Source organism: Virgibacillus necropolis (genome assembly GCF_044793635.1).
Classification (GTDB): Bacteria; Bacillota; Bacilli; order Bacillales; family Amphibacillaceae; genus Virgibacillus_F; species Virgibacillus_F necropolis_A.
Window position 1 is genome coordinate 3802789 of the sequence record NZ_CP084992.1, and the last position, 57671, is coordinate 3860459.

Consider the following 57671-nt stretch of genomic DNA (forward strand, 5'->3'; position numbering starts at 1 on the left):
GCAAATTTATTTATTTCGTACCCGGCTAGTGTTATTCCAATATTCATTCAAATTCCTTTGGCAGTATGGATTGGATTTGCTGTTTATAAGAAAAAACGAAAAATGCTTATTCCTTCATTACTTGCGCTTGCTGTTATGTATGCAACTGCAGTAGTTGCAAGCAAGGTAGACTTCATGCAGATTGATTTAGTTCAATACATGGGTGGTGAAGGTGGAGCGGGGCTATTTGGGCTTGGCGCCGTATCAACCGCATTCTTTATATGGATTATTATCCTAATGGCCTATGTTTATATTGCTTCCACCTTACCAGTATGGAAGCTATTACAGCCACGAGATTTTATAAACTCTCATCAACTGGTTGTGGGCTTAGCTATCTTGTATTTAGGTTTACTATTCACAAATCCTGAGATTACAGCTCCTATAACGAATGTGGATACGGATACATCCTGGTTCCCATTACTGTTTATAACAATTGCATGTGGTGCGATTTCAGGTTTCCACGGCCTTGTATCTTCTGGTACATCATCCAAGCAATTAAATAAAGAGACGGATGCAAGACTTGTTGGGTACTTTGGTGCTGTAGGTGAAGGTGTTTTGGCACTGATTTCTATAATTGCTGTTGTAACATTTTTCCCAAGTAAAGAAGAATTCCTTGCGACGTACAGTAGCTTTGCTGCTTCTAGTGGATCAGGACTTGGCGTATTTGTTGAAGGTGCCAGTAGATTGGCAACAGGATTAATGATTCCACCAGAAGTTGCAACAACGATTGTATCTATAATTATCATTAGTTTTGCTGCAACTTCACTCGATACCTCTGTCCGGTTAATGCGCTATATTATTGCAGAACTTGGTGTTGAGTATAAAATGCCTGCATTATCTAAAACACATGTAGCAACTTCTATAGCAGTCGTAGCTAGTGCGGCATTGGTCTTACTACCTGAGGGGCCTAGAGGTTTTGGGTCAGGTGGATATCTGCTTTGGCCACTATTTGGTACCTCAAATCAATTACTTGCGGGTATCAGTTTATTGTTAATTTCGATTTGGTTAAAACGACAAGGAAGAAATTATCTAATCACATTAATACCAATGATTTTTGTTCTATTCATGACATTGATTGCCATGTTCCAACAAGTTATTTTCGAATGGTCATGGTTCGGTTCCAATTCAAATACGCTCTTGTTTGTCTTTGGTGCAATAATATTTGTCTTCGCAGTATGGATCATTCTAACTGCTTTCTCAACCTTAACGAAAAATATGGATGATTCTAAAACGATAAAATAAGGAATAGACAACAGAAAGGGTGGAAAGGGATCATTTTTTGATGGTCTCTTTTCGGGCAGTAAGAAAGTATAAAACTTTGGCGTTAATCTGGTTAGCTCCAGCGCCTACCCCCTCGGGTCTTAAGTCAAGCCATTTTGTGGCAAAAAGCGCCACATAGAGGCTCGTCTTAAGCTTTTCGGGGGTGTTCAAGGCGCTTGCGCTTTTCTTAACTACTTCATGTAAAGCGTGGTGATTGAATGTTAGATCATATAAAAAAGTTACTAAACTATTATGAAGAGGTACTAAGTATGCCGCACCGTACAGAGATTGCACGCGAGCTTCGGGATCAGGATGACTTGTTTTTACTGTTACTGTACTCCGAGATGATTGGCATACCAAATCCCGTTTACTATTACACACTTGAGCTGTATCCCTATATGATCGAACAGTTTCATGATTGGCATTTACGAATGGGAATGGAAAAATCACCATTGTCTGGAATTCGCTGCTGCTAAAATTAAGCAAAGAAGGTGATAATCTATGCAGGAATTACTACACAAAATCGTATTTGTTGGTGGAAAGGGTGGTGTTGGTAAATCAACATCTGCAGCAGCAATCGCTTGGCAATCAGCTCTAAAAGATTCCAAAACGTTACTAGTTTCAACAGACCCGGCACACAATCTGGGAGATATTTTCAATCAAAAAATTGGTGGGAAAATTACGAGCATAAATGCTAATCTTGCTGCCCTTGAAATAGATCCAGATATTGAAACGAATAACTATATAAAAGGGGTAAAAGAAAATATAAAAGGAATTGTTCATTCGGGTATGGTGGAAGAGGTACATCGACAGCTTGATACTGCGAAGGCTTCGCCTGGAGCTGATGAAGCAGCATTATTTGATAAACTCATATCAATCATTTTGGAGGAAAGCGAACGCTATGATACGATCGTTATTGACACAGCACCAACTGGACATACAATTCGCTTATTGTCGCTTCCGGAGTTGATGGGAATATGGATCGAAGGCCTACTTCAAAAAAGGCAAAAAACGAATGAAAATTATTCACAATTATTAAATGACGGTGAGCCTGTAGAGGATCCGATTTATGATGTGTTAAAGAAACGACAAGAACGATTTTCAGCGGCTAGAGAAATTTTACTAGATCCTAAACAGACAAGTTTCGTTTTCGTGTTAAATCCTGAGCGGTTACCTATTTTAGAAACGAAAAAGGCACTTGAATTACTGGATAATTATCATTTGCATGTTAAGACTTTAATTGTAAATAAAATACTCCCTGAAAATCCTGAAGGAGAATTTCTTAGTAAAAGGAAGGAACATGAAAGACAATATGTAACGATGATTGAAGACACTTTTAACAAGCAGGAATTATTTTATGTTCCTTTATTTTCAAATGATATAACTGATAAGCAACAGCTAGAACATTTTAGTGGGTACTTTCAGAAAGGATGATAATGTTGAAAGCTTTTGTACATGAACATGGAAAATTAGATGTGAAAAACCTAGATGAACCTGACTTGAATGATGATGAGGTACTCGTAAGTATACGTGCCGCGGGATTAAACAGGCGTGATGTAGGCATACCGAATCGTCGGGGGAGAGATGAGGAAGCACTTGTTTTAGGATCGGATGGAGCAGGTGTAATCGAAAGTGTAGGAGCGCATGTTACCGAGTTTTCAATAGGGGATGAGGTGATCATCAATCCTTCGCTCCACTGGAATGATAATAGTGTTGCACCACCAGAAGGATTTGACATTTTGGGTATGCCAAATCATGGGACATTTGCGGAAAAAATTGCGATTTCAGCTGAACAAGTGGAGAAAAAGCCAACACATTTGTCGTGGGATGAGGCAGGGGTTCTTGCTTTATCTGCCTTAACTGGTTATCGAGCATTATTTACAAAAGGTGAATTAAAGGAAGGGGACACGGTATTTATCCCTGGAGCTGGAAGTGGTGTTGCGACATACCTTATTATGTTTGCCAAAAGTGCCGGGGCAAAGGTTATCGTTACCTCCCGCAGTGAAGAGAAACGTACAAAAGCAACTGAACTAGGTGCGGATATCGTGCTTGATACCACTAGTGATTGGCCAGAACAACTGGCGGATGAAACAGTGGATTTAGTTATTGAAAGTGTAGGTAAAGCCACATTCAATCGTTCACTCGAGGTATTGAAAAAGGGTGGACGCATCGTCGTTTTTGGTGCCACAACAGAGGATACAGTAGACTTAAACTTACGCAAATTTTTCTACGGACAATATCAGCTTTTCGGTACAACAATGGGAAGCAGGGAAGAACTGCGAGAAATGCTCGCATTTGTAGAGAATCATAACCTTTTCCCGGTAGTTGATACAACATTTGAACTGAACCATGCAAAAGAAGCATTTTATTATCTAAAAGAAGGCAACCAATTTGGAAATGTTGCCATCCGGATTAGCGAATAAATAATTGGCTCTCTATCGTCATAGAGAGCCAATTTCTATTTACTCATATAAGATTTGTGAAAAAGGGAATGACAACAATCACTATCGCAATTAATGTAAGAGCGAAGGAACCGATTTTATTTTTTGTTCTCCAAAGCGTGATGGAAAACCCTATTGTGTATAAAAAGATAATGATAATCATCATCCAAATAAATAGTGTCATGTTAATCCCTTATTTCTTCTAGTTTTGGTAATTCACTTTGACGACCAAACTGGCCGAATGTAATGACGACATCTATGTTGACCTTCATTTCGGGGTAGGTTTTCATCCAGTCGTATTCTTCATAGGCTTGTATTGTTAAAAAATTTTTCCTGGCAATTAAGGACCACCCAAATGGTTCTCCTTTAAATTTCTCCTGTGTTTTTTTTACGAACTTCTCCATCTTCGTCGTTAATTCCTTTTTAATGGAATTTTTTAATTTATTTCGCTTCTCAATATTTTTTTCGTAGTCAATCATGCTATGTGCTGATAACACTTCAATTTCCAGCGGAATGGTTACATCTATTGTTGGAGTATGTGCTTTTAAATCCATTTCTACTTTATTTGCTTCTTTTTTATTAACTCTTGCTGCAATTCGATATTTTTCATTAAATGGATCTTTGAAAGTTGTCAAAATATCGGATGCATTTAAAATGGGGTTCAACACAATGGAAATTCGTGTCTCATCTGCTGTTAAAACTCCAATCATTCTTCCTTCTTTAAAAATTGCTGATCCAGCAAAATTAGTTTGATTTGTTTGACCTTCAAATTGAAATTCCCCAGCACTAAATTTATCATTATCTCGGTCTTGACCTTCATCCTCATTATTTTGCGTAGTGCCGTACATGGCTAAATAGAGTTCAGCGTCAGCTTCCGTTATTCTAAAATAATGAATTAACTCAGAAGATGGAAGCATACCCGTTTCAACACCACGTGACAGGGCCAGTTCAAAAAATTTGTGTGGCCTTGTTTCTAGCCTCGGTTCATTTTGCTTAAAAAATTCACTTGCAGTCTCTTTGGTAACAACCATACGCACATCGCGTCTTATTTCTGGATCTTTGGTTGCGTCGTACATCCATCGTATAAAATCTTTATCCCGTGCAAATTCCTCTGAAACAACCATGACACGCAGTAAATCATATGTAATTTCTTTTGCGATAACAGAATTGGCTGTATTTCTTGAGGTAGTAATATCATCGGTTACAAATGATATAACCTGTTGTGGAGGTTCCTTTGTACCTCCTCCTTGAATCTGTGAGCCATACTCTGGATTTGCAATTACATAAGTTATCTTGATACGATTATCAGCCTCAGCTTTATCTAGTCCAACTGCGATGACATATGCTCTTTCCTCGATTTGGCTTTGATTCCAGCAGCCACTTAATGTCAATAACAAAAAGATTAGACCGATAAGCTTTACGATTAGTTTATTTCTTTTCATTTTTGTAATCCCCTTTAAGCTTAGCCACAATCCACATGATACAGGGCAATCCAATAAACACAGGTGTTACAAACATTAAAATATTATCTCTAACTTGTGAGAGGGCAATTGGTTGATTTTCAATCATCATGCCAAGTAATAAAAATAGAGTGGCAAGAGTAGGGATTGTATGTTCAAATTCTTTTATTCGAAATAGCCTGCCAAATAATATTCCATTTATATAAAGGTAAACCGCAAAACGAATAAATGTAGCTATTAACCAAAATGGAAAGAAGAAGGTTTCTACATTTGTTAAGAAACCAAAATTAATATAGCGAATTACTTCATGAAAAGGGTAATTCAGCATTCGAACAGACTCGTAGTCAAATAGTATAAGATACGCGAATATGGCTAATGTTAATTCAGCAATCAATATGATAAACGCAATCCATGTTCCTTTTTTAAAATCATTTAAATTTCGAATGTATGGGGTTAGAAGACACAAATAAAGAATATCCCCATAGATAGAAAGTCTCAGGGTACTTTCCTTGAGGACTTCCCATACTCCCGGACCAAATAAAGGGAATATAAAAGCAATATTTCCTTGAATCATAGTTAAAACCAATGCAACAAATATAGACAGTTTGATGTATGGTAATAAGGATCTAGCTACCGAGCCAATCTGCTCTAAACCACGTTTAGCCCCATAAGCACAAACAGCTATTAATACAAAGTACAGTATAACGGTAGGGGTTCTTGTAAAATACATTGTCCCGATGATATCCGTATAAATTGCACTATCGATAATGATGGTAAAAGAACCGATTACCCATAGTGCAAAAATGACAGTAAAGCCAAGGTATTTTCCAAATAGGTGAACAAAAATTTCCAATAAATTTTTTTCCTTGTAATACATCATTGTTTTGATGAGTAAATAAATGGGAACAATCGCAACTATCCCACTTATAAACGGTGTCATCCAAGCTGCGGTATATAACGGTTTATATAATAGCGCTGGTAGATCATCAGCTAGTTTTGTTCCTATTGTCAGCAAAATAATTGCTGCGTATTCCCATATCCCAATTTTACCAGTGCTTTGTTCCATAAATTAATTCTCCCGTTTCTTCTTCATATCATTCGGCTTCACATAGCCAGGTCGAAATAGCTCGTTGTTAATCATGCGTCTAAAGATGGTATCTCCAGATGAAAGATACTTTGGTGTTAATGGAGATAGGTAAGGGACTCCAAATGATTTAATAGAAACCATATAAAACATTCCTAAGACAAATATGGCAGTCATTCCATAGATCCCAAACATTCCCGCAGCAAATATGAAAATAAATCGGCATAAACGAACAGCAAAATTAAGGCTGATATTACCTACTGCGAAAGAGCTTAATCCACCTAATGCTACTGCAATTACAACAATCGGGCTCACAATGTTTGCTTGAACAGCTGCCTGACCTAAAATTAATGCGCCAACAATTCCAATTGTAGGGCCAATTGTTGATGGCACACGTAATCCAGCTTCTCGTATAAGTTCAAACGCGATTTCTAATACAAGCACTTCTACTACGGCTGGTAAGGGTACTTTTTCTCGTGTAGCAGCAATGGCAAGTAATAAATCAGGTGGAACCATCTGAGCATGAAAGGTTGTTACTGCTACATAAAATGCTGAAGAGAATAAGGCAATAAAAATGGCTAATATACGTAAAAGCCTAACGAAGTTCCCGAAAAAAATCCGTAAGTATCCATCCTCTGCAGTATGAAAAAACGACCAGAAGGTAGCTGGCATAACAAGTGATGCTGGAGAATTATCCATCAGTAAGACAATATAACCATCCTCTAGAAAAGAAGCTGCTCGATCCGGCCGTTCCGTATTTAGAATTGTAGGAAATACAGAGAGCTTTTTTTCCTCAATATGCTGTTCGAGAATTGCTAGGTTTTGAATGGAATCAACATCTATGCGATTTACTCGATCTTTAACGCTTTTAAGTAAATCTTCATTCACTACGTCTTTTACATAGACAAAAAATACATCATTTTTAGAACGCTTAGAGATTGTTGTAGTTTCAAAGACAAGATTTTCATTCTTAATTTTTTTTCGTATGAGCGAGATATTTGTCATCACTTTTTCATTGAACGCTTCTTTTGATCCTATTAATGAAATTTCATTTTCGGCTTTTTCAATACCTCTGCCTTGAAAGTTAGAAGCACTGATGATATATGCCTGGTCCGAGCCTTCTACGAAAAGAGCGGCATTACCTTTGTTTATTTCAACCAATATGTCCTCAATCTTTTGTTTTGTTGAAATGGATTGAATAGATATCATATTTTTTATATCTTTGCTTTTATCTTGGTTACGCAATAAAGGACTAATGACCTGATCCTCGATTACATTTGTATCTGCAATGGTATTAATATAGAGAATGAAGGCTTTTTTGTTGATTTCGCCTATTAAGAGGTCACGAAATTTTACATCATTATTATCTGGGTGAGAATAAACGGATTTGAGTGTTTTACTTGTCTCGTCTAGTTTAGTGGTAATATTTTGTTCTTTTAACTCAATAGCTTCCTCCGATGATTGCTGATCATAGAGTTTTTCTACATCCTTGTAAATGTATTTATTGATTAATTTATTAAACATACAAAGCCACTCCGCCATTTCATTTTTTCTTATGTTGCACTTGATTAGGTTTAATTATGTACTAGTGGATTTGCTTAAGAAAAGAAAAAATCCGCTCTCTTATATGAAAGCGGACTTGGTAAAATTATAATCCTTCACACACTAGGCCATCACCTTCGCCATCCAGTCTGTGTGTATCTTTTTCAGGACCTCCTGCTGCTTCGAAAAATGTTTGTGCTTCTTCTTGTGTTGAAAAATTACCACAATCGCGGTCTTGGCCATTAGGTTCGTAGTTATTTTTTTGTTCTCTCGGGGTGAATGGGAACGCATCCAAATTGAATCCGTCCTCAGTTACATAGCCATCAATACTCCAAATGCCGATTTCCTTACGTTTTGCTTTGGATTCTATCTCACGAAAACTTTCCACATACCGATCATTCGGAGGATAAACATAAGCTACTCGTGCCAAGCCTTTTTCAAGCAACATTTTATTAAACATCTGACCATCTTTGGTGTAAACATAGGCAAGTAAACGATCATATTTATCTCGCTTCTCTGAGCCATATTCAATTCGTATTGGTTCAGAAGGGGAGAAGGTATCTTTCATCAGCTGACTAGCTTCCGGGCCGAATGGCTGCACTTCTTTATCAGGATGCTTTGTCTCTGGTGTATCAACTAATAATAATCGTATGTATTCTTCTTTTCCATTAATGTTAACTAGTAATGTATCGCCATCTACAACTCTAATAAAAGTTACATCATGTTTCGATGTATTGGGTACACAACCAATTAGGAGGACAAATAGTAGTAAGCTAACTAAACTCTTTTTACACAAATAAAACAGCCCCTTCTATGCATAAGCCAAATTATACATGAAAAGGGGCTAATCTAAAAAGCCTACTTTAAATATCCCGATACAAGATCAATTGCCTGTTGCAGTTTTTTACTATTTTTCTGATACATTTCTTTGGCTGATTGATTTTCGGTTGCTAATCCAAAAAGCTCCAGATCAGCCTGGCATTTTTTCAAGTTGGCTAGAAGTAACGGTTTTTCGGAAGGAGCAGGGACCGCAATTTTGTCATCATACAAATCGAGAGTGAGCTGGCCATCTGTATCTGCTTGTGCTAGAAAAACATTTTCAATACTCACGTCCATTTTATCGAGTTCCGTTTCTAACCAATTTGTATTTAAGGAGAGGTTTGCTAGTGGTTCCAGCAATACTTTTCCATCCATAATTACCGTTTCAGATTGTTTTTCAGTGGGAAGTTTCATGCCTAAATCTTTTGCCGATAAAGGTTGATTTTCCTTCTTTAACATAATACTTAAGCTACCAGAGGGTTCAAGAACAGCAAACTCCACATCTGCTGTCTTATAAATTTGATTGTCACGTAATTTTTCAAGTAAGTCATCTGTATTAAAACGTTCTTTTTTTAGATTATCTTCCATAATTTTACCGTCTTGAATGAATACAGTGCTTTTACCTTGTGTAAAATCACGGAAGGTTTTGCTTTTTAGGGAAATGTATTCAACGACAAATGGAATAAGAAACCATACAAATAATGCAGCAATGGCATGGCCGAAATCTGTATTTGTATCAGCCGCATGCATCGCAACTATACTACCAATAACAATCCCGGTAATGTATTCAAAAATGTTCATTTCTGATAGTTGTTTTTTACCCAAGGCTTTTGTTATAAAAAATAGAATGACAAGTAAGATAAAAGATCTTATGATGATATTAACCCACTCTGGCATAAGAAAAATCCTTTCTGAGATAGCAAGTTTTCTTTAGCTTTTGTATTGCGGTTCCTCTTTAGTAAGATAAATGACCTGTTTTTGCAAGTCATTTTTAACCTCATCGACTATCGTTTTCGTATTTATATATACTTCTTTAGCTTGTTGATCTTGTGTTTTATTTGCTAATAAACTGAGTGTTGCTTCCGCACTTTTTAACGAAGAAAAACAACTTTTCACCTGTGATCCAATCGTCATAAATGTTGACCTCCTTATTAACCCTTTGGTCTAAAAAATAGTGCACCAATAAAACCAAATATTATTGCGGCTGAAATTCCTGAACTAGTAACCTGGAACATACCGGTTACTACTCCTATAATCCCATGCTCTTCTGCCGCGGCCATCGCACCATGTACTAACGAGTTTCCGAAGTTTGTAATAGGTACCGTTACGCCAGCTCCTGCGAAATCGATTAATGGTTCATACAATCCGAAACCATCAAGAATTGCCCCAACAACAACGAGTATGCTTAAGGTATGTCCGGGTGTTAGTTTAAAAACGTCAAACATGATTTGGCCGATAACACAAATAAGTCCACCAATAACAAATGCCCAGAAAAATATCATTAACTATCACTTCCTGTTTCAATAGAGACTGCATGTGCAATACAAGGAATAGGATCCTTTTGTTGAACACTTAACGTAGAGTGTAATGCACCAGTAGCAATAACAAGTATTCGATTTAGTTCTCCACGTTTCATTTTGTTTAAGAAATGTCCGTACGTGACAACGGAGGAACATCCAGCTCCACTTGCTCCTGCCAAAACAGGCTGACCTTCCCGGTATATCGTTAATCCACAATCAACATATTGTTCTTCCGATATAGAGATACCCTGTTTTTTTAGAAGGTCAAGGGAAACTTCCCGGCCTATATGACCCAGGTCACCAGTTATAATTAAATCATAATAGGACGGATCTACATTTCGTTCTCTCAGGTGTGTTTCTAATGTATCCACTGCAGCGGGGGCCATCGCACCACCCATGTTAAACGGATCGGACATTCCCATATCTACTACTTTTCCAATTGTTGCGGAGGTAATTACCGGACCTTTGCCTTCCTTTGCTACAAGTGCACAACCAGCACCAGTAACTGTCCATTGTGCTGTAGGGGGCTTTTGACCACCATATTCGGTTGGATAACGAAATTGCTTTTCAGTCGCAGCGTTGTGACTTGCACTACCACTCATAATATAATCTGCGCCCTGTCCGTTGATTATAAAAGCCGATAAAGCAAGACTTTCCATCGAAGTTGCACATGCACTAAATAAACCGAAGTAGGGGGTATCGAGAGTTTTTGCGGCAAAGCTTGTCGGTGTGATTTGGTTAATTAAATCCCCACTAATAAAAAACTTTACTTGCTCCTTTTGTATGGAACTATTTTTTATCGCGAACTGGCAAGCCTCTTCCAGCATAGTTTGTTGCGCTTTCTCGAAGGAAGCTTGTTTTAGCCACATATCATCATGGAGTAAATCAAAATCATTTGGGATATTTCCATTTGCCTCAAACGGCCCACCGACAGTACCAGTGGAAACAATTACGGGTTTATTTTCAAAAACCCAGGTTCGATGACCGACTAACATTTATAATACCCCCCATTGAATCAGAAGCGTTTTGATAATTGCAACAATAAATGCAGAGAAAACACCGAATAAAACAACAGACCCTGCCAGTTTGAACATATTAGAACCAACACCCAACACAAAACCTTCTGTACGGTGCTCAATGCAAGCAGAAATAACCGCATTCCCAAAACCTGTTACAGGAACAGCTGATCCAGCACCAGCAAATTGTCCAATTCGATCATATACGCCAAAGCCAGTTAGAAGCATGGTAATAAAAATTAATGTAGCAACTGTAGGGTGTCCAGCTGTTTGATCGGTGAAATCAAAGAAGTAGATATAAAACGTTGTAATTAATTGACCAATAAAACAGATAAATCCACCTACTAAGAAGGCTTTTATGCAATTTTTAAATATAGGTCTTTTCACTTCACGCTGCTGTTGAAAGGCCTGATATTCTTGTGCACTTGGAGGTAAGTTTTTCTTTATTTTATCAGCCATTACTTGCCAACTCTTTTCATTTAAGTTTTATCATGTGAAAGTGCTATTAGATGTTTCACTTCTTTTTTTAACTTTTTCTTTCCTATCTTTTTTTGTGATACTTTTTTCTCTAGTTCATTTATCTCCATTACCAATTTTTTGTCTGTTGAGACTTCTATCTTAAAATCATCAAATTGTTTCTTCAGTTTCTTTTTTAATTTTTTTTCAAATTTTGCTAACTTCAAACGATCATGGTGATGGACCTCGTATGCAATCAACATCGTTTTATTTGTATTAACCGCATAAATATTAGTTGTTTCATCATATTTTTGTAACATATTTTTAGCTTGTTCTGATGGAGATTGATCAGGTAACGAAGACGTACTTATTTTGGTTGGTTCTGTTGAATGATCGTTTGAATTATCAGGCTGTGTAGTTGTATTACAAGCAACTAAAAAGCCGAGAGCAAGAAGAAAAATCAATTTTTGTGTTCTCAAGATAATATCACCTACTTTAAGTTGGAATATGTAGTAGGGGGTTGAAGAATAAAAATTCAACCCTTTAAATTTCTAAAATATATTTATTCGTTTTTATATTGTGGTTCTTCTTGTTCAATTTCCTGCATACGCGGTTCAACACTCTGTAAAATTGCATTTGTTTGTTGTGCTGCACCTTCGTATAATTGTTTTGCCTGGGTGTTTTGCGTTTGTAATGCAAATTGTTCAAAGCTTGCTTGTGCACTTTTCAATCCGGCGATTGTTTGCTTGACCTGACTAGCAACTGTCATTCGAAATTCCTCCTTTCGGTATCACTTATTAGAATTGTATTTTTTGTCGCTATTATGCTTTTTATTTTTTTCCTTTTTATGTTAATCTTAATAAAAGATAAATAACTGAATTATTTTATACTTATAAAATTAAAATTCGAATTAAAATGAAACTTTATTACATCTTCAACCGTCATATAGATATTAGTAAATTTTGACAGGAGGACTAATAATTGAAAAAATACAAACTTATATTATATATAGTCCCCATCGCCGTTATAGCTATCCTATTTTTTGTATGGAATGGAGTTGGAAAAGCTACATTAGTTGCTAATCAAGGTGGTTCAAAAAAGATTGAGGATTTTATTTTACATATTAGAGTTGAGGAAGAAGATCAAAAAATTAAAGTATATCGATCATTGCAATACATTGGGGAAGAATCCATTGAGATTGAACACCAAACGCCATTAATATCTGTCTCATTGGGTCATAAAAACCATGATTTCACAGGAAGCAAGGTTAAAGAAGACATGACAGATGGGGATAGTTATTATCCACAAAAAGCAAAAACGATAAAGATACCAAAGAAAGGGAGATACACCCTGTATTGTATAGCGAGGTTTGAGATAAATGGACGGGAGAAGACCATAGAACATACGGAAGAATTGGTATTTGAATAACGAAAACATAAGTTTCAGTTTAGACAGAAATAAAAAACAGCACTGCGCCTCGTGCTGTTTTTTCTTGTTTACCAGGAAACTATAAAATTTTGTAATTGTGGATAACTGAATACCTGTCAGCCACGTCCAGCTCCAGCGCCCATTGCCTAGTGCCCTTCCGGTACCTCCTTACGATAAGTCAACATCGGTTCGCTAACGCGCTCCGTGTTTCCTTTATCTCATACGGTTCCGTCCAGGCCATACGGCAATAACCGGGCGCTTGCGCTTTTGTTCTTCACTAATCTATGGTAAGTATAATTTCCTGTGTTGCTTCTTTTACTTCATTCCACTTAGAAAGTAGGGAAGAGGACGGTTCAACTATGTCTGGAATCTTTACCGAGATACTTTGATTGTCAATCCATTCTGCAGCAAGGATTGGCCATTGATAGTCCAGTATGTCCATTTCGTTTGTTATATTCGTTAGTGGTAATAGCTCCCATTCTTCGATATCAATCACGATCATATTGCTTAATGGTAATGCCATCAAATTATCACGATTAAACTGAAGGAATATTTTCGAATTATCTGGAGATAATTTAATTTCTTTTGATAGGGCAAGATCCGCTACAAGATAAGCTTGATTTCCATCACTTTTATCTAGTAATAAATAGGAACATGTTTCATTCACACATGAAAATTCAAGTAAGTATAGTTGACTATTATCATAGTGAATTGGTGTAAGATGCATGGATTCTACTGCTCTGATGGGATCATGTGCTGCACTTAAATATGCATTTAAAATTGGCACCATTTCTAAATTAATCATTACTTTTTCATTTGGAAGGATAAATTCTATCATTTCATCCACTTCATCTTCATTTTTATTGGATTGCTCAATCAACTCAGGATTCTCTTTTGTATTTTTAGGTGTAGTCTTCTTTACAATGACTTGTTCTTCTTTTTGACAGGCTACAAGTAATAAAAGCAGACTGATTAAGAAAACAAATTTTTTCATAGAAACTCTCCATTTCATTAATAATTAGAATATAACTAATTATACATTAATCATTAATGGAAAAAAGGCTATATCCGCAAAAAAACATCGCCATATAGCGATGTTTTATTAAACTCATATATTTTTGTTGTCATCTTGTTCATCATGGCTACCATGTGATAGGTAATCTTCTTGTAGCTCTTCTTTCTCATCCATGGTAAGGGATGAATCGGTATTGGGGTTTTTCCCTTTATTGGAAAGCATAAGAATAATTAATAGTACGATTATAATTACAATTACAATATAAAGCCACATCATTTTTATCACCTCTTATAGTGAAACAAACATTTAAAACATAGGAAATACATAATTTATTAAGAACCACAAAATGCCGAAAAAAATAATCAAATATGTCGCATACTTAATTACCGCTACGCCGACCTTACTTGAATCAGATTTCTTTTCACGGTGTTCAACTTCTACATCTCTGCGATCATCCATACTACGTACACTCCCTTTTATTATAACGCTGTGTTACTAAAATAATACCCGCCATTGTTAAAAGTGAAACCTTCTGGCTTTTTAAGAGTATGATAAATATTATTAATTTCAAAAATTTGATAGACTAAGAGTGATAGTAAAATAAAGTTGGAAAGGATTTTGTGGAGTATGGTGGAAATGCGAAAACCTATGCCAATAAGTGAAGCAGTAACTAAAGTGATGGAGTTTAGTAAAACAGGTGGAACAGAGTTTTTATCAATTGAAGCATGCGATGGGAGAAGGCTGGCGGAACCTATTATCACGGGACATCCGGTCCCACCATTTGATAAATCACCTTATGATGGATTTGCATTCTATTCAGGGGATACTGAACATGCCTCTACCGAGTACTCTGTAGAATTTGAAGTTGTTGAGCATGTTGGAGCGGGGCAAGTTCCTAAGAAAATACTAACAAAGAATCAGGCTACACGTATTATGACTGGTGCACAAATTCCAGACGGCGCTGATTGTGTAGCAATGTTTGAAATTTGTAAGGAATTTGAACGAAACGGTAAAGCACATATCTCAATAAAACGGACAATGAAGCCTGATCAGAATGTGATTCGGAAAGGATCCGAAATTGAGCAAGGAATTGAGTTGGTGGCTAAAGGAACCACTATCAACCCCGGTGTCAAAGCACTTTTAGCAACGTTTGGATATAAACATGTACATGTAGTAAAAAAGCCTGTCGTTGGAATATTTGCAACTGGTACTGAACTACTTGATGTTGGCGATGAGCTTGAACCAGGTAAAATACGTAACTCCAATGCATATATGGTGATGTCGCAAATCAAACGCGCGGGTGGTGAACCACTTTATTTCGGGAAGTTAGTTGACGAATTTGAATCAAGCTTTGAATCGATTAAAGACAAACTGGAAAGTGTGGATTTTCTAATTACAACTGGTGGGGTATCTGTTGGCGATTTTGATTTGATGCCTGCAATCTATGAAAAATTACATGCCAAGGTTTTATTTAACAAAGTTGCGATGCGACCTGGAAGTGTTACGACGGTTGCAACGGTGGGGGGTAAACTTCTGTTTGGTTTATCTGGAAATCCATCTGCCTGTTATGTGGGGTTTGAGTTATTTGTTCGACCTATATTACAAAGCTATTTATTCAATGAAAAACCTTACTTAAAAAGAACGCAGGCAATCCTTGTTGACGATTTTCCGAAGCCAAATCCATTCACCCGGTTTGTACGTGGAACTATTTTTATTGAAAATGGACAAGTTTCAGTTCGATTAGCAGGTATAGATAAATCTAATGTAGTAACATCTTTAGCTTTTGCAAATGGATTGATGGTCCTACCCGGTGGAACTAGAGGATATACGAAAGGTTCACAAGTAGATGTATTATGGCTTGATGATAGTCAAGGTCAAGACACGTTCTAAAAGGAGCTGATTGAGGTTGGAACAGAATATTACGCCAATAACAGATCATTTCGGGAGACAGCTGAAGGATCTTCGAATATCGGTAATCGATAAATGTAATTTTAGGTGTACATACTGCATGCCAAAGGAGATTTTCGGCGATGATTATGTGTTTCTTCCTGAAAGCGAATTATTAAGCTTTGATGAAATCACGCGCGTTGCAGAACAGTTTGCAAAGCTTGGAGTTGAAAAAATTCGTATTACAGGTGGAGAACCTTTATTACGTAAAAACCTAGACGAATTAATAGCGCGGTTAACAGACATACCTGGAATTAATGATATTGCCTTAACCACGAACGGTATATTTTTGCCGCGAAAAGCTCAAAAACTTAAAGATGCCGGCTTAAAGCGGGTTAATATAAGCTTAGATGCAATTGAGGATGAAGTGTTCACTCAAATTAATGGAAAAGGTGTTGTGACACTTCCTGTATTAAAGGGGATTGAAGCGGCACAGACGGCCGGATTGCAAGTGAAAATAAATATGGTGGTAAAAAAAGGTATGAACGATAACCAAATTTTGCCTATGGCTCGGTATTTTAAAGGTCGCAACATCATATTACGCTATATTGAATTTATGGATGTCGGGAATCATAATGACTGGGATTTAAATAATGTGATTTCAAAAAAACAAATTATTGATATAATTAAAGAAGAAATGACGATTGTTCCTGCCGATTCAAATTATTATGGGGAAGTGGCATCCAGATACAAATATGAAGACGGAGAAGGAGAAATTGGAGTCATATCGTCTGTGACGGACTCGTTTTGTAGTACCTGTACACGAATTAGACTGTCTGCGGATGGGAAACTGTACACCTGTTTGTTTGCTTCAGGTGGATACGATTTAAGGCAAGACTTGCGCTCAAATCTATCAGAAGAGGGATTAGAAAATAAGTTAAGTTCTATTTGGAATAAACGAACAGACCGTTACTCTGATGAACGGGCAGAACTGAAAGACACAAGTCGAAAAAAAATTGAAATGAGCTACATTGGTGGATAGGCATAAAAATGCCTAGGAGGTGAATGGATAAATGAAAACATTTAAATTGCACTCCTTAGAAATTGTGGAAAATAAAGATGATGATTTTGTTCAGCATGAAATTCCATTACTTGATGGGCTAATTATCAACAGGGAAGATGAACAGAACCGTTGGGTGATTGAAGCCTTTATGGAGAAGGATAACTTTGAAGTTTTTCATAACTTAAAGGAAATAGACGATACTGTCATGCTGCAAGTGAAAATTACAAAAGAGTCAAATACACCTGCGACCTTTATTACTTCACTTTTATCAATCAACGAAATAGGAGATCGGATAAATGTGATATTTATGGGTACAATCGTTGACCAACGAAAAGATATTGTTAAGGATATGTTAAAGAAGTTAATTGAAGAAGGCTACCAGGGCGAATCTTTATATAAAAAATTTAAAGAATTGATTGAAGAGGGTTAGTAGATTGACTACTAACCCTCTTTTTGGCCCGAAAGCTAATAAAAAGACATATAGTGAAATTAATTGTCAAATATACGAGCAAATCTTTTATATGCCTGCTATAATGGGTTTAAGTTTTTGTGGAAAATAACCGATAGTATAGTTGAAAGTATAAGGAGCCACTTTATGTTTTTGTATATATTTCAGTTTAAATGGTTGAATAAATTATCACCAGTGCAATTAATTTTATTTTTCTACTGCGTTGCTGTGCTTGTATCTACTTGTATTTTAGCAATGCCGATTGCACATGAAGGTGGTGTGGACGCATCATTAATCGACATTTTATTTGTCGCTGTAAGTGCAATAAGTGTTACAGGTTTAACACCAATTAGTATATCTGAAACTTTTAATACATTCGGATATTTTTTGTTAGCATTTATCCTTCAATTTGGTGCAGTTGGTATTATGGCTATGGGTACCTTTATTTGGATCATACTTGGTAAAAAAATTGGTTTAAAAGAGCGTCGATTAATTATGACTGATCAAAACCAGACCTCATTTTCAGGCATGGTTCGTCTAATCAAACAAATAATGCTTGTAATTTTAACCATTGAATTCATTGGTTTTATTATTTTAGGTACTTATTACATACAATATTTTCCTACTATTGGAGAGGCATATTTAAATGGTTTTTTTAGCTCAATAAGTGCCACTACAAATGGTGGGTTTGATATAACTGGGAATTCCCTACTTATGTTTAAGGATGATTATTTTGTCCAATTTATTACCATGCTTTTGATTATTTTCGGAGCAATTGGGTTTCCAGTGTTAATTGAAGTTAAAGAATATATGTTTGCTAATGCTGAGGTTCGTAAAAATTTACGATTTTCATTGTTTACCAAAGTGACCTCACTCACTTTTTTCGCTTTAATTTTTGTAGGGGCAATTTTCATTGCTCTGTTGGATGCAAAGGACTTTTTTGCGGATAAATCTTGGCATGAAGTATTATTTTATTCCCTGTTCCAGTCAGTTACGACAAGAAGTGGCGGATTGGCAACGATGGATGTATCCCAATTAACCGAACAGAATCATTTATTTATGTCATTCTTAATGTTTATCGGGGCTTCACCAAGTAGTGCTGGTGGGGGGATACGTACGACCACATTTGCATTGGTGTTAATTTTTATCATAACTTATGCTCGTGGTGGTGCGAGTATTCGTATATTTAAGCGAGAAGTCCACCAAGAGGATTTGCTAAAAGCGGTTACTGTATCATTGATGGCAATTGCATTCGTATTTAGTTCCATTTTAGCCATATCGATTATGGAGCCATATTCATTGTCAGAAATATTATTTGAGGTAACATCAGCATTTGGTACGGTTGGCCTTTCGCTGGGAATTACAAGTGAACTTTCTACAGTAAGTAAAGTCATCTTAATGATCTTAATGTTCATTGGACGAGTAGGCATTATCACATTCTTGTTCATGTTTAAAAATAATAAATCAAGCGGGAAGTTTCATTATCCAAAAGAAAGAATGATTATTGGTTAACGATACGAGAGTCTTTGGAGGAGAATCGCATGTCAAATGGAAAAATTGAATTTCCGATTCATGATGGTGTTTTTATACATTTAAAAGATGCAATACTATTTGTTAATGATCAAGGAGAGATCGTTAAAGGAAATAACGCTGCTTTTTCATTACTAAATATTAATGTGAAAGATGATTTATCGATTTTTCGTTTTATGGACTTTGATTTATTAATGGGTGACGCAGAAAAACATTTGTTAATGGAATTAAAAAAAGATGATGGAAGGTTAATTGAAGTAAAGTCTGTTCGAGTTGACGATTCTTTGTATTGCTTAATAATGAGTGACTTATCCATACAAGATAAAACGGAAGAGATCAAGACATACATTAATCAGCTGACACATGCCAGTATAGAAGGCATGGTAATGTATAATGAGGAAAAAGTTCTGGATTGTGATCAAACTTTCGCCAATATGTTTGGTTATGATAAAGAAGATATAATAAAAATGAGCCTGGCAGAACTAGTTCAAGAATATAATGGCTATGGATTAAATCAAGTTACATATAAAAGTTCTGAAGAATCAAAAGTATATACGGTCATTAAGAATGACGGAAGAATAGTTCATCTGGAAATGATTGAGCAACCTTATAATAATTATGGAGACATTATTCGTGTGGCAATAATTAAGGACATTACGGAACAAATCGAAAATGAACGAAGAATTGAATTCATGGCTTTTTATGATGAATTAACAGATTTACCGAATCGAAACTTTTTCGTGAAGATCCTGAAGGAAGCAATTTCTGATGCTAAGGAAGCCAATGAAATGCTTGCAGTTTATTTTATTGATTTGGATTACTTCAAAGAAATTAATGACACTTTAGGTTATGCTTTTGGTGATAAATTATTAAAGGCATGCGGTGAAAAGCTAAAATCATTTTTACATACAGATACATTTATTGCTCGTATGAGTGGAGATGAATTCTTAATCCTACAAAAACATACGAAAAATAAAGATGATGCTGTAAAACTCGCTGAAGAATTAATTTCTGAATTTGAAAAGCCAATAAAAATTGATGGTTATGAACTCTTTATTTCAATCAGTATTGGTATAAGTGTTTTTCCGGAAAACGGCTTATCAGCAAATGATTTAATTAAGCATGCAGATTCAGCGATGTATGTGATCAAAGAACGTCATCGAAATAATTATAACTTATTTGAATCATCTATATCTGAAAATTTCAAAAATATGTTAACGATGGAACGCGAACTTAGAAAGGCATTAACGCTTGGACATTTTGAACTGCATTACCAGCCACAAAAAAATCTTGGATCAGGGAAAATTGTAGGGTTAGAGGCATTGCTTCGCTGGAACCATCCGATTACTGGATATATTCCACCAGATGATTTTATATCTCTTGCAGAGAAGACAGGGCTGATTATTGGTATTGGGGAATGGGTTTTAAAAGAGGCATGTAAACAAAATAAAGCTTGGCAGGACAAAGGATATGAACCTGTAATTGTTAGTGTTAATTTATCTGCAAAGCAGTTTCATCAAAAGGAATTAGTAGAAAATATTGAAAACATACTAACACAAACTGGATTAGATCCATGTTACCTGGAACTTGAAATCACGGAGAGCATGGCGATGAGCAATGAAGACCTTATCATCGATACCTTGAAGCGACTAAGGAAATTAGGAGTATTAGTATCCATTGATGATTTTGGTACAGGATATTCATCATTAAAGTATTTAAGTATATTCCCTGTTACAAAGTTAAAGATCGATAAAACGTTCATGGACGAAAACCAAAAGCAAAATCAGGCAATTGTAAAGTCGATTATTCATATGTCCCATTCATTAAACATGAAGGTTATCGCAGAAGGCGTGGAAACAATAGAACAGCTTACGTTTTTAGAGAGTGAGAAATGTGATGAGGTACAAGGTTATTATTATAGTAAACCATTGCCACCAGAGCGGTTAACGAAGTTTTTTCAGGTGCAATAAGTAAAAATAAGCAAAAACCATCTCGTAAAATTGAGCTGGTTTTTGCTTTATACTTTATTAGAAAAACTTCGGCATTCTTTTTAAGGTCGAGGCGAATACCGAGATTTCTAATATAAGGGCTTGTGTTAAAAATATATAGAAACAAATTAGCAGTAAAATGCTGTACCTACAATGATTAGAAGTATAAAAAGAACAACAATTAACGCGAAATTATTTCCATAATTATTGGTTCCGTAGACTTGGTTTTCATAACCGCCGCATCCACCGTATCCATATGACATACTACTTCACCTCCTAGACGTTTACAGTTATACTATATGTAAAACTAAATCAAATGTATGGACGTTTTCATTAGATTGGTAATAAAAAAAATAAGAAAAAACAATGGAGATATAATCACAGAAAAACAACCTAGCCATTTTTTTGGCTAGGTTGTTTTTGCTACAGTAAAAAAAGTTCCACTTTAGCGTTTGTTATTTTTCGACTTTTGTTATTGCCAATATTTTTAACTGATCATTTTCAAAACCTAGCGTAAATTTATACTTAACAGTTTCCTTGGTGATTTCCTCTTTGTTAGGTGGTTTTAATGAATAATTTACTTTTACAGTTGCCTCAACATGATTATTATCCGTTATAACAGTAGTAAAATCATTATAGGTTAAGTTCACAAAATGAGTATATTGTTCACGAAAGTTAGAATAGGATGTTTTCCCCTGGATTTCACTACCTAAAATGGTGTAAGCACTTATATAGTCCCGTATCAAAATACTATCAAGAAAATAATTAATCAAATACTCGGCATCCTTTTTGTATTGCTTCTCATCAATATTGTTGATGATTTGGGAAGATGTTGAAAAGTCTAAGCTTTTGGTTTGTGTTTCATTAGACCACTGCTCTATCTGCTCAATTACATTTGCAAGAGGGATGCTAAAACCAATCGTTCCATCCTTTGTTCCAACTGAGTTTATGCCAATAACTTTACCAGTCGCTCGATCTATAAGTGGTCCACCGCTGTTACCATGAGTGATTTGAGCGGATATCTGATATACATTATTGTAATCATAACCATCCACAGAAAAGTTTCGTTCAGTTCCTGAAATTATGCCAAGCGTAACGGTATTTTGAAAACCGTGTGGACTTCCAAGTGCAATTACCTCGTCACCTATATCAGCTTTGATTTCTTTTTCAATCGAAATAGGGGATTGGTTAGCCAATTGCGGAACTCGAATTACCGCGATATCTGTTTCCTCACTAATACCTACAATTGCAGCAGGATAAACACGTCCGTTCGATGTTCGAACATGAATGATATCAGCATTTTTTACAACATGTGCATTTGTAATAATATCTCCCTTTTCATTGTATAGAAAACCCGAACCAGTAATTGTTGTACCTTCGTTTTTACCCTCAATTTGCATAACATTTTTTTCAGCTTTATGAATAATTGATTTAAGGTTTAACGTTTGAGGTGAATTACTAATTTTATTTATACCAGAATTACTTACGGATATTTCATTCGCATTCCATTGGTTATAGATTGCAAAAATACTAAGAGCGCCAATTATAATGATTAGAACCGTGATAGCAGTTGGTATATATTGGTATTTTTCCAACGAAGTTCACCCCCATTATTTATCTGTATACCACTTGGTTTTAGTTACTTTCACTTTTATTTCATTTGCTTTATCGCTTATATCAAAGTGAGTGAATTCAAATTCACCAACCTCATTTGGATATAGTGTATCCGGAAATACATAAACCTCATTTGATTTAAATTTTTCGCCTTCTTTGGTTAGTAGATCATACTCCACTAAAATGGTGTTAATCGGTATGGTTGCAACACTTTTCACTTTACCTTTTACAACAAGTTTCCCTTGGTTATTATTTTGTATTTCAACATTTACAAGTTCTATAGCATCATTTTTGTTTTGTTTTCGTTCTTGTTCAGCGGTGCTGATAGCTGATTCAATTCGCCGTTGTTGTGCCGTTTCGAATGCAACTCTTTCATTTTCTATTGCAGTTTGCAAGCTTTCTAGTTTTTCAGATTCTGGTGCATAGATTAACCCATCATTTACAAGTGTTTGTGCATCTGAAAAGTGGCGTTTATTAAGTTGTTCACTTGCTTTCGAATAGGTATAGTCAATAATTTGGTTTCGTATGTTGGTGGTTATTTTTTCAGCCTCACTATTTTTAATCGAATCAGCTTCCCATAGTAAAATTTTTAATTCAGCTATTGAAGGTTCATCTTGTAATTGACTTTTTAGTTGATCAATTTTAATGGTATTTCGCGTCAATACTATTTCATTAACCAACTTTTTTACAACTGAGCCATTATAATTTTTTAATGATGATTCCGTTTCAACTATTTTACTCAGAGCCTCTTGATATTCTTGCTTAGCTAGATGTTTTGCCGCATTATCAAGTTTTGTTTGAATTCTAATGGCGATATCCATAAATTCAATTGCATTTAAGGCTTGAGGGAAATTTTCTTTTTGGTCCAATGCTTTTTCAAAAAAGTCTTTTGCTTCCTTATAGTTACCTTCTTGGGCACTTTTCTCACCATCTGAATAATAGTCCTTAGCCTGTGCTGTTTGGTTTTCTAAAAATAAATAAAAACCACCGATGGATAAACCCAACAAGAATATAATTGCTACAGGTAGATACCAAAATTTATTAAATCCCTTTGAAACGATTAATCGATTATGCATATCTTCAGGAAGATGTTTCCCACATTTTATACAATAGGATTCGTTATCCTTTACTTTTGTACCACAATAAGGACAGTGAAACAAAACTGTCACCTCTTTCATCTTGGTGTTGATTATGAGAATTTTCGGAGAAGTAATTTGCGATGGAAGGGGGTATATCAACTGTTGCGCAAATACTCCTAGGGACTTGTCTATAAAAGCACTATAGTTCAATGTATTCTCACGTCGTTTTCTGTACGTCGCTGACCAGTCGCCTACGCTTTTCTTTTTCATTTTAACATATTTTTGCTTTATTTAGGGTTGGGAAATTGGTATGATAGTGGGGAGGCATTGGTTTTTTGATATTGCACATAATATAATTGTACTTTTATCTTACATAATTCATATTTAGGAGGTGCACAACTACAATGGATATTGTATTAGGTGTTATTTGTTTTGCGATTCTTGCTTTAAATATTGGGTACTGTGTTTTAGATAATGAAAAGTAAACTACAAAGTGAAAGTGACTGTTCAGCAACGTATGAACTGGACGTAATAAAAGGGCCAGACCGTATTATTAAGTCTGACCCTGCTATTTATTTAATATTTGACCACTCATCAAATGGATAGATGACGAATTCTGATCTTCCCACGATATCATCTGCCTTGATAAAACCTAATCCATTTCGACTGTCTTTACTGATTGCTCGGTTATCTCCCATAACAAAATACTTGTTTTCAGGTACCTCTATCGGACCAAAATTTCCTGTGTGATTTAATGCTTCCTTATTTATAAATGTTTGTTCATATTGCTCTCCATTAATATATAGTTGGTGGTCTCGGAATTTCACTGTTTCTCCAGGTAAACCGATAACTCGTTTCACATAATTTTTAATTGGGCGCTTGATTATTACGACATCGCCACGTTCTGGTTCATCAACTAGGTATATTAGTTTATTAAAAATTACTCTTTCTCCATCTTCTAGAGTAGGAACCATGCTCTCACCTTCAACGATTGAGGTTGCGAACACAAATGAACGTAGAAAAAATGCTAATAATATTGCTATAAAAATTGCTTTTCCCCACTCTAACCATTCATTTTTCTTTTTATGCTTGACCACATTCGACATCCTTTCCATACATGAATCCCTTAAGATAAATCGTAACGTAATTCGTAGTAGTACTCAAAAATAAAAAAGTTATGAATTCATTCTCTTTAGTTTTTTAAGGGACTGAATCATAGTAGAGTGATATGCATCATCTGTATTTAAATGTATTCCCATTTCATAAGATGTCTTCGATGGCTTCGTCCAGGTTATTGTACCTATTGCGTCAAATGACGTATCGTCAATACTATACGAGAGTTTGATTTGTTTCCCACTTTTCAGTTGGATATTATCCTTACAATAAACCTTTGCACCATTCTTGCTAACATCTAAAATGGAAACATTTATTGCTAAATGACCATCATTAGTTGTATCATACAGCTTTCCGGTAATTGGTTGATCAAATGTAAATCGAAATGGTTCATTTCTTTTAAAAAACACATTAAACACCTACCTATTCACTAAGTTATCATTTTCTGGAGAAATATTATAGTCTTTTGCATTAAATATAAGAAAAATTTTACAAATACTTAACACATAACTTGGCAAACATCAACCTACGTGCTAAAGTGGTATCAGCTATGGTCTAAGAGGAGGTAACCATTTAATAGAGATGAGTACAATAGACAATGTATTAGAAAGAATTGAATTTTTGCGTAACGAGATGACAAAGGTTGCCTTTAAAAAAGGTTTTACAAGCCAGGAATCTATTATCATTAGTCAAGAGCTTGATAAATTATTAAATCTGTATGATAGTGTCTATCGTAATGAAAATAAAAAATAAAAAATTCCTGTTAATAGAGTATAGCAAATTTTATATCTGGGATATATCCTGATGCTATAATTAATCATGGGTAGTCCCTTTTCCTCATTCTGCCGCCCGAAAATAAAGGAAACTTCACCTCAGAATGTTATAATATCCAAGGTACATGAATTGATAACCGATATTTTCTTCCACATATAATACCAGTATAATCTTCCTTTCTTAATTATCACAAAACCTAATTCAACAGCGACACTTCTTTTAGGGAAATATGAAAAGTCTAAATGATAGAGATAAATAATATTAGGATCCAAATATATCAAAGATTACTTCTTCACAAAATGTTCAAACAATTTTGATTAAACTTATAAAAATAGGGTATAATATAACTAATACAACAAAAGGAGTGAGGCTATGCGTCCAAAGACTCGGAACTTCGAAGACCTTGTAAATCAATACAAACAGGAATTGCTAACAGATGAGAAAAAATTATCGCAAATTGAAATGCGTATAGAGAATAAACAGACCAAAAAAGAACAAAAAAAACCAAGACGATTTTCTTTTTATGATTAAAGTGATGCATTGTCTAGTTTTGTGCGGTAAGAGTGGAGTGATAGAAACTATATCACTCCACTTTTTGCACTTAAGAAAAGTATAAATGTTTTAAGGAAATGCCGGTATAAGAAAAGCTTCGGCATTCGCTATTAAATACGAGGCGAATGGCGAGGTTTTCTAATGCCCAGCTTTTTTGGTGTTGCATACAATTGAATTAAAATAACGGCACCAATAATACATGCCATTCCAATCATCTGTATGTAGGAAAAAGCCTCATGGAAAACAAAAATCCCGATGATGGTTGCTACTACTGGTTCAATAGTTGTAAGGATGGATGCTTTTGAAGCTTCTGTTTGGTTTAAGCCATATGTATATACAATATATGCGAGTGCTGTAGGCAAAAGTCCTAACCCAAAAGCATAAAATAAAACGGTCTGATCCATTAGCAAATGGATTTTTGTGTCGAATGGGAAAAACGGTAATAAGGTGATACTGGCTACGATAAAGGTGTAGGTGGTAATACTTAGACTGGTATATTTTTTCAAAGCATATTTACTAAAGATACTGTAAAGCGCATACCCTATTCCAGATCCTAGTCCAAAAAGAATGCTACTTAGCTGCAAGGTTTCCAAATTCAGTGGAATAAGGCCTACGATAAGACAGGTCCCTAAAAGTGTGATTAATAGTGCAGCTAACTTAATTTTGGTTAAGCTTTCTTTAAATAATAAAAGGGAAAGAATCGTTACAAATGCTGGTGCTGTATATAATAATGCGGTAGCAAACGGTATTGTTGATAATTCGATTGCAGTAAACAAGCAATAATTAAAAAATATTATACTAATAATACCCGTGCCTATGAAATATTTGATGTCTTTAATAGAGTGTAGTATTAACTTCTTAGGTGATTTGACCATCATATAAAAAAGTAAAATAATTGCTGTTGTCGAGACACGCAAGGTAACAACTTCCATTGGAGTGAAACCAAAGCTATATAAATTTTTTACATACCACCCAATTGTACCCCAAAGAGCGGCACCCAGCATGATGAATAGAAAGGCACTATTCAAGATTACATTCCTCCTTCAATACAAACATTTTCACAATTTCATTAATTATATCAAATTGTCAGTATTCATTCACTTGAAAGATTAGGGGTAATTAAATGTGGCGATAATAATGACAAGTGAAAGGGCGGGGAAGGAAATATGGATCAAACAATAAAGTTGCTATCCTTGGTGGAAATCGGCCCATATGGATTGATGGGATTGATTGTAGCTGGAACACTGATTTGTTACCTGTCTATAAAACCAATTATTCATTGGTTTGTGACGTTGAAGCAGGACCGTGTATTGAGTTACCTCATGTGTAGCTTAATCATTTTAACTTGTACTATTTCGATAGGGTACATTTTCTTTCAATCAGATTATGTTTATTTGATAAAAATGACGTTACTATGTATAGCGGTGTTTGGTGGTGTTCTTGTTATTGTAAGACTAGTAAATTTTATAATTCAAAGCGTATTCACAAAAAACGTGTAAAAATACCCTGTCATTCTTTAGTGACAGGGTATTAAAGTATTATCTTTCTTCTTTTTCGGTGACACCGAACTCAGATTGTACCTTTTCTAACCAACGAAATACCAATTCATAATGTTCCTCAGGTGTAGGTTGATTGACTGGAGCTGTTTTTAAAATCATTATTTTTTCTTCGTTTGAAAGTTTTTCATATTTATCTTTTAAAATGTGTGTCTGGTCTGCATAACGATGTAATTCATACACGAAATCCTTTAATTCAATCATAGTGAAGCCTCCTTTAGTAGACTATTACCTCTCATGGAAAAGTATAAAACATTAGAAAACTTGGCTTATCGCCAAGCTTTTAATGGCGAAAGCCTTAGTTATACTCACTATACTGATGTTTCCCCAAGATGTTTATGCTTTCTTTACATATAAAAAAACCGTAAAACATTAAGTTTACGGTTTATGTCTCAAATTTTCGATAAGGTTTTGTTGGTGGCCATTCCATTTTCCCTAAGGATGAAGGGGTATAGTAGGAAGAAGTATATTTCCTGTTTTTAGGTTTTCTGTCGGGCTTAGGTGTATAGTTAATATAACGATAAACTACTTTTTTTGCCTGTGATAGTGACATTTTTGTTTGAGGATTTCGATATGATTGATCCAATGTTCCTAGGTGCTCAAGTTGATTGAAGTCATTTTTCTCTGGAGGTATATGAAAATAGTAGTCCTCAACTTTTACGAGTAATGTAGAATGCTGGTTACTGAATCTCGGATGGTCGGAAAAGTGAAGTCCAATCTTTTTTGCTCGATCTTCCGATAATAACTTTTTAATAGTTTCTTTTTTAATAAAATATAAATGTTTTGGTTCTGGAGCGGTTTTTGCATGTCTGTTAATAGTATACAATGCCCTTGCGAGCTCAGCTGTAGAAGTCGATTTTGCTTGATTCATTGTTTGTCCTCCTTTCAGGTGAATTATTATGTCAATTCTATATTATCGCAAAGCTTGTCCATTTACAATAAGTGACGGAAAAGAAAAAGAAGCTGGCCATAAAAACCAGCTTCTTCCGCGTATTACTGCATTTCCTTAATATCTTCTACGATTTTATCCATTTCTGCTGCCTGTGTTCCTCTATAGCGTTTAATAGCGTTCCCTTCAGGTGATACAAGGAAAAAGCTAGTACCATGCATAAATTGATCAGAGTCAGGCACTTTTTCTAATGCCGACTTAAAAGACTTAATCGATAGTTCTTTAATTGTTTGAAAGTCATAACCCGTTAGTAAATGCCAGTTTTCAAAAGATGCCCCACGTTCTTTAGCGAATTTTTTTAGTTTCGCTTTCGTATCATTTTCAGGGTCGACACTAAATGAAACCAGCTGCACGTCATCAAGTCCGGCTTCTTTTAGTTTTTCCTGAAGTCTAGCCATATTTGCTGTCATTGCTGGACATACTGTTTCACAACTTGTAAACATAAAATTGGTTACCCAGAAGTTTCCTTCAAGATCATTTTTCGTTACTGTTTCACCGTCTTGATTTGAGAACGAGAAATCCTGTACTTTATAAGAAAAGTCGCCTTCATATTTTTCACCACAGGCTGTAAGTATAAGAACTAGTACTAATAATGGAAAAGCTATTTTAACCTTATTTGACATGTTTGTGTGACCTCCATATTAACTAAATCGCTTCTAGCTTAGCACTTTTCTACTTAAAAAACTATGGATAAAGTGTTACACATGGAATTTTGCCTAACTTTGTTTTAACGTATACACATATATTTCTGGTTTACAAAGAAACCGATATGGCAATCTAGTAGTGCCTATTCCTTTTGTTACATATAGGCTTAATTGATCCAATTGATATTTACCTTTAACATATTTTTCGGCATATAACGGCGTATATAAATGGCCAATAATAGGTAAACGAACCTGTCCACCGTGACTATGACCAGATAACTGCACATCCACGTGAGATTTTGCAGTTTTATCTGCGAAATCAGGCTCATGAGCAAGTAATATAGTGAAAAGGGAAGGATTTGTTTGTTGTAATGTTTTTTCTAGATTTGGATCACCAAGCATTACATCATCAATTCCAGCTAAAACAAAGGTCTCTTGTCCTTTTTTGATGTTAACATGATGGTTTTGAAGTAGAGTAAAGCCAGATTGATCCATTACATTTTTCACTATATTTGTTCCATAACCTCCATGGTCATGGTTTCCATATATCCAGTATTTACCGTACTTTGCTTTTAGTGACCCTAAAATACGGATTAGTGTGGTGTTCCAATTATAGTCATTAGGAGCATCAACTAAATCACCTGTAAACACAATCATATCAGGTTTTTGACTATTAATGGTTTCTACTAATTTTTCAAATTGCTCAAGGGAATAATGAAAACCTATATGTGTATCAGAAAACTGAACGATTTTAAAATTATTAAATTCGGATGTTATTTTAGCGGAAGAAATAAATTCTTCATTAATATCTAATAAACTAGGTTCAATTTCGCGGGCATAATAATAAGTTCCACCGCTTAAACCTAGAAACGCTAAAAGACTACCAAATGATTTTTTTAAAAATGATCTTCTATTCATATGGTCAAACCTCTCTAAAACTGATACTAGCATTATATCATGGATTATTCCGTTCAACATGACGTATCATTAGATGTTAAAAATTCGTAATGAAATAGGTAGAATTTGTTGAAATTATCTGTTTACTTTTTGGTCATAAAAGCATATGCTTAAAAAAGTGAATACTTATTCATTTTTAAAGGGGGAGGATTTTATGAAGAATCAAACAGTTATAGTGACAGGTAGTTCTAGTGGCATGGGGAAGTTTATGGCGGAGAAGTTTGTGAAAGAGGAAGCAAATGTAGTCCTAACAGGTAGAAATGAGGAGAGACTTGAGGAAACGAAAGACGAACTAATGAAACATGGTACGGGAAATATTTTAGTTGTGCCGATGGATGTTCGAAAACCGGAAGATGTTGAACGTATGGTAACGAAAACGGTAGAAGCATTCGGAACGATTGATCATTTAGTGAATAATGCAGCTGGTAATTTTATTTGTAAAGCGGAGGATCTATCCCATAACGGGTGGAAGTCTGTTATCGATATCGTGTTAAATGGAACTTTTTATTGTAGCAAAGAGGTAGGGAAGTATTGGATAGACAATGGCAAACAAGGGAGCATTCTAAATATGGTTGCGACCTATGCGTGGAATGCTGGTGCAGGAATAATTCATTCTTCTGCAGCTAAAGCAGGAGTTCTTAATATGACGCGCACGCTTGCAGTTGAATGGGGTACACAATACGGAATTCGTGTGAATGCAATTGCACCTGGACCTATTGAACGAACAGGCGGGGCAGACAAATTATTTGAATCAGAGAAAGCAGCACAACGTACGATTAATTCTGTTCCATTAAAACGTTTAGGGACACCAGAAGAGATTGCTGAGCTTGCATACTTTTTATTATCAGATAAGGCTGGATACATAAATGGGGAAGTTGTTACAATGGATGGAGGTCAATGGCTAAATAAATTTCCTTTTTAATGAGAAAAGCGAAGACGACTGTTTAGTGACTCTTTCCTATGTGTGTCACCCGGAACAGTCGCCTTCGCTTTTCTGTCTAGCTACGGCTCCTAGCGACTAGCAAATAGGTAGTCATGATGAATGTACGTACAGTTCAACGTACTTTCACATGCCTATCTATTTGTACGCCGCTGAACAGTCGCCTTCGCTTTTCTTGTCTAGCTACGGCTCCTAGCGACTAGCAAATAGGTAGTCATGATGAATGTACGTACAGTTCAACGTACTTTCACATGCCTATCTATTTGTACGCCGCGAACAGTCGCCTTCGCTTTTCTTGTCTAGCTACGGCTCCTAGCGACTAGCAAATAGGTAGTCATGATGAATGTACGTACAGTTCAACGTACTTTCACATGCCTATCTATTTGTACGTCGCTGAACAGTCGCCTTCGCTTTTCTGTCTATATAACGTAATAAAAAATTGAGAGAAAGTGAAAGGTAGATCCGGCTAATACAAATAGGTGCCAGACTGCATGATGATATGGAAAGCCTCGCCATACATAGAAAATTGCTCCTAAGGTGTAAAATACCCCACCAATTATTAATAGTAACAAACCGTTTTCGTCAAATGCATTTGTTAATGGGCCCCAGGCAAAAACGATGATCCATCCCATTAAGATATACATTAGTGTAGACATCACGACGAACTTTTCCACGAAAAATAGTTTAAATATCACACCAACTAAAGCAATTCCCCAGACAATGCCAAATAACAACCAGCCGATTTCACCACGAAGAACAACCAGTAATAACGGCGTATAAGTGCCAGCAATAAATAGATAGATGGATGAATGGTCAAAAATTTGAAAGATATTTTTCCATTTACCTTCTGGAAGACTGTGGACAATTGTAGAGCAAACATACATGAAAAGCATACTTGAACCAAATACTGTAACTGACACGATTTGCAACGGATCCCCGTTAAGTGTTGAATAAACGATTAGCAGAACAAGAGCAACAACACTTAACAGTGCGCCAATCCCATGGGTTATAGCGTGTGAAAGTTCTTCTTTTTTTGTAAATGTGTGTATTTTCATGTGAAGACCTCGTTCCATTTATACTTTAATTTGAGTATATTGTATTAAGAACCATGAGCATATGTTTATATTAAATCAATAATAGTCAGAAACTCAATATAAATATATCCTTTTAAATGTTTCTTGACATCTAACTATGGTAAACTGGGTATGTAGATAACTATTATTTACTCCTTTTGTGAGGGCTCGATTCCTCCAACATTTTAACTAGTAAAAGGAGCGTATTTTATGAGCACATTGAAAGATAAACAATTAACAGACATAACTGTCGAAGATTTACTGATTTCTTCTGAAAAAGTAGCACATGTACAATTAAATAATCCACTTGAACATGCATTACTCGTTTTAGTGAAATCCGGGTATTCTGCGGTGCCTGTCCTAGATCCATCGTACAAATTGGTAGGGACGATTGGTAAAACAGTCATATTGAATCAAATTTTAGGACTGGAACGGTTTGAATTTGAAAAGCTTTCGTCAATGCGTGTAGAAGAAGTAATGTATACTGATATTCCATGTTTAAGCAAGAACGACACATTTTTAGATGCGTTAAAAGCAGTCATCGATTCTCCGTTCGTTTGTGTATCAGATGCGGAAGGTTATTTTGATGGAATATTAACTAGACGTGCTATTTTAAAACAAGTAAGCCGAGATATTTATACAAAAAGACAACTAACTGAAAAATGATTGATCATACCCCTTGCCATCGCATTCATGACAAGGGTATTTTAATTATTGGAGAAGCTGTGATAGAGAATGAATACAATGATACATAAAAAGAAGGAATTAAAGCGGCCATTTATTTTGGCGTCAGTAATGCTTGTTGCAACGGCGATTCCCAGTATTGTTGCAGACTTAGGTGGATTTTCGTCATACAGTTGGGTATTCTCGGCCTATTCGTTAACGAATGCAGCTACAGTTTTGATCTTCGGAAAGCTTTCTGATATTTTTGGAAGAAAACCAATATTTGTAGTTGGTGTCACTATATTTTTAATTGGCTCCATATGTTGTGGGCTAAGTACATCAATGCTCATGTTAATCATATCGCGGTTCATTCAGGGACTAGGTGCTGGGGCAGTAATGCCAATAGCGACTACGATCGTTGGCGATATTTATGACAAAAGACAAAGAGCCAAAATTCAAGGCTATTTATCAAGTGTGTGGGGGATATCTGCTGTAACAGGACCGCTTTTGGGTGGTATGTTTGTCGATTTATTAAGCTGGAGATATGTGTTTTGGATGAATATCCCCCTTGGGCTTTTAGCTATGCTTGGAATTATTATTTTCTTACATGAAGATATTGAGAAAAAAGAAAGATCGATTGATTATGGTGGGTCAATTTTGATCATGGTTGCTATTAGTTCCTTAATGGTTATTTTGGTTGAAGGGGGATTAGCGATACCGTGGAGCTCGCCACTTATGATTTGTTTAATCTTCCTCACTTTAGGAGGATTAATTTTATTTATCTTTCATGAAAAAAATGCCAAAGAACCAATGATGCCCTTTGATCTCTGGAAGTACAAATTAATCAGTATAGCGAATATCACTACCCTAACAACAGGGATGATACTTATTGGGGTATCCAGTTATTTACCTGCATTTGTTCAGGGAGTAATGGATCAATCTGCCACAGTGGCAGGATTCACGCTGACCACAATGTCGATTGGTTGGCCAATTGCATCTACCATTGCTGGTAGACTGCTTTTGGTCATTGGATACCGAGCGACATCCTTAATAGGGGGGATTTCCTTAATAATAGGCGGAATCTTCTTTTTTATGTTAAGCCCTGACATGGGTCCTATATGGGCTGGAACTGGTTCTTTCTTTATAGGTGTCGGAATGGGACTGACCAGCACATCTTTTATAGTGGCCATCCAAAGTACAGTAAGCTGGGAAAGAAGAGGAATTGCCACTGCAGCTAATATGTTTATGCGGTCATTGGGTAGTGCAATAGGAGCTGCATTGCTTGGTGGATTATTAAATAGTCAAATAAAAGCATATATTTTAAGTGAAGGACTGGAAAATAAGGTATCAGTGGATACAGCTAATCAACTTTTAACACCGAAACAGGAAGGGCTGTCGGAACAGGTGAAAAGCGTGTTGCAGGATGGATTAACATCTGGATTACATTACGTTTATACTGGGTTGTTGATTCTGGCCATTATTACGTTAGTATTGATCACATTTCTTCCTAAAAAAGAAAACGAATAGTACGAATCTGATAATAGTCAAAAGAGCTCTGTATGTATACCTTTTCCTTTTTAGTAAAAACTACATATGAGTAATTTTCAATGTAGTAGAGGAGGTAGTAGGTATGGCGCGAATTGGCGTTGAAGGAACACTTACAGACGTAAAAGAAGCATTAAAGGAAAAGGGTCACGAAGTAATAGATTTGCATTCTGAAGAGGATACCGGTCAATGTGATTGCTGTGTTATCTCTGGTCAAGATAAAAATGTTATGGGAATGTCCACAGCTAGTATTGCTGGACCGGTTATTAATGCGGATGGTTATAATGCCGAAGATGTCTGTCAGATGGTTGAACAGAAACTAGGATAAACGCAAAAAGAAAACCCAGCTCAAAATTTGAACTGGGTTTTTCCTTATTTGTGACCTTTTTCTACATTAACTTGATGTGGATATGGAACTTCAATGCCTTTTTCATCGAAGGCTGCCCTAATGCGCTTACGCATATCGCGTTCACATTCAAATTGCAAACCATTTTCAGTTTGACCAACAACACGTAGTACAACGTCTGATGATCCGAGAGCTTGAACACCTAGTGCGTTCGGGCCATCTTTAAAACGTTCATCTTCTTGAAACTCAGCACAAACCTTTTCCAGAACAGTTATAGCTTCATCGATGTTGTCATGATAACTGATACCAATATCGACTAATGCGCGCATATTTCCGCGAGAGTGATTGGCAACACCTTCTAACAGGCGATTAGGCACAAAATTTAGTGTACCATCAAAACTACGTATCTTTGTAGTTCTTAATCCAACTTCTTCGACAACTCCGTCATAGCCGCCAGAGGTAACATAGTCGTCAATTTCGATTTGTCGCTCCAATAATATGAAAAACCCTGTTACAACATCACTCACAAGACCTTGTGCACCAAAACCTATTGCTAAACCAACAATTCCGGCTCCAGCTAGTAGTGGCCCGATAGGAATATTAAAGATTCCAAATAACATGAGAATGAAAACGAAGATCATGACGTAGGAGAAAACATTAACTAGCAATTTCTCCAATGTTTTGACACGACCGGGTGATAGTTTCTCATTTTTTCCAGCTCTTTGAATTGTTTTTTCAACAAGTTTCTTGCCAATTGGTACGAAGATAATAAATGCTAGAATTAATAAACCAATCTGCAAAAGAATTGGAATTACATCGGACAAAATTCCACCAATATCAAAGTTTAAACCATCTTCAAAAATATCCATATAAAATCTCCTTTAAAGTAGAATATTGTATTTTCATCGTTTAATAATAACGAATGCCCCGATACAATTCAAATAATATCCTACTTTAAGGTATAGTCCATTCTCATTAATAGACAAGAATTACAATTTAGTGTTACGGTATTATTTGTAGGACATCCTTTTTAAAAATTGTTTTAGAGTTGGTATGTCTGGTTATACTTAATAGAAGTGACCAATAAGTGACAAGTATATAGTCCTTTTTAAATTAATTATAATTTAATATTGACTAAAAATAAGAGGTTGCCTATAATTATTAAGGGATATTATTTAATTAAATGTTGGAGGGATTATTTATGGCAGAAAGAATGGTAGGAAAACAGGCACCACGCTTTACAATGGATGCTGTATTGCCTAATAAAGAATTTGGGAAAGTAAATTTAGAAGAAAATATGAAAAATGATAAATGGACAGTACTTTTCTTTTATCCAATGGACTTTACGTTTGTATGTCCTACAGAAATTACTGCAATGTCAGATCGATATGATGAATTTGAAGATCTAGATGCTGAAGTAATTGGTGTTTCAACGGATACAATCCATACTCACAAAGCTTGGATTAATACATCACGTGACGATAATGGTTTAGGTGAATTAGAATATCCATTAGCTGCAGATACTAACCATGTTGTATCACAGGATTATGGCGTATTAATAGAAGACGAAGGTGTAGCTTTACGTGGATTATTCATTATCAATCCTGAAGGCGAACTTCAATATCAAACTGTATTTCATAACAACATTGGCCGTGACGTTGATGAAACATTACGTGTATTACAAGCACTTCAAACTGGTGGACTTTGCCCAGCGAACTGGAAGCCGGGTCAAGAAACACTCTAATAACGTAAATTAAATAAGCTGACTCTTTAATAAGAATATTGCTGAGTCAGCTTTTTTCAATACGACAACAGTGGAGGTAAAACTTATGCGATTACGTGCAGAAATGCCCGAATTAGACGGTGCAACAAAATGGTTTAATAGCAATGAAATTAATAAAAGCGATTTAATAGGTAACAAACCAACATTAATTCATTTTTGGTCTGTAAGTTGTGGGTTATGTAAAGAAGCAATGCCGAATGTGAATGAATTCCGAGATGAATACAAAGATGAATTGAATGTTATTGCAGTCCACATGCCTCGGTCTGAGAAAGATCTAGATTTAGATCAGATTAAAGAGGTTGCGGATGAACATGATATTTCACAACCAATTTTTGTAGATAATGATCATAAACTAACAGATGCATTTGAGAATCAATACGTACCTGCCTATTATGTTTTTGATGATGAAGGTAAGTTAAGGCATTTCCAAGCAGGTGGCGGGGGCATGAAAATGCTTCGTAAGCGTGTTAACCGAGTGCTAGGGGCTACTGAAAAGTAAATACATCAACAAAACCACCTCTACGTCTTAAGCGTAGAGGTGGTTTTTTATGTCAAAAAAAGAGATAAAAAAATAATTATGAAAAACTTTAAAAAATTAAGCAAAATGAGTAGATATTTATTTCGGAAACCGTTATATTAGTAATTATGTGAAACATCAAAGGAGGGGGATTTATGGAAACATTTAAGAAATTAAAGCAATTTTATTGGCCCTTTAAGAAATACTTTTTTACTTCACTTGTTTTTTTAATTTTTGTAACCGGAATTACAGTAGTTTATCCGATTGTATTACAAAAAACGGTAGATGAGGTATTTATAAAAGACAGATATTCACTCATTCCTTATATAGCTGCAGTATTTTTATTTCTAATGATCATTAAAGGGTTTGCAACATTTTTTCATCAATATTTAGGCGAGTTATTTGGTATTCGATCTGTATATACACTTAGGGATGCATTATATGAGAAGTTACAGGTTTTATCATTTAAATATTATGATAATGCCAAAACTGGCGATTTAATGTCAAGATTGACAGCAGATGTGGAAGGATTTCGTTTTTTCCTTTCGGCCGGATTTTCAGAACTGATTCGTATTACACTATTAATCGTAATAAGTCTAGGTGTTATGTTCTTTTATTCTGTACCACTTGCATTAGTTACAATGGCTGCCATGCCGTTTCTTGCTATTGTTGTGTTTAAATTTGACAAGCGAGTTCACCCTGCATTCAGAGGGATACGAAAATCATTTGGGAATTTGAATACACGTGTTCAAGAAAATATTAGTGGTATGACAACAGTAAAATCATTATCTCGTGAGGATTTTGAAATTGGGAGGTTCTCATCAAATAATGATAACTATCGTCAACACTATTTGAAAACATCAGAAATTTGGGCAAAGTACTTTCCACTAATGGAATTTATTGGGAACATTTGTGCAGTTGCCTTGCTTGCATTTGGTGGTTATTTAGTAATGGAGGGAAGGCTTAGTTTAGGTGAACTGGTCGCGTTTTTCAGCTTAGTTTGGTACATTTTGGGACCGTTGATGAACCTAGGATTTATTATTAACTTATTTTCACAATCGAAAGCTTCAGGAGAACGTTTAATTGAAATCCTGGAAGCAAAGGAAGACATAGTTGAAAAAGATCAAGCTAAAATTGACGACATTAAAGGTCATGTAACTTTTGATGATGTTACTTTAACCTATATAGAAGATGATGATTCGGCTCTTAAAAATATTAGTTTTGATGCACCACCGGGTAAAGTTATTGGTCTAATTGGTGCAACGGGATCTGGAAAAACAAGTATCACTCAATTGATTACACGATTTTATGAACCAGAAGAAGGTAATGTACTAGTAGATGGTATCCCTGTGGCAGAATATAATTTAAAAACGTTACGTAGTCAGATTGGATTTGTTTTACAGGAATCGTTCTTATTTTCAACTAGCATTAGAGAGAATATTGCATATGGTAATCCGACCTTAAAGGATGAACAAATTATTGACGCTGCAAAACGCGCACAAGCACATGAATTCATTATGGATATGCCAAATGGCTATGACACTATGCTTGGTGAACGTGGTATGGGATTGTCAGGTGGACAAAAGCAACGTATTGCGATTGCGCGGGCTATTTGTATCAACCCTAGTATCTTGGTTCTTGATGATGCTACATCAGCAGTAGATATGGAAACAGAATTTAAGATTCAAAAAGCATTAAAAGAAGTGATGAAAGGTCGAACAACATTTATCATTGCTCACCGGATTTCTTCCTTGAAGCATGCGGATGAAATTTTGGTTTTAGAAGACGGAGAAATCGTTGAACGAGGTACACATGATATATTAATCAATAATCAAGGTGCCTATCAACGTATATATAACATTCAATTTCAAGATCGTGATGCAATTATGAATGTAGCGAATCATTAAGGGGGGATATACATTGGTTAAAAAAACAGAACAAGTTAAAAAAAGTCGTCACTTAAAACGATTTCACTATACTGTCGACCAAGCAATTGAAAAGCAGTTTAACTGGCAGCAAATGTTGAGATTAATAGAATATTTAAAACCTTATTCCAAAACCTATTTACCTGGTGCGATCATCGCCATGTTAATTTCTACAGCAGTTCGTCTAGCTGTTCCAATATTAATTGGTAAAGTAGCAATTGATGTTGCAATCAATAATAAAGATACGGGTTTATTAATCAATTTGGTAATCCTAATCGGGGTTCTTTACTTAATAAATTATATTGGCAACATTTTTCGAATTAAATGGGTAAATATACTTGGGCAAAATGTGATTTATGATATACGAAAACACTTATTTTCACATGTTCAACGGTTATCACACCGCTTTTTTGATTCTAGATCTGCGGGTTCTATATTGGTTCGGATTATGAATGATATTAATTCACTGCAGGAACTGTTCACGAATGGGATCATAAATCTGTTAATGGATGTTGTTACCCTTTTAGGAATTGTTGTTATTTTACTTGTATTAAGTCCAAAACTAGCCTTAGCTATCATGATAATCCTACCAATTATGTTCTATATCTCAACCAAACTACGTCGTAACATCCGTCGGTCCTGGCAGGATGTACGGATTCAACAATCAAGAATAAATTCTCATTTAAATGAAAGCATTCAGGGAGTTCGTATTACCCAGTCGTTTTCGCAGGAGAAGGAGAATGCAGAATTTTTCAATGGTATTAACTCTGACAACTTTGAAAGTTGGCGTAATGCTACCAAGAAAAGTGCTCTATTTCGTCCATTTGTAGAAATGAGTAATGCGATTGGTACTATTATTTTGATTACTTATGGAGCATATTTAATCCTTCTAGGTGTGGGCAATGGGGGGATTGAGATCGGGACTTTTGTAACATTTGCATTCTTCCTAGGTATGTTTTGGGAACCAATTTCACGCCTTGGTCAGATGTATAATCAGTTATTAATGGCGATGGCAGCATCTGAGCGTATTTTCGAATTTCTTGATGAGAAGCCAAACGTTGATGAAAAGGAAAATGCCTACGAAATTAACAATATGAAAGGTCATATAGAATTTGATAAGGTTCAATTCTCTTATGATGCCGACCGTATTGCGTTACATGAAATATCTCTGGATATTAAGCAAGGTCAAACCATTGCGCTTGTAGGACATACCGGCAGTGGTAAATCGACTATAGCTAATCTGATTAGTCGTTTTTATGATCCAACAAAAGGAAAAGTAAAAATTGATGACTATGATTTGCGCGATGTTCGCTTAGATACGTTACGTCAACAAATCAGCGTTGTGTTACAGGACACATTTATCTTTTCAGGAACAATTATGGAAAACATCCGATTTGGCCAACCGAATGCGACAGACGAACAAGTAATGGAATCCGCTAAGGTAGTTGGAGCGGATGAATTTATCCAACGACTTGCTGATGGGTATGCGACAGAAGTTGAAGAGCGGGGTAATATTCTCTCTGCAGGGGAACGCCAACTTCTATCTTTTGCTCGTGCGCTTCTAGCTGATCCCAGAATTTTAATTCTGGATGAGGCTACTGCTAGTATTGATACAGAAACGGAAATGAAAATTCAATCTGCTCTGAAGCGATTGTTAAAAGGAAGAACTGCCATTATCATTGCGCACCGTCTTTCAACAATTCGTGAGTCAGATACAATCTATGTGCTTGAGAATGGAAAGATCCTGGAACACGGAAACCATCAGGAACTTATGGATTATAAAGGTGAATATTTTGACTTAGTAAAGTCACAGTTTCAAATGTTAGATGTGATATAAATTTAAAGAAAGGCCAGTCCGGTTTGAACAAAAAGGACTGGTTTTTCAAATGGAGAATGAAATATACTGTCTTTTTTCTCCTTAACATAGTATGGTAAACTAATGAAAAGAATGGTGAATGATGGAGGAAATAGAATGAAACGAGAATTTGCTGTAATTGGATTAGGACGATTTGGTGGAAGTATCTGCCGTGAACTAAGTGCTGAGGGTATGCAGGTTCTGGCGATCGATAATGATGAAGATAAAATAAATGAATATAAAAATATAGCATCACATGCTGTAATTGCAGATTCTACTGATGAAGCAACATTAAGAGAATTAGGGCTTAAAAATATCGATCATGTGATTGTAGCAATAGGCGATAATATTCAAGCAAGTATTTTAACTACTGTTGTTCTTACAGATTTAGGAATTAAGAAGATTACTGTTAAAGCTCAAAACGATTATCATGAAAAGATTCTGAATAAAATTGGAGCCGACCAGATAGTTCATCCAGAGCGGGATATGGGTAAAAGAATCGCACATAACATCATATCAAGTAATATATTGGATTATCTGGAACTGTCTGATGACCATAGCATTGTTGAAGTGAAAGTTGGTAAGAGGATGCTTGGTAAAACGATGATTGAACTTGATATTCGTGCGAATTATGGATGTAACGTTGTAGCCATTAAAAGAGAAAAGGAAATCAATGTATCTCCTAGTGCTGACGATGAGCTACGTGAAGATGATATATTAATTGTAATTGGATCCGATAAAGATATTTCCAGATTTGAAAAACATCTAGTTATTGATGAAAATCATTAATGAAGTCCTAAACCTGTATTTACGAATACAGGTTTTTTTTGATGCCTTTTAGGTAATAAGTATACTATAACAATTACTTGGTATTTACTGAAAGGATGGGGAAATTTTTGTTTGAAAAACGTACAGGTGAAATATTAATTGATCAGCTAATGCAATGGGAAGTTGACCATATTTATGGTATGCCGGGGAACTCTATTAATGAATTCATAGATGATTTACGAAAAAGAGAAGAGGACATTGATTTTATTCAAGTACGCCATGAAGAGGTGGGGGCACTAGCTGCATCCTCTTATGCTAAGCTAACTGGTAAAATAGGTGTTTGTTTGTCTATCGCGGGACCAGGTGCTACACACTTAATGAATGGTTTATACGATGCCAAAAAAGATATGGCACCTGTTCTTGCTATTGTAGGACAAGTCCCTAGTACTGCAGTAGGTACAGATGCTAGTCAAGAAATTAATTTAGAGCGCATGTTTGATGGTGTAGGTGTTTATAATCGACGTGCGGAAACAGCGGAACAACTACCTGATATGCTAAATATGGCAATACGTGAGGCGTATACACAAAAAGGGGTAGCTGTCTTAATTGTTCCTGATGATTTGTTTGCTGTAAAACAAAAAAATGACCATATGAAAACTAGCCCAACTCTTGTACATCCTACCATAATACCAGACCAGGAAACGCTGGAACGGTCAGTCAGTCTTGTTAACAAGGCAAAAAAACCTGTTATCTTGGCAGGGAAGGGTGCGCGAAACGCTAGAAATGAACTGGTGGAGTTTGCGGAAAAAATTAAGGCTCCAATAGTTTTAAGTCTATTGGGGAAGGGTACTATACCCGATTATCATGAGTTGAATTTAGGTCAGCACGGGCAAATAGGTACGAAACCTGCATTTGAAGCTATAATGAATACGGATTTATTAATATTGATCGGTACTACATTTCCATATCGGGACTATTTGCCAGACAATGTAAACGCTATTCAACTAGAAATAAAGCGGGATGACATCGGCAAAATATATCCAATAACAGAAGGATTATGTGGTGATTCTAAACATATATTGCCTAAATTAACATCATTGGTATCAGAGGCGGAATCAGATGATCATCTAAAAATTTATCAAGAAAAAATGAAAAGATGGCATATTCATATGCAGGAGATGAAGAAGGAAACGACAAATCCAATTTACGGACCTCAGGTTATGTATGCTCTAGAAAAAAATGTAGAGAAGGACGCCGTTATCTCTTGCGATGTAGGAAATGTAACGGTTTGGACCACTCGATTTTTTCCGTTTACAAATCAAAAGTTTATTATTTCTGGTGGTTTAGCTTCCATGGGATCAGGAATACCAGGGGCAATTGCTGGACAACGAGCATACCCAGACAAACAAGTAGTCGGTATATGTGGCGATGGAGGTTTTACCATGGTTATGCATGATTTTATTACCGCGGTGAAGTATGATATGCCAATTAAAATTGTAGTATTGAATAATAGCATGATCGGTATGATCAAGTATGAACAGCAAGTTAAAGGAAATTTGAACTATGAAACAGATTTAGGTGTTGTAAATTTTGCTGAATTTGCTAAAGCTTGTGGTGGGGAAGGGTATCGTATTGAAAAGTATGATGAGATGGAAACGACCATGAAACAAGCATTTATGTCAAAAAAGCCAGCTGTTATTGATGTTGTTATCGAGGATATGGCACCATTACCAGGTCAAATAACATACGATCAAGCAGTTAGCTACGGTGAGTATTTAATAAAAGAATTTTTTACAAACGGGAAGGTAGAATTTCCGGATGTGGAAAGAACGGTACGACGTCTACTATAATAAGAAAAACCTAGTTGTCACTAGCTCCTTTTAGATATAAACTACGACATAACTGCTGGTTGATTTCCGCTGCGGACCGTTGCGCACCTTAGGGCACGGCTTCAGCCTCCTCGCGGAAGACCACCGCTGCGGGGTCTTCAGACTCGTGCTGTTCCCGCAGGAGTCAACGGTCCTCCGCTCCAATCAACTGCCAAAATAGTGAAAGGAGCTATATAGCATTGCTTCTAGACACCATGTTAGCGGAGGAAATACACGAAGACTCCTGCGGAAACAGCGAAGACGATGAGACCCTGCAGTGAGCGGTTTTTGCTCGCGAGGAGGCTCAGCGCGAGCCCGCGGAAAGCGTAGTGTATTTCCGGAGCGGTACACTGTGACGCAGTTTAAATCGACTGTGTATCTGTCACATTATTTTCTACTACCTTTGTTGAAACTCTATATATTGTCAGGTTTTACGGTAAGCGTAAGCGATTAAGGACGTTCGACTATGCCGAACTGTTATCGTACGGAGGTGAAGGAAGTCCAATAGTCGCTGGACGCTGGAGCTAGACAGACTTTCGTTTATACTTTTCTTGCGTTTAAAAAAGCGCAATTGCCTTTTATAAGGCAATTGCGCTTTTGTTTTTTGATTAAACTTCCATTATGATCGGTAATACCATTGGTCTACGCTTTGTTTTTTCAAATAAGAATGGTGCAATTGTATCTGTAATTTCATTTTTAATTTCTGACCATTGTGTTGTTCTTCTTTCCATCACTTTATTTAAGTGGGAGGAAACCAGCTTTTGTGCCTCATTGATAAGGTCTTCTGATTCACGCATGTATACAAACCCGCGTGAAATGATATCTGGCCCGGCAGATATTTTAAATTCCTTCATATCGATACTCACGACTACGATGACAAGTCCTTCTTCGGAAAGAATACGTCTATCACGCAATACAATATTACCGATATCTCCAATACCGCTACCATCTACATAGACGGAACCAGAAGGAATTTTACCGGCAACCATTGCATTATCTTTGCCAAGTGCAAGTACATCACCAATATCCATAACAAAACTGTTTTCAGGTTTAACGTCACAAGCTTCAGCAAGCTTTGTGTGTTCCTTTAACATACGATATTCACCATGAATTGGCATGAAATATTTAGGTTTAATTAAACGCAGCATCAGCTTTTGTTCTTCTTGGCTTCCATGTCCTGATGTATGAATATTACTTAATGGACCATGGATGACTTCAGACCCGGCACGATATAATTTGTTGATTATTCGACTAACACTCACATTGTTACCTGGTATTGGTGAAGATGAAAATACAACTGTATCGCCAGGGATTGTTTGGATTTGTCTATGTGTTCCATTTGCGATTCGTGATAATGCTGCCATTGGTTCACCTTGAGAACCAGTACAAAGTATTACGACTTCCTGTGCTGGAAGGCGGTTTATTTGATGCGCATCGATAAATGTTTCTTTTGGTGCGGTAATATATCCAAGTTCTTGTCCAATAGCAATGGAAGATTCCATGCTACGTCCAAAAACTGCCACCTTACGATTGTGTTTTACTGCACCTTCTACAACCTGTTGTAGTCTGTAGATATTTGATGCAAATGTAGCAAATATTAATCTGCCAGTCGCACGACTAAAAACATCGTTAATGGTACCGCCAACAACACGCTCGGACATTGTAAATCCTGGTACCTCACTGTTTGTACTGTCAGAAAGGAGACATAGCACACCATCCCTACCAATTTCAGCCATTTTCGCAATGTTCGCAGGTTCGCCGACTGGAGTAAAGTCAAATTTGAAATCTCCTGTATGCACAACATTACCTGGTGGTGTTTTTACAACTACACCATAAGAGTCGGGTATACTATGTGTAGTTCGGAAAAAGGATACAGATGTTTTACGAAACTTGATTACATCTTCTTCTTGTATTGTGTTTAATTTAGCGTTACGTAATAATCCATGCTCATCTAATTTTTTTCGAATTAATTCAATTGCAAGCTTACCTGCATAGATTGGTACATTAATTTCACGTAATAGATAGGGAATTCCACCAATATGATCTTCATGACCATGTGTGACAATTAGACCCTTAATTTTGTCTTGATTTTGTATTAAATAGGTATAATCAGGGATTACATAATCAATTCCTAATAATTCATCCTCTGGAAATTTAATTCCAGCATCGATTAATATAATTTCATCCTGAAATTGGATCGCGTATGTGTTCTTGCCAATTTCCCCTAATCCACCCAATGAAAATACTGCGGTTTGGTCATTCTTTACAAATTTCATAGGTTACACGTTCTCCACTGTGAATTTTTCCGATTTCTTTTCATACGCTAAATGTGCATCGTTTAATTGTTGGATGAATTCAATATTATAGTTACGATTCACTAATTTATCGCGTACTGCCCGTTCTGTTTCTGCCTCTACATAAAGACTATTCGTTCGTTCACGTACAGGAACTTCCGTATTCAATTCCTGATAATATACTTTGTAAACCATTTCATCTCTCCTATCAATTTCTTTATTTTTGGGTATAAGAATAATTGTATCCGTTAGTTCAGATAACAATAATCCCTATGCATGGATTATTTTTAACATTATTTAATAGAGCTGACGATGGATAGACAGCTGTTTCACTTTACAATATATAGAAATGAATCACTAGCAATTAGAAAATAAATTTGCAGGCGTGATACTTTCTGTTTTGTAATCCGCTCGTCAACCATAATAAGTTTCAAAACTGTCCGTAGCAAGTATTTACTGCGATTGGCTTTATTTATGGTAGTCTTTCTTATAAGTTGTTGGTACTCGTCCTCGGCCTAAAAAATCCTTCCAGCGTTTCTTTAGCTTTTCTTTTAGGCGTTTTAACATGACTTCATGCATCTCCTTTCATAATCTTAAGAAAGCAACAAAAAGTTCTACCGATCCAATCCCTCTTATCTATAGTATAGTACTGTTTGACCAATATTGAAATAAAAAACCATGATTTATATGAAAAAATTCATTTTACTGGCAGTAGTTGTAGGATTAACGCAATATAACTGTTCTATTATTTTTCACCTAGAAAGAATTATTATTCAACTTGGTCATAAAAAAACCTACCCTGTTTGAATATAGCAGGGTAGGTTTGAATTAATCAATTGCTTTCGCGTTTTCCGGAGCTAATAGTGGATTATCTTTATTGATGTGATCATAAAACATCACGCCATTTAAATGATCGATCTCATGCTGGAAAACAATTGCGGCGTAATCACGAAGTCTTAGCTTTATTTCATTACCTTCGAGATCAGTTGCCTTCATTGTAATTCGTGCGTATCTCGGAACATAGCCTTCCACACTCCGGTCAACAGAAAGACATCCTTCACCACTAGCCAAATAAGCTTTTTCAACAGAATGGCTGACAATTCTCGGGTTGATTAACCCGTAGCTGTATTTTTTCCCATTTGCATCATCAAAATGGATAGCAATCATTCGTTTAGCAATTCCTAATTGTGTTGCAGCAAGTCCCACACCTGGACGTAATTCATAGGTGCGTGCAATTTCATCATCCTGACTATTTTTAAGGAATAATAGCATATCTTCTAGAAGATTCTGATCTTCATTGGTAGGCGGAATTGAAACATCCTTCGCAATTTCGCGTAATGCAGGATGCCCTTCTCGTACGATGTCGTTCATAGTTAACATATGGTCTTCACTCCTAATTTGTACATAATTTTTTATTTTACCATAAATACTACTTAATACTTATAAAAATGATATAGTTACGAATAACATATTTCTGGCGCTCATACATATGTTATACTACATCATATAAAAAATAGATTCTTACATTTAATTTATTATTGTACAGGATGAAGGAGGAATCGCTCAATTGTTATACAGAAAGATTGCCATCATTATATTAATAAGTGTAATTGCAATGTTATCCGCGTGTAGTGGCGCATCAACATCTGAAAAGATATATGATCATTTAGAAAAAGCAGTAACGCTTGAAGAAGCGTTTGAAAAACAGCAGGATGAAATCGTAAAGCTGGAGAAAAAAGAGCAGGAACTTTATAGTAAACTCATCAATCTGGGCATGGATGAGTTTGACAAAATAAAATCAGTTGCACAAGAAGCAATTGGTGTCATCGAAAAGCGTAAAGATAAAATTGAAGTAGAAAAAGAAAGTATTGACGCTTCTAAAGAAGAGTTCAACAAAGTGAAAGAACTTATTGGAGAACTTGAAGAGGAGAAAGCAAAAGAGAAAGCAAATAAAATGTATGATGTCATGATGGATCGATACGATGCATATTACAAACTTAATGAAGCATATACTCAATCACTTAAACTAGAAAAAGAATTATATTCCATGCTTCAGAAAAAAGATCTGAAACAGGAAACTCTAACCAAACATATCAAAAAAATTAATGAGAGCTATAAGAAAGTCTTAGAAGCAAATGAGAATTTCAACACCTACACTGAAAAATACAACAAACTGAAAAAAGAATTTTATGAAGCAGCAAAAATTGAAGTGAAATATGAAGAAGAAGCTAAAAAGAAAAATGAATAGTTAAGTTATTAGGAGCTAAATCCTGTTCAGGGTTTAGCTCTTTTTTCATGCATTGAATCAACCCGAATTAGTACAGTTAGACAGTTTATATATAACAGTTAGATAAATTGAAAGAAATTCTTATAATCTCGCGAAAAATATATAGAAATAAAAGCAAAGTGATTGACCAAGTTGGTGTAAATGAGCTAAACTCTATTTATATTACTATTGTACCAATGATTTTTGTGATGATTATGTAACAGTTTTTGAGGAATCTAACGAAAAAGATTAGTGGAATTCAAAATAGGGAATATGAATAGGAGCAAAAACGGTACAGATTTTTTCACATATTGGGAAGGCTAGAAAAGACAAAATAAATGGTTATAAGGAAAGGAAGAGGTGAACTATTTTGAAACACGTACTTGAAAGTGTTGAGAGTCAGTTCGAAATGTTCCAGATTCTAGATGAAAATGGAAAAGTGGTTAATAAGAACGATATGCCTGATCTTTCAGATGATGATTTGAAGGAGCTTATGCGTAGAATGGTTTATACTCGTATGTTAGACCAACGTTCTATTGCGTTAAATCGTCAAGGTCGTTTAGGTTTTTATGCACCGACAGCAGGGCAAGAAGCTTCACAGTTAGGAAGTCAATTTGCCTTAGAAAAGGAAGACTATATTTTACCAGGTTATCGTGATGTTCCACAGCTTATTTGGCACGGTCTTCCGTTGTATCAAGCATTCTTATTCTCAAGAGGGCATTTTCATGGTAATCAATTCCCTGAGGATGTAAATGCAATGAGCCCACAAATCATTATTGGTGCACAGATCACGCAAGCTGCGGGTGTAGCATTAGGAATTAAGAAACGCGGCAAAAAAGAAGTTGCTATTACTTACACAGGAGATGGTGGTACATCTCAAGGTGATTTTTATGAAGGAATGAACTTTGCAGGTGCATATCAGGCTCCAGCGATTTTCTTTGTTCAAAATAACTATTTTGCTATTTCTGTTCCTGTAGAAGAGCAATCAGCTGCGAAAACATTAGCACAAAAAGCTGTTGCGGCTGGTATTGAAGGAATTCAAATCGATGGAATGGACGTTCTTGCTGTATATGCAGCGACTAAAGATGCTAGAGAACGTGCTGTTAATGGAGAAGGCCCTACATTAATCGAAGCATTAACTTATCGTTATGGTCCACATACGATGGCTGGGGATGATCCGACACGTTACCGTACTGAAGACCTTGATAACGAGTGGGAGAAAAAAGATCCATTAGTGCGTTTCCGTAAATTCTTAGAGGGTAAAAAACTTTGGTCAGAAGAAGAAGAAAACAAAGTAATCGAAGAAGCAAAAGATGATATTAAGAAAGCTATTAAAAAAGCGGACGAGTATCCAAAACAAAAGGTAACGGACCTTATTGGAAATATGTTTGAAGAACTTCCTAACAATCTTCAAGAGCAAATGGAAGAATACAAAGAAAAGGAGTCGAAGTAAATCATGGCACAAATGACAATGATTCAAGCAATTACTGACGCAATGCGCACTGAATTGAAAAACGACGAAAATGTGCTTGTGTTCGGTGAAGATGTAGGACAAAACGGTGGAGTATTCCGTGCTACTGAAGGTTTACAAGACGAATTTGGTGAAGAACGTGTATTTGATACACCACTTGCTGAATCAGGTATCGGTGGATTATCAATTGGACTAGCACTACAAGGTTACCGACCTGTGCCAGAAATTCAATTCTTCGGTTTCATATATGAAACAATGGATGCGGTCAATGGTCAAATGGCTCGTATGCGTTACCGTTCAGGTGGATCTAAAACGGCACCAATTACGATTCGTTCACCATTTGGTGGTGGGGTTCATACGCCTGAGCTTCATGCTGACTCTCTTGAAGGATTGATTGCTCAACAACCAGGTATCAAGGTTGTTATTCCATCAACACCACATGATGCAAAAGGACTTCTAATTGCAGCAATTCGCGATAATGATCCAGTTCTATTTTTAGAACATATGAAACTATATCGCTCATTCCGTGGTGAAGTATCAGAGGAAGAATATACGATTGAATTAGGTAAAGCAGATGTTAAACGTGAAGGTAAGGATGTAACAGTACTTTCATATGGTGCAATGGTACATGCATCATTAAAAGCAGCAGAAGAATTAGAGAAGAATGATATTGATGCAGAAGTTATCGACTTAAGAACAATATCACCAATTGATATCGATACGATTATTGAATCAGTTAAGAAAACAAATCGTGTTGTTTTTGTACAGGAAGCACAACGTCAAGCAGGTATCGCTTCACATGTTATTTCTGAAATACAAGAGCGGGCAATTCTGCATCTTGAAGCACCAATCTTACGTGTGACAGCACCAGATACTGTTTACGCATTCTCACAAGCAGAAGAAGTATGGCTACCAAATCATAAAGACATCGTAGATAAGGTTAATGAAGTAATAAACTTTTAATTAAAGGATGGGAGGTAGTAATTATGGCATATAATTTCAAAATGCCCGATATTGGTGAAGGAATTCACGAGGGCGAAATTGTTAAATGGTTTATTAAAGAAGGCGAAGAATTAAAAGAAGACGACGTGCTATGTGAAGTCCAAAACGATAAAGCTGTTGTTGAAATTCCTTCTCCTGTAGAGGGAACAGTTAAGAAGATTCATGTTGATGAAGGATCTGTTGCAATAGTTGGTGATACACTTATCACACTTGATGCTGAAGGCTATGAATCAGATGACGAAGAAGACACAGAAGAATCAACTGCAGATGAAAAAGAAGAAAAAACAGAAGAACCAAAAGAAGATTCTTCAAAAGACGATAAAGCCGAGTCTAAAAAAGAAGAAAAAGAAACTACTAAAGAGGATGAGCCGAATTCATCTGACGACAGGCGAGTAATTGCCATGCCATCAGTAAGAAAGTATGCTCGCGATAACGATGTATCTATCCAGGAAGTAAGTGGTTCTGGTAAGAATGGTCGTATCCTTAAAGATGATATTGACAGTTACTTAAATGGTGATCAAAAAGCAGAATCACAAGAAACAACAGAAAAAGATGAAGGTGAACAAACAGAGAAAAAATCTGTTTCTAAAGATACTTCAGCACCAAAAGGTGAATACCCAGAAACTCGTGAGAAAATGAGTGGTATTCGTAAATCAATCGCAAAAGCTATGGTTAATTCAAAAACGAAAGCACCACATGTTACATTAATGGATGAAATAGATGTAACGGAATTGGTTGCACACCGTAAGAAATTTAAGGCTATTGCTGCTGAACAAGAAATTAAATTAACGTATTTACCATATGTTGCAAAAGCACTAGTGTCTACCTTGAAGAAATATCCAATCTTAGGTGCAGCAGTTGATGATGAAACAGATGAGATCATCTACAAACATTATTATAATGTCGGAATTGCGGCAGATACAGATAAAGGTTTATTAGTACCAGTAGTAAAAGATGCTGATCGTAAATCAATCTTTGCTATCTCACAAGAGGTAAATGAATTGGCAGATAAAGCACGTAATGGTAAACTTGCATCTGATGATATGAAAGGCGCAACAAGTACAATCACGAATATTGGGTCTGCTGGAGGACAATGGTTTACACCGGTTCTTAACTATCCAGAAGCAGCAATTTTAGGAATTGGACGCATTGCTGAGAAACCAGTGGTACGTGATGGAGAAATTGTTATTGCTCCAGTATTAGCGCTATCATTGAGCTTCGACCACCGTATTGTTGATGGTGCAACTGCTCAACTAGCATTAAATCAAATTAAACGTTTATTGAACGATCCACAATTAATTATGATGGAGGCGTAAATTATGGTAGTAGGAGATTTCCCAATTGAATTAGACACATTAGTTGTTGGCGCAGGACCTGGTGGCTACGTAGCTGCCATCCGCGCTGCCCAATTAGGTCAAAAGGTAACAATTGTAGAAAAAGGTACTTTAGGTGGGGTATGTTTGAATGTAGGATGTATTCCTTCTAAAGCAATGATTCAAGCAGGACACCTAACTGAGCACGCCCACGGCAACGAGGAGCTTGGAATTAAAACGGAAAATGTATCTGTTGATTTTTCAAAAGTTCAGGAATGGAAGGGTAAAGTTGTTAATAAACTTACTTCCGGTGTTGAAGGTTTGTTAAAAGGAAATAAAGCAGATATCGTTAAAGGCGAAGTATATTTTGTAGACAAGAATACAGCTAAAGTAATGGATGAAAAGAATTCACAAACTTATACATTTAACAATTGTATTATTGCAACAGGATCTTCACCAATTGAAATTCCAAGCTTCAAGTTTTCTGATCGAGTACTCGATTCAACTGGCGCTTTGAATTTAAAAGAAATCCCTAAGAAAATGGTCGTTATTGGTGGGGGATACATTGGAACTGAGCTAGGTTCTGCGTATGCTAACTTTGGTACGGAAATTGTTATTTTAGAAGGTACTAAGGATATTCTAGGTGGCTTCGAGAAGCAAATGACACAAGTTGTTAAGAAACGTCTTAAGAAGAAGAATGTTTCTATTATTACGGAAGCTATGGCTAAAGGCGTAGAAGAATCAAAAGATGGTGTGAAGGTAACGTACGAATCAAAAGGTAAAGAAGAAACAGTAGAAGCAGATTATGTATTAGTTACTGTTGGCCGCCGTCCAAACACGGAAGAATTAGGCTTAGAACAAGTTGGAATCGATCTAGATGACAAAGGACTTATTAAAATTGATAAGCAATGCCGTACAAACATAGATAACATATATGCAATTGGTGATATTGTAGCTGGACCACCACTTGCACATAAAGCTTCCTATGAAGGTAAAGTTGCTGCTGAAGCAATTAGTGGTGAAAAAGCAGAAATCGATTATATCGGTATCCCTGCTGTCGTATTCTCTGATCCTGAGCTAGCATCAGTTGGATATACTGAAAAAGAAGCAAAAGATGCGGGATACAAAGCAAAAGCATCAAAATTCCCGTTCGCTGCTAACGGTCGTGCATTATCATTAAATGATAGTGATGGATTCCTTAAATTAATTACTAGAGAAGAAGATGGGCTGGTTATTGGTGCTCAAATCGCAGGTCCAAATGCTAGTGATATGATTGCGGAGTTAGGTTTAGCAATTGAAGCTGGAATGACCGCTGAAGATATTGCATTAACTATCCATGCGCATCCTAGTCTTGGTGAAATAACTATGGAAGCTGCAGAAGTAGCTATGGGTACTCCAATTCATATGATGAAATAAGTATTCACATTAAAAAGAGTTAGGCGGCCAATGCGCTTAACTCTTTTTGGTTTGGCTGTAAAAGATAGTTGTTTTTGCCTCGAAATCTATATTATACGTCGTAATCGATATATATTGCGACGTAACCAAAAACCATGTTCAGTGGCCTGCGATCGCTACGGAAAAATCACTACGCTTTCCGCGGGCTCGCGCTGAGCCTCCTCGCGAGCAAAGACCGCTCACTGCGGGGTCTCATCGTCTTCACTGTTTCCGCAGGAGTCTCCGTGTTTTTCCTTCGCTGGTGTCTGGAAGCAGTACTATATAGCTCCTTTCACTATTACGGCAGTTGATTGGAGCGGAGGATCGTTGACTCCTGCGGGAACAGCACGAGTCTGAAGACCCCGCAGCGGTGGTCTTCCGCGAGGAGGCTGAAGCCGTGCCCGCGGAAAGCAACGGTCCGCAGCGGAAATCAACCAGCACTTACGTCGCAGTATATATCAACTGCGTGGCTTAAATTGCAACAAAACTTACGAAAAGAGACTTTAGATTATACAGTAATAAAAAGCCATTCGCTGAATAAAATAGGCGAATGGCTTTTTTATTATTTATTTTTTCTTCTTAAATCAGCCTGTTTTCCTTCTTCTTTAAATGATTTAAGCATAGAGAATACAATTAATATCATTATGATTGTAAATGGGAATGCTGCAATAATGGAAGCGGTTTGTAAAGCCTCTAAACCACCTTGCCATAATAGAACGGCTGCAGCCCCAGATTGTATTAACCCCCATACTAACTTCACCGTATTTGGTGGATACAGGCTACCACCAGTTGTTTGCATACCCAGTACAAAGGTTGCCGAATCTGCTGATGTGATAAAGAATGTACTGATTAATAGTATCGCAATAATTGACATAACTGTTCCAAGTGGAAATTCTGCCAGTACAGCGAATAATGCTGCTTCTGTTCCAATATCATTAACAAAATGAATAATATCGGTGTCCTGGAAAATTTCTAAATAAATAGCTGAACCACCGAAAACAGAAAACCAGAGTGCACCAAATATTGTAGGAACCAATAAGACACCCAGTACGAATTCTCTTATTGTTCTACCACGGGAAACTCGTGCGATAAATGTACCGACAAATGGTGCCCATGCAAGCCACCATGCCCAATAGAAAATAGTCCAGCCTTTAATCCAGGTATCTTCGGTATCAAATGGAGTCATTCTAAAGCTCATTCCCGGAAGGTTTTGGATATAGCTACCAAAAGTATTGGTAAATAGGTTCATAAGAAAGCCAGTTGGACCTACAAAAAGTAAAAAGGCCATTAGCAGGATAGCCAGTACTACGTTTGCATTACTTAAATATTTAATCCCTTTATTTAAACCGGTCATTGCTGAAATTAAGTACAATATAGTAACAATAAATATGATAATAAATTGCATGGTAACTGTTTGATCCCATCCAAAGACAAAGGAGAGACCACCACTAATTTGTATTGCACCAAATCCAAGAGATGTTGCGACCCCGAAAACGGTAGCAAATACAACGATAAAGTCAATCAATGTACCCCATGGGCCTTTCATTCTGTCACCGAAAAGGGGCTCAAGAATAGCACTTACTAAACCTGAAGATTGTTTTCTAAACTTGAAGTAGGCTAGCGCTAAAGCGATTGTTGCATATATTGCCCATGGGTGGAGTCCCCAATGGAAGAAACTATATTGTAAAGCTGCTTTAGCTGCCTCAACGGTTCCACCTTCGCCATATGGTGGTGTATGAAAGTGTTCGAGTGGCTCAGCAGCACCCCAGAACACAAGCCCAATCCCCATACCTGCACTGAAAAGCATAGCGAACCAACTTATGTAGGAATATTCAGGCTTATCCCCTGGTTTCCCAAGCTTTATATTCCCATATTTCGAGAAGATAAGAAAAAGCGCAAAAATTAGAAAGCCAGTTGCACTTAACAAATAGAACCAACCAAATTTAGTTACGATAAAACCCTGTATTGCAGTTGTTACATCGTTTAAGTTTGCATTTGGTAAGACATCTTTTGGAATAATACCCCAAATGATGAATAATATCGCGACTATTGCTGAAATGTAGAAAACACGTGTAACTTTTTTCATAAACCTAATCCCTTCTACTTATATTTGTCAAATTTTGATAAAGTAAATATGCACAATAATGTATTAAAACACAAAGAAGATAATAGTTCAACTTATGTACTTACTATTTCCGGATATAAAAATAAAATTCTAATTTAAATACTTTATCGATATTTAATTACCCACTTTTAACTATGAATAAACACGGATTGGGTTAAGAGCTGTAATATAGTGCTGAAAAACTATAGCAAATTCCTGTCACAATTCGATATAATAATACTATGGTTCACATAGATCTTAGGGGGAAATGAAATTGAAAAAAGTATTATTAATATGCATTCTATTATTTGTTATTTTCATAAGCGCTTGTTCGGAAGAAAAATCATCTGAAAGTGGAGAATCAGAAAATCAAGAAGATAAAACAAAGGAGGCAACAAAAAAACAAGAGGATCCAGAAAAGAAGAAAGAAAAAAAAGACAAGGAAGAAAATAATCCTGAAACACCAGAAGCTACAAAGCCAAACTATAAGGTGAATCAGGAAAATTGGTTAGTTCAGCCATTGAAGAAATCAATTAATGAAAAGGTCGTATTACTAACAATTGATGATGCACCAGATAAATATGCGGTTGAAATGGCGAAAACATTAAAAGAGTTAGATGCAGGTGCAATATTTTTTGTGAATGGTCACTTTTTAGAAACGCCTGAAGGAAAAGAGAATCTAAAAAAGATTCATGACATGGGTTTTATGATTGGTAATCATACATATAGTCACCCGTTTTTACCTGACTTAACAAAAGAGGAACAAAAAAAAGAAATCGTTCGAGTTAATAATATGGTGGAAAAAATAATTGGAGAACAACCGTTGTTTTTCCGTGCCCCTAATGGAGCAAATACAGCGCACACGAAACAGATTGCAAAAGATGAAGGTATGGTATTAATGAATTGGTCATATGGGTATGATTACTTTAAACCTTACATGAATGCCGAAAAACTTACTAAAGCGATGGTTACTGGGAAAGCTCCAGAAATTGATATTCCATATAGTCTTCTTAAGCCGGGTGCTAATCTTCTAATGCATGATCGTGAATGGACCTCGGCAGCCTTGCACGACATCGTAGTTGGACTTCGTGATCAGGGTTATGAAATTGTTGATCCACATCTTATTAAAACAAACTAATGACGGGAGCAGTCACTCAGAATAATGAGTGGCTGTTTTTTTGTGCTTTAATGAACAAAATACGGTACGAATTAATAGTATGTATTATAAATAAGTAAGTTATACTAATTAACGGTTGTATTTCTTAATGTGACACATTATAATAGTTACATGATATCATATTAAATACGAAGGAGTTGGGCTGAATGGGCACAATCATTTGTCAAGACTGTCAACAAGTTATAGAAAATTTTGATGATGAGAAAGTAACAACCCTTTATGGCGCTTGTCCGACTTGCAAATAAATAATTTAAAACGCGTTGCATAATAATTTATGCAACGCGTTTTTTACGTATTTCATGATTTATTTAAACGGACGATGTTCCTTAATAACATGTATGGTTTTTAACGACTCATCTTGAAGACCTTGTACTGGCAATCCATTCTTAATATTTTTCTGAATGTATGCTATATTCTCTTCTGTAATAATTTCTCCCGGGATAAAAATTGGTATTCCAGGTGGATAAACCATGATCGACTCTGCGCTAACTCTTCCAGATGACTTTGAAAAGGGGATCACCTCTGTTTCAGCATAGAAGGCATCACGGGGTGATATAGCAAGTAATGGTATATCAGGTATAGATACAGTAACTTCTTTTGTTGTACGTTGGTCCACTTTTGCATTAACCAGTTGTTTTAATGCAGTTTCAAGTATATTTATTGTATCCATCGTGTCGCCAGGTGTAATGATACAAAGTAGGTTGTATAAATCAGATAGTTCTACCTCAATCGCATAATTTTCCCTTAACCATACCTCGGCATCATAACCAGAAATACCTAACTCTTTAACAGATATGATTAATTTTGTTGGATCAAAATCAAATATCGCTTCACTTCCAATAATCTCTGAACCAACACAATATAAATGAGGTATATTAATGGCATTCCTTGCATGGTTCGCTAATTGTATGGCACCTTCAACAAGTTCAAAACCATTTGTTGCTAATCTCTTTCTAGCTACGTCGAGTGACGCCAATAGTATATACGAAGTAGATGTAGTTGTAAGCATAGACATGACGGTCTGTACGCGTTCATGTGATACTCGATCGCCTTTGAGATTTAAAACAGAGCTTTGTGTAAGCGAACCACCTAA

General features: G+C 36.1%; 60 protein-coding genes and 2 pseudogenes (2 of these 62 only partly in view). 31 read left to right on the plus strand and 31 right to left on the minus strand.

Going from position 1 to position 57671, the window contains the following annotated elements; genetic code table 11:
- The 4 genes from LG329_RS18795 to LG329_RS18810 form a co-directional block, all read left to right on the plus strand.
- On the plus strand, positions 1–1281 hold the 3' portion of the coding sequence (locus LG329_RS18795; protein WP_404452397.1) for a carbon starvation protein A. The gene continues 453 nt to the left of window position 1, outside the view; 1281 of the gene's 1734 nt are visible here — the last part of the coding sequence; the start codon falls outside the window, past its left edge; the stop codon is at positions 1279–1281.
- Between the two features lie 236 nt (positions 1282–1517).
- On the plus strand, positions 1518–1775 hold the full coding sequence (locus tag LG329_RS18800; protein WP_404452398.1) for a cory-CC-star protein: 258 nt from the start codon (positions 1518–1520) through the stop codon (positions 1773–1775).
- 25 nt (positions 1776–1800) lie between these two features.
- Positions 1801–2733 carry an ArsA family ATPase gene (locus LG329_RS18805; protein WP_404452399.1) on the plus strand — a complete coding sequence of 311 codons (933 nt, stop codon included), beginning with the start codon at positions 1801–1803 and terminating at the stop codon, positions 2731–2733.
- A 5-nt stretch (positions 2734–2738) separates the two neighbouring features.
- The gene (locus tag LG329_RS18810) at positions 2739–3722 is read left to right on the plus strand and encodes a zinc-binding dehydrogenase (RefSeq protein WP_404452400.1); all 984 of its coding nucleotides are present in this window, start codon (positions 2739–2741) and stop codon (positions 3720–3722) included.
- A gap of 203 nt (positions 3723–3925) precedes the next feature.
- On the opposite strand, the gene LG329_RS18815 is transcribed toward LG329_RS18810, so the two are convergent.
- The 11 genes from LG329_RS18815 to LG329_RS18865 all read right to left on the minus strand — a co-directional run bounded on the left by LG329_RS18815 (position 3926) and on the right by LG329_RS18865 (position 12406).
- Positions 3926–5182, minus strand: coding sequence for a Ger(x)C family spore germination protein (locus tag LG329_RS18815; protein WP_404452401.1), 1257 nt, complete (start codon positions 5180–5182; stop codon positions 3926–3928).
- Positions 5169–6266: an endospore germination permease gene (locus tag LG329_RS18820; RefSeq protein ID WP_404452402.1), complete on the minus strand. Its 1098-nt coding sequence runs from the start codon at positions 6264–6266 to the stop codon at positions 5169–5171. The genes LG329_RS18815 and LG329_RS18820 overlap by 14 nt, the downstream gene beginning before the upstream one ends.
- Positions 6267–6269: 3 nt before the next feature.
- Positions 6270–7808, minus strand: a complete 1539-nt coding sequence (locus LG329_RS18825; RefSeq protein ID WP_404452403.1) for a spore germination protein — start codon at positions 7806–7808, stop codon at positions 6270–6272.
- A gap of 124 nt (positions 7809–7932) precedes the next feature.
- Positions 7933–8622 (minus strand): thermonuclease family protein, encoded by a 690-nt coding sequence (locus tag LG329_RS18830; RefSeq protein WP_404452404.1) that lies wholly within the window; start codon positions 8620–8622, stop codon positions 7933–7935.
- 62 nt (positions 8623–8684) lie between these two features.
- On the minus strand, positions 8685–9542 hold the full coding sequence (locus LG329_RS18835) for a DUF421 domain-containing protein (protein ID WP_404452405.1): 858 nt from the start codon (positions 9540–9542) through the stop codon (positions 8685–8687).
- Positions 9543–9575: 33 nt separating this feature from the next.
- Positions 9576–9779 (minus strand): DUF1657 domain-containing protein, encoded by a 204-nt coding sequence (locus LG329_RS18840; RefSeq protein ID WP_404452406.1) that lies wholly within the window; start codon positions 9777–9779, stop codon positions 9576–9578.
- Between the two features lie 17 nt (positions 9780–9796).
- Complete coding sequence (gene spoVAE, locus LG329_RS18845; protein ID WP_404452407.1) at positions 9797–10147, minus strand: stage V sporulation protein AE; 351 nt, start codon at positions 10145–10147, stop codon at positions 9797–9799.
- On the minus strand, positions 10147–11160 hold the full coding sequence (gene spoVAD, locus LG329_RS18850; RefSeq protein WP_404452408.1) for a stage V sporulation protein AD: 1014 nt from the start codon (positions 11158–11160) through the stop codon (positions 10147–10149). The genes spoVAE and spoVAD overlap by 1 nt, the downstream gene beginning before the upstream one ends.
- Positions 11161–11640, minus strand: a complete 480-nt coding sequence (gene spoVAC / locus LG329_RS18855) for a stage V sporulation protein AC (RefSeq protein WP_404452409.1) — start codon at positions 11638–11640, stop codon at positions 11161–11163.
- Positions 11641–11660: 20 nt separating this feature from the next.
- The gene (locus LG329_RS18860; RefSeq protein ID WP_404452410.1) at positions 11661–12116 is read right to left on the minus strand and encodes a YhcN/YlaJ family sporulation lipoprotein; all 456 of its coding nucleotides are present in this window, start codon (positions 12114–12116) and stop codon (positions 11661–11663) included.
- An 83-nt stretch (positions 12117–12199) separates the two neighbouring features.
- Complete coding sequence (locus LG329_RS18865; protein WP_404452411.1) at positions 12200–12406, minus strand: DUF1657 domain-containing protein; 207 nt, start codon at positions 12404–12406, stop codon at positions 12200–12202.
- 212 nt (positions 12407–12618) lie between these two features.
- Between LG329_RS18865 and LG329_RS18870 the strand changes: the two genes are divergently transcribed.
- Positions 12619–13065: a hypothetical protein gene (locus tag LG329_RS18870; RefSeq protein ID WP_404452412.1), complete on the plus strand. Its 447-nt coding sequence runs from the start codon at positions 12619–12621 to the stop codon at positions 13063–13065.
- A 277-nt stretch (positions 13066–13342) separates the two neighbouring features.
- Here LG329_RS18870 and LG329_RS18875 read toward each other — a convergent pair whose 3' ends face one another.
- From LG329_RS18875 to LG329_RS18885, 3 genes are all read right to left on the minus strand, one after another.
- Complete coding sequence (locus LG329_RS18875) at positions 13343–14059, minus strand: hypothetical protein (protein WP_404452413.1); 717 nt, start codon at positions 14057–14059, stop codon at positions 13343–13345.
- 114 nt (positions 14060–14173) lie between these two features.
- Entirely contained in the window at positions 14174–14356 is a 183-nt protein-coding gene (locus tag LG329_RS18880) for a hypothetical protein (protein WP_404452414.1), read from the minus strand.
- A 30-nt stretch (positions 14357–14386) separates the two neighbouring features.
- Entirely contained in the window at positions 14387–14539 is a 153-nt protein-coding gene (locus LG329_RS18885; RefSeq protein ID WP_404452415.1) for a hypothetical protein, read from the minus strand.
- Between the two features lie 168 nt (positions 14540–14707).
- On the opposite strand from LG329_RS18885, the gene glp reads away from it, so the two are divergent.
- The 5 genes from glp (at position 14708) to LG329_RS18910 (ending at position 20978) form a co-directional block, all read left to right on the plus strand.
- Entirely contained in the window at positions 14708–15970 is a 1263-nt protein-coding gene (gene glp / locus LG329_RS18890) for a gephyrin-like molybdotransferase Glp (RefSeq protein ID WP_404452416.1), read from the plus strand.
- Between the two features lie 16 nt (positions 15971–15986).
- Positions 15987–17009, plus strand: a complete 1023-nt coding sequence (moaA, locus tag LG329_RS18895; protein WP_404452418.1) for a GTP 3',8-cyclase MoaA — start codon at positions 15987–15989, stop codon at positions 17007–17009.
- Between the two features lie 31 nt (positions 17010–17040).
- A complete protein-coding gene (locus LG329_RS18900; RefSeq protein WP_404452420.1) occupies positions 17041–17460 on the plus strand; it encodes a YwpF family protein in 420 nt (139 codons plus the stop codon).
- 165 nt (positions 17461–17625) lie between these two features.
- Complete coding sequence (locus LG329_RS18905) at positions 17626–18990, plus strand: TrkH family potassium uptake protein (RefSeq protein WP_404452421.1); 1365 nt, start codon at positions 17626–17628, stop codon at positions 18988–18990.
- Between the two features lie 29 nt (positions 18991–19019).
- Positions 19020–20978, plus strand: a complete 1959-nt coding sequence (locus tag LG329_RS18910; protein ID WP_404452423.1) for an EAL domain-containing protein — start codon at positions 19020–19022, stop codon at positions 20976–20978.
- 146 nt (positions 20979–21124) lie between these two features.
- Here the strand turns inward: LG329_RS18910 and LG329_RS18915 are convergent, their stop codons facing one another.
- The 5 genes from LG329_RS18915 to LG329_RS18935 form a co-directional block, all read right to left on the minus strand.
- Positions 21125–21259 (minus strand): YjcZ family sporulation protein, encoded by a 135-nt coding sequence (locus tag LG329_RS18915; protein WP_404452424.1) that lies wholly within the window; start codon positions 21257–21259, stop codon positions 21125–21127.
- A 192-nt stretch (positions 21260–21451) separates the two neighbouring features.
- The gene (locus LG329_RS18920) at positions 21452–22591 is read right to left on the minus strand and encodes a S1C family serine protease (RefSeq protein ID WP_404452426.1); all 1140 of its coding nucleotides are present in this window, start codon (positions 22589–22591) and stop codon (positions 21452–21454) included.
- Between the two features lie 15 nt (positions 22592–22606).
- Positions 22607–23779 carry a zinc-ribbon domain-containing protein gene (locus LG329_RS18925; RefSeq protein ID WP_404452427.1) on the minus strand — a complete coding sequence of 391 codons (1173 nt, stop codon included), beginning with the start codon at positions 23777–23779 and terminating at the stop codon, positions 22607–22609.
- Between the two features lie 482 nt (positions 23780–24261).
- A complete protein-coding gene (lepB, locus tag LG329_RS18930; RefSeq protein ID WP_404452428.1) occupies positions 24262–24804 on the minus strand; it encodes a signal peptidase I in 543 nt (180 codons plus the stop codon).
- Between the two features lie 60 nt (positions 24805–24864).
- Entirely contained in the window at positions 24865–25212 is a 348-nt protein-coding gene (locus LG329_RS18935) for a PilZ domain-containing protein (RefSeq protein WP_404452429.1), read from the minus strand.
- Positions 25213–25384: 172 nt separating this feature from the next.
- Between LG329_RS18935 and LG329_RS18940 the strand changes: the two genes are divergently transcribed.
- A complete protein-coding gene (locus tag LG329_RS18940) occupies positions 25385–25555 on the plus strand; it encodes a Spo0E family sporulation regulatory protein-aspartic acid phosphatase (protein WP_404452430.1) in 171 nt (56 codons plus the stop codon).
- 393 nt (positions 25556–25948) lie between these two features.
- Positions 25949–26107 (plus strand): FbpB family small basic protein, encoded by a 159-nt coding sequence (locus LG329_RS18945; RefSeq protein WP_404452431.1) that lies wholly within the window; start codon positions 25949–25951, stop codon positions 26105–26107.
- A gap of 131 nt (positions 26108–26238) precedes the next feature.
- Here the strand turns inward: LG329_RS18945 and LG329_RS18950 are convergent, their stop codons facing one another.
- Positions 26239–27156, minus strand: coding sequence for a DMT family transporter (locus LG329_RS18950; protein ID WP_404452432.1), 918 nt, complete (start codon positions 27154–27156; stop codon positions 26239–26241).
- A gap of 138 nt (positions 27157–27294) precedes the next feature.
- Here LG329_RS18950 and LG329_RS18955 point away from each other — a divergent pair, with 138 nt between their 5' ends.
- Positions 27295–27627, plus strand: coding sequence for a hypothetical protein (locus LG329_RS18955; RefSeq protein WP_404452433.1), 333 nt, complete (start codon positions 27295–27297; stop codon positions 27625–27627).
- A gap of 39 nt (positions 27628–27666) precedes the next feature.
- Here the strand turns inward: LG329_RS18955 and LG329_RS18960 are convergent, their stop codons facing one another.
- From LG329_RS18960 to LG329_RS18975, 4 genes are all read right to left on the minus strand, one after another.
- On the minus strand, positions 27667–27888 hold the full coding sequence (locus LG329_RS18960) for a hypothetical protein (RefSeq protein WP_404452434.1): 222 nt from the start codon (positions 27886–27888) through the stop codon (positions 27667–27669).
- A 181-nt stretch (positions 27889–28069) separates the two neighbouring features.
- Entirely contained in the window at positions 28070–28555 is a 486-nt protein-coding gene (locus LG329_RS18965) for a YkyB family protein (protein WP_404452435.1), read from the minus strand.
- A gap of 122 nt (positions 28556–28677) precedes the next feature.
- Positions 28678–29256, minus strand: coding sequence for an SCO family protein (locus tag LG329_RS18970; protein WP_404452436.1), 579 nt, complete (start codon positions 29254–29256; stop codon positions 28678–28680).
- 93 nt (positions 29257–29349) lie between these two features.
- Complete coding sequence (locus LG329_RS18975; RefSeq protein ID WP_404452437.1) at positions 29350–30195, minus strand: metallophosphoesterase; 846 nt, start codon at positions 30193–30195, stop codon at positions 29350–29352.
- A 193-nt stretch (positions 30196–30388) separates the two neighbouring features.
- Here LG329_RS18975 and fadH point away from each other — a divergent pair, with 193 nt between their 5' ends.
- Entirely contained in the window at positions 30389–31156 is a 768-nt protein-coding gene (gene fadH / locus LG329_RS18980) for a 2,4-dienoyl-CoA reductase (RefSeq protein ID WP_404452438.1), read from the plus strand.
- Between the two features lie 437 nt (positions 31157–31593).
- Here fadH and LG329_RS18985 read toward each other — a convergent pair whose 3' ends face one another.
- Positions 31594–32229, minus strand: a complete 636-nt coding sequence (locus LG329_RS18985; protein WP_404452439.1) for a hemolysin III family protein — start codon at positions 32227–32229, stop codon at positions 31594–31596.
- Between the two features lie 228 nt (positions 32230–32457).
- Here LG329_RS18985 and cbpB point away from each other — a divergent pair, with 228 nt between their 5' ends.
- The 3 genes from cbpB to LG329_RS19000 all read left to right on the plus strand — a co-directional run bounded on the left by cbpB (position 32458) and on the right by LG329_RS19000 (position 34783).
- Positions 32458–32913: a cyclic-di-AMP-binding protein CbpB gene (gene cbpB, locus LG329_RS18990; protein ID WP_404452440.1), complete on the plus strand. Its 456-nt coding sequence runs from the start codon at positions 32458–32460 to the stop codon at positions 32911–32913.
- A gap of 69 nt (positions 32914–32982) precedes the next feature.
- Entirely contained in the window at positions 32983–34437 is a 1455-nt protein-coding gene (locus tag LG329_RS18995; protein WP_404452441.1) for an MDR family MFS transporter, read from the plus strand.
- A 103-nt stretch (positions 34438–34540) separates the two neighbouring features.
- On the plus strand, positions 34541–34783 hold the full coding sequence (locus tag LG329_RS19000; protein WP_404452442.1) for a YkuS family protein: 243 nt from the start codon (positions 34541–34543) through the stop codon (positions 34781–34783).
- Positions 34784–34827: 44 nt separating this feature from the next.
- Here the strand turns inward: LG329_RS19000 and LG329_RS19005 are convergent, their stop codons facing one another.
- On the minus strand, positions 34828–35670 hold the full coding sequence (locus tag LG329_RS19005; protein WP_404452443.1) for a mechanosensitive ion channel family protein: 843 nt from the start codon (positions 35668–35670) through the stop codon (positions 34828–34830).
- A gap of 332 nt (positions 35671–36002) precedes the next feature.
- On the opposite strand from LG329_RS19005, the gene LG329_RS19010 reads away from it, so the two are divergent.
- The 7 genes and pseudogenes from LG329_RS19010 (at position 36003) to LG329_RS19040 (ending at position 43499) form a co-directional block, all read left to right on the plus strand.
- Positions 36003–36545, plus strand: a complete 543-nt coding sequence (locus LG329_RS19010) for a peroxiredoxin (protein WP_404452444.1) — start codon at positions 36003–36005, stop codon at positions 36543–36545.
- An 85-nt stretch (positions 36546–36630) separates the two neighbouring features.
- Positions 36631–37083, plus strand: coding sequence for a redoxin domain-containing protein (locus tag LG329_RS19015; RefSeq protein WP_404452445.1), 453 nt, complete (start codon positions 36631–36633; stop codon positions 37081–37083).
- 173 nt (positions 37084–37256) lie between these two features.
- Positions 37257–38063: pseudogene (locus LG329_RS19020) on the plus strand (ABC transporter ATP-binding protein); the annotation flags it as partial.
- A gap of 282 nt (positions 38064–38345) precedes the next feature.
- A pseudogene (locus LG329_RS19025) lies at positions 38346–39008 on the plus strand (ABC transporter ATP-binding protein); the annotation flags it as partial.
- 112 nt (positions 39009–39120) lie between these two features.
- The gene (locus LG329_RS19030) at positions 39121–40863 is read left to right on the plus strand and encodes an ABC transporter ATP-binding protein (protein WP_404456777.1); all 1743 of its coding nucleotides are present in this window, start codon (positions 39121–39123) and stop codon (positions 40861–40863) included.
- Positions 40864–40998: 135 nt separating this feature from the next.
- The gene (locus tag LG329_RS19035) at positions 40999–41670 is read left to right on the plus strand and encodes a potassium channel family protein (RefSeq protein ID WP_404452446.1); all 672 of its coding nucleotides are present in this window, start codon (positions 40999–41001) and stop codon (positions 41668–41670) included.
- Between the two features lie 107 nt (positions 41671–41777).
- Complete coding sequence (locus LG329_RS19040) at positions 41778–43499, plus strand: pyruvate oxidase (protein ID WP_404452447.1); 1722 nt, start codon at positions 41778–41780, stop codon at positions 43497–43499.
- 626 nt (positions 43500–44125) lie between these two features.
- On the opposite strand, the gene rnjA is transcribed toward LG329_RS19040, so the two are convergent.
- The 3 genes from rnjA to def form a co-directional block, all read right to left on the minus strand.
- Positions 44126–45793 (minus strand): ribonuclease J1, encoded by a 1668-nt coding sequence (gene rnjA, locus LG329_RS19045; RefSeq protein ID WP_404452448.1) that lies wholly within the window; start codon positions 45791–45793, stop codon positions 44126–44128.
- A 3-nt stretch (positions 45794–45796) separates the two neighbouring features.
- Positions 45797–46006, minus strand: a complete 210-nt coding sequence (locus LG329_RS19050; protein WP_404452449.1) for a DNA-dependent RNA polymerase subunit epsilon — start codon at positions 46004–46006, stop codon at positions 45797–45799.
- Positions 46007–46639: 633 nt separating this feature from the next.
- Positions 46640–47191: a peptide deformylase gene (gene def, locus LG329_RS19055; protein ID WP_404452450.1), complete on the minus strand. Its 552-nt coding sequence runs from the start codon at positions 47189–47191 to the stop codon at positions 46640–46642.
- A 187-nt stretch (positions 47192–47378) separates the two neighbouring features.
- Here def and LG329_RS19060 point away from each other — a divergent pair, with 187 nt between their 5' ends.
- The 5 genes from LG329_RS19060 to lpdA all read left to right on the plus strand — a co-directional run bounded on the left by LG329_RS19060 (position 47379) and on the right by lpdA (position 53279).
- Positions 47379–48059, plus strand: coding sequence for a YkyA family protein (locus tag LG329_RS19060; protein ID WP_404452451.1), 681 nt, complete (start codon positions 47379–47381; stop codon positions 48057–48059).
- Positions 48060–48447: 388 nt separating this feature from the next.
- Entirely contained in the window at positions 48448–49530 is a 1083-nt protein-coding gene (gene pdhA / locus LG329_RS19065; protein ID WP_404452452.1) for a pyruvate dehydrogenase (acetyl-transferring) E1 component subunit alpha, read from the plus strand.
- 3 nt (positions 49531–49533) lie between these two features.
- The gene (locus LG329_RS19070; RefSeq protein ID WP_404452453.1) at positions 49534–50511 is read left to right on the plus strand and encodes an alpha-ketoacid dehydrogenase subunit beta; all 978 of its coding nucleotides are present in this window, start codon (positions 49534–49536) and stop codon (positions 50509–50511) included.
- Between the two features lie 23 nt (positions 50512–50534).
- Positions 50535–51866: a dihydrolipoamide acetyltransferase family protein gene (locus LG329_RS19075; protein ID WP_404452454.1), complete on the plus strand. Its 1332-nt coding sequence runs from the start codon at positions 50535–50537 to the stop codon at positions 51864–51866.
- Positions 51867–51869: 3 nt separating this feature from the next.
- A complete protein-coding gene (lpdA, locus tag LG329_RS19080; RefSeq protein ID WP_404452455.1) occupies positions 51870–53279 on the plus strand; it encodes a dihydrolipoyl dehydrogenase in 1410 nt (469 codons plus the stop codon).
- Between the two features lie 580 nt (positions 53280–53859).
- On the opposite strand, the gene LG329_RS19085 is transcribed toward lpdA, so the two are convergent.
- Entirely contained in the window at positions 53860–55383 is a 1524-nt protein-coding gene (locus LG329_RS19085; RefSeq protein ID WP_404452456.1) for a BCCT family transporter, read from the minus strand.
- Between the two features lie 286 nt (positions 55384–55669).
- Between LG329_RS19085 and LG329_RS19090 the strand changes: the two genes are divergently transcribed.
- Positions 55670–56539, plus strand: coding sequence for a polysaccharide deacetylase family protein (locus tag LG329_RS19090; protein WP_404452457.1), 870 nt, complete (start codon positions 55670–55672; stop codon positions 56537–56539).
- Between the two features lie 185 nt (positions 56540–56724).
- Complete coding sequence (locus tag LG329_RS19095) at positions 56725–56823, plus strand: GapA-binding peptide SR1P (protein ID WP_404452458.1); 99 nt, start codon at positions 56725–56727, stop codon at positions 56821–56823.
- A gap of 59 nt (positions 56824–56882) precedes the next feature.
- Here the strand turns inward: LG329_RS19095 and LG329_RS19100 are convergent, their stop codons facing one another.
- Positions 56883–57671: the 3' portion of an aminotransferase class I/II-fold pyridoxal phosphate-dependent enzyme gene (locus LG329_RS19100; protein WP_404452459.1), read on the minus strand. Its footprint extends 681 nt past the window's final position; only the last 789 of its 1470 coding nucleotides appear in the window; its start codon lies off the right edge, out of view; it ends in the stop codon at positions 56883–56885.

Coding starts and splice junctions, on each gene's coding strand:
- LG329_RS18940 (WP_404452430.1), top strand. CDS start 25,385: ATGAGTACAATAGACAATGTATTAGAAAGAATTGAATTTTTGCGTAAC.
- LG329_RS18995 (WP_404452441.1), top strand. CDS start 32,983: ATGAATACAATGATACATAAAAAGAAGGAATTAAAGCGGCCATTTATT.
- LG329_RS18970 (WP_404452436.1), bottom strand. CDS start 29,256: ATGTCAAATAAGGTTAAAATAGCTTTTCCATTATTAGTACTAGTTCTT.
- LG329_RS18955 (WP_404452433.1), top strand. CDS start 27,295: ATGGATCAAACAATAAAGTTGCTATCCTTGGTGGAAATCGGCCCATAT.
- rnjA (WP_404452448.1), bottom strand. CDS start 45,793: ATGAAATTTGTAAAGAATGACCAAACCGCAGTATTTTCATTGGGTGGA.
- LG329_RS18960 (WP_404452434.1), bottom strand. CDS start 27,888: ATGATTGAATTAAAGGATTTCGTGTATGAATTACATCGTTATGCAGAC.
- LG329_RS18825 (WP_404452403.1), bottom strand. CDS start 7,808: ATGTTTAATAAATTAATCAATAAATACATTTACAAGGATGTAGAAAAA.
- LG329_RS18965 (WP_404452435.1), bottom strand. CDS start 28,555: ATGAATCAAGCAAAATCGACTTCTACAGCTGAGCTCGCAAGGGCATTG.
- LG329_RS19000 (WP_404452442.1), top strand. CDS start 34,541: ATGGCGCGAATTGGCGTTGAAGGAACACTTACAGACGTAAAAGAAGCA.
- LG329_RS18805 (WP_404452399.1), top strand. CDS start 1,801: ATGCAGGAATTACTACACAAAATCGTATTTGTTGGTGGAAAGGGTGGT.
- LG329_RS19015 (WP_404452445.1), top strand. CDS start 36,631: ATGCGATTACGTGCAGAAATGCCCGAATTAGACGGTGCAACAAAATGG.
- LG329_RS19035 (WP_404452446.1), top strand. CDS start 40,999: ATGAAACGAGAATTTGCTGTAATTGGATTAGGACGATTTGGTGGAAGT.
- LG329_RS19075 (WP_404452454.1), top strand. CDS start 50,535: ATGGCATATAATTTCAAAATGCCCGATATTGGTGAAGGAATTCACGAG.
- LG329_RS18815 (WP_404452401.1), bottom strand. CDS start 5,182: ATGAAAAGAAATAAACTAATCGTAAAGCTTATCGGTCTAATCTTTTTG.
- LG329_RS18975 (WP_404452437.1), bottom strand. CDS start 30,195: ATGAATAGAAGATCATTTTTAAAAAAATCATTTGGTAGTCTTTTAGCG.
- LG329_RS19095 (WP_404452458.1), top strand. CDS start 56,725: ATGGGCACAATCATTTGTCAAGACTGTCAACAAGTTATAGAAAATTTT.
- LG329_RS19050 (WP_404452449.1), bottom strand. CDS start 46,006: ATGGTTTACAAAGTATATTATCAGGAATTGAATACGGAAGTTCCTGTA.
- LG329_RS18985 (WP_404452439.1), bottom strand. CDS start 32,229: ATGAAAATACACACATTTACAAAAAAAGAAGAACTTTCACACGCTATA.
- LG329_RS19030 (WP_404456777.1), top strand. CDS start 39,121: ATGTTGAGATTAATAGAATATTTAAAACCTTATTCCAAAACCTATTTA.
- cbpB (WP_404452440.1), top strand. CDS start 32,458: ATGAGCACATTGAAAGATAAACAATTAACAGACATAACTGTCGAAGAT.
- LG329_RS18835 (WP_404452405.1), bottom strand. CDS start 9,542: ATGCCAGAGTGGGTTAATATCATCATAAGATCTTTTATCTTACTTGTC.
- LG329_RS19005 (WP_404452443.1), bottom strand. CDS start 35,670: ATGGATATTTTTGAAGATGGTTTAAACTTTGATATTGGTGGAATTTTG.
- spoVAC (WP_404452409.1), bottom strand. CDS start 11,640: ATGGCTGATAAAATAAAGAAAAACTTACCTCCAAGTGCACAAGAATAT.
- LG329_RS18885 (WP_404452415.1), bottom strand. CDS start 14,539: ATGGATGATCGCAGAGATGTAGAAGTTGAACACCGTGAAAAGAAATCT.
- LG329_RS18900 (WP_404452420.1), top strand. CDS start 17,041: ATGAAAACATTTAAATTGCACTCCTTAGAAATTGTGGAAAATAAAGAT.
- LG329_RS18840 (WP_404452406.1), bottom strand. CDS start 9,779: ATGACGATTGGATCACAGGTGAAAAGTTGTTTTTCTTCGTTAAAAAGT.
- LG329_RS18875 (WP_404452413.1), bottom strand. CDS start 14,059: ATGAAAAAATTTGTTTTCTTAATCAGTCTGCTTTTATTACTTGTAGCC.
- lepB (WP_404452428.1), bottom strand. CDS start 24,804: ATGGAAAGGATGTCGAATGTGGTCAAGCATAAAAAGAAAAATGAATGG.
- LG329_RS18880 (WP_404452414.1), bottom strand. CDS start 14,356: ATGATGTGGCTTTATATTGTAATTGTAATTATAATCGTACTATTAATT.
- LG329_RS18800 (WP_404452398.1), top strand. CDS start 1,518: ATGTTAGATCATATAAAAAAGTTACTAAACTATTATGAAGAGGTACTA.
- spoVAE (WP_404452407.1), bottom strand. CDS start 10,147: ATGATATTTTTCTGGGCATTTGTTATTGGTGGACTTATTTGTGTTATC.
- def (WP_404452450.1), bottom strand. CDS start 47,191: ATGTTAACTATGAACGACATCGTACGAGAAGGGCATCCTGCATTACGC.
- glp (WP_404452416.1), top strand. CDS start 14,708: ATGGTGGAAATGCGAAAACCTATGCCAATAAGTGAAGCAGTAACTAAA.
- LG329_RS18865 (WP_404452411.1), bottom strand. CDS start 12,406: ATGACAGTTGCTAGTCAGGTCAAGCAAACAATCGCCGGATTGAAAAGT.
- LG329_RS19010 (WP_404452444.1), top strand. CDS start 36,003: ATGGCAGAAAGAATGGTAGGAAAACAGGCACCACGCTTTACAATGGAT.
- LG329_RS18905 (WP_404452421.1), top strand. CDS start 17,626: ATGTTTTTGTATATATTTCAGTTTAAATGGTTGAATAAATTATCACCA.
- LG329_RS18820 (WP_404452402.1), bottom strand. CDS start 6,266: ATGGAACAAAGCACTGGTAAAATTGGGATATGGGAATACGCAGCAATT.
- spoVAD (WP_404452408.1), bottom strand. CDS start 11,160: ATGTTAGTCGGTCATCGAACCTGGGTTTTTGAAAATAAACCCGTAATT.
- LG329_RS18910 (WP_404452423.1), top strand. CDS start 19,020: ATGTCAAATGGAAAAATTGAATTTCCGATTCATGATGGTGTTTTTATA.
- LG329_RS19085 (WP_404452456.1), bottom strand. CDS start 55,383: ATGAAAAAAGTTACACGTGTTTTCTACATTTCAGCAATAGTCGCGATA.
- LG329_RS18945 (WP_404452431.1), top strand. CDS start 25,949: ATGCGTCCAAAGACTCGGAACTTCGAAGACCTTGTAAATCAATACAAA.
- fadH (WP_404452438.1), top strand. CDS start 30,389: ATGAAGAATCAAACAGTTATAGTGACAGGTAGTTCTAGTGGCATGGGG.
- lpdA (WP_404452455.1), top strand. CDS start 51,870: ATGGTAGTAGGAGATTTCCCAATTGAATTAGACACATTAGTTGTTGGC.
- LG329_RS19090 (WP_404452457.1), top strand. CDS start 55,670: ATGAAATTGAAAAAAGTATTATTAATATGCATTCTATTATTTGTTATT.
- LG329_RS19070 (WP_404452453.1), top strand. CDS start 49,534: ATGGCACAAATGACAATGATTCAAGCAATTACTGACGCAATGCGCACT.
- LG329_RS18915 (WP_404452424.1), bottom strand. CDS start 21,259: ATGTCATATGGATACGGTGGATGCGGCGGTTATGAAAACCAAGTCTAC.